Origin of the sequence: uncultured Thiohalocapsa sp. (assembly GCF_913063425.1) — a bacterium.
Lineage (GTDB): Bacteria > Pseudomonadota > Gammaproteobacteria > Chromatiales > Chromatiaceae > Thiohalocapsa.
The window spans coordinates 113,399-170,740 of record NZ_CAJXYK010000003.1 but is presented as its reverse complement, the minus strand read 5'-3'; the positions used below and the strand labels follow the sequence as shown (position 1 = coordinate 170,740).

51 protein-coding genes and 1 pseudogene (2 of these 52 only partly in view) are annotated in these 57,342 nt (G+C 69.4%); 27 read left to right on the top strand and 25 right to left on the bottom strand.

The features are described from left to right. From QZ607_RS02590 to ileS, 3 genes are all read right to left on the bottom strand, one after another. Positions 1-184: the 5' end (the start) of a hypothetical protein gene (locus QZ607_RS02590; protein WP_295879309.1), read on the bottom strand. Its footprint begins 347 nt before the window's first position; only the first 184 of its 531 coding nucleotides appear in the window; its start codon is at positions 182-184; the stop codon falls past the left edge of the window. A gap of 165 nt (positions 185-349) precedes the next feature. Continuing rightward, positions 350-1,363, bottom strand: coding sequence for a metallophosphoesterase (locus QZ607_RS02585; protein WP_295879306.1), 1,014 nt, complete (start codon positions 1,361-1,363; stop codon positions 350-352). 1,203 nt (positions 1,364-2,566) lie between these two features. Further along, positions 2,567-5,428 carry an isoleucine--tRNA ligase gene (gene ileS, locus QZ607_RS02580; protein WP_295879305.1) on the bottom strand — a complete coding sequence of 954 codons (2,862 nt, stop codon included), beginning with the start codon at positions 5,426-5,428 and terminating at the stop codon, positions 2,567-2,569. A 293-nt stretch (positions 5,429-5,721) separates the two neighbouring features. Between ileS and QZ607_RS02575 the strand changes: the two genes are divergently transcribed. Further along, positions 5,722-6,069, top strand: a complete 348-nt coding sequence (locus QZ607_RS02575; protein WP_295879303.1) for a nucleotidyltransferase domain-containing protein — start codon at positions 5,722-5,724, stop codon at positions 6,067-6,069. Positions 6,070-6,461: 392 nt separating this feature from the next. Here QZ607_RS02575 and feoB read toward each other — a convergent pair whose 3' ends face one another. The 3 genes from feoB to QZ607_RS02560 all read right to left on the bottom strand — a co-directional run bounded on the left by feoB (position 6,462) and on the right by QZ607_RS02560 (position 10,000). Beyond that, entirely contained in the window at positions 6,462-8,882 is a 2,421-nt protein-coding gene (feoB, locus tag QZ607_RS02570; protein ID WP_295879300.1) for a Fe(2+) transporter permease subunit FeoB, read from the bottom strand. Positions 8,883-9,111: 229 nt separating this feature from the next. After that, on the bottom strand, positions 9,112-9,420 hold the full coding sequence (locus tag QZ607_RS02565; protein WP_295879299.1) for a FeoA family protein: 309 nt from the start codon (positions 9,418-9,420) through the stop codon (positions 9,112-9,114). Between the two features lie 163 nt (positions 9,421-9,583). Beyond that, positions 9,584-10,000: a globin domain-containing protein gene (locus tag QZ607_RS02560; protein ID WP_295879297.1), complete on the bottom strand. Its 417-nt coding sequence runs from the start codon at positions 9,998-10,000 to the stop codon at positions 9,584-9,586. 326 nt (positions 10,001-10,326) lie between these two features. Between QZ607_RS02560 and QZ607_RS02555 the strand changes: the two genes are divergently transcribed. After that, positions 10,327-12,285 (top strand): SLC13 family permease, encoded by a 1,959-nt coding sequence (locus QZ607_RS02555; protein WP_295879295.1) that lies wholly within the window; start codon positions 10,327-10,329, stop codon positions 12,283-12,285. Here the strand turns inward: QZ607_RS02555 and QZ607_RS02550 are convergent. From QZ607_RS02550 to QZ607_RS02510, 9 genes are all read right to left on the bottom strand, one after another. Further along, entirely contained in the window at positions 12,263-12,556 is a 294-nt protein-coding gene (locus QZ607_RS02550) for a hypothetical protein (RefSeq protein ID WP_295879294.1), read from the bottom strand. The two genes, QZ607_RS02555 and QZ607_RS02550, sit on opposite strands and share 23 nt — an antisense overlap. Continuing rightward, complete coding sequence (locus QZ607_RS02545; RefSeq protein WP_295879291.1) at positions 12,553-12,846, bottom strand: nucleotidyltransferase family protein; 294 nt, start codon at positions 12,844-12,846, stop codon at positions 12,553-12,555. The genes QZ607_RS02550 and QZ607_RS02545 overlap by 4 nt, the downstream gene beginning before the upstream one ends. A gap of 327 nt (positions 12,847-13,173) precedes the next feature. Continuing rightward, positions 13,174-15,783 carry a type IA DNA topoisomerase gene (locus tag QZ607_RS02540; protein ID WP_295879289.1) on the bottom strand — a complete coding sequence of 870 codons (2,610 nt, stop codon included), beginning with the start codon at positions 15,781-15,783 and terminating at the stop codon, positions 13,174-13,176. Between the two features lie 316 nt (positions 15,784-16,099). After that, on the bottom strand, positions 16,100-18,121 hold the full coding sequence (locus QZ607_RS02535) for a sodium-translocating pyrophosphatase (protein ID WP_295879287.1): 2,022 nt from the start codon (positions 18,119-18,121) through the stop codon (positions 16,100-16,102). Between the two features lie 191 nt (positions 18,122-18,312). Next, entirely contained in the window at positions 18,313-19,098 is a 786-nt protein-coding gene (locus tag QZ607_RS02530) for a hypothetical protein (RefSeq protein ID WP_295879285.1), read from the bottom strand. Positions 19,099-19,362: 264 nt separating this feature from the next. Continuing rightward, positions 19,363-21,081: a 2-succinyl-5-enolpyruvyl-6-hydroxy-3-cyclohexene-1-carboxylic-acid synthase gene (gene menD, locus QZ607_RS02525; RefSeq protein WP_295879284.1), complete on the bottom strand. Its 1,719-nt coding sequence runs from the start codon at positions 21,079-21,081 to the stop codon at positions 19,363-19,365. Positions 21,082-21,140: 59 nt separating this feature from the next. Then, positions 21,141-22,568: an isochorismate synthase MenF gene (locus tag QZ607_RS02520; RefSeq protein ID WP_295879283.1), complete on the bottom strand. Its 1,428-nt coding sequence runs from the start codon at positions 22,566-22,568 to the stop codon at positions 21,141-21,143. A gap of 241 nt (positions 22,569-22,809) precedes the next feature. Beyond that, on the bottom strand, positions 22,810-23,700 hold the full coding sequence (locus QZ607_RS02515) for an alpha/beta hydrolase (protein WP_295879282.1): 891 nt from the start codon (positions 23,698-23,700) through the stop codon (positions 22,810-22,812). Positions 23,701-23,875: 175 nt separating this feature from the next. Next, positions 23,876-24,466, bottom strand: coding sequence for a heme-binding protein (locus tag QZ607_RS02510; RefSeq protein ID WP_295879280.1), 591 nt, complete (start codon positions 24,464-24,466; stop codon positions 23,876-23,878). A gap of 336 nt (positions 24,467-24,802) precedes the next feature. Between QZ607_RS02510 and QZ607_RS02505 the strand changes: the two genes are divergently transcribed. From QZ607_RS02505 to QZ607_RS02470, 8 genes are all read left to right on the top strand, one after another. Beyond that, the gene (locus tag QZ607_RS02505) at positions 24,803-25,513 is read left to right on the top strand and encodes a c-type cytochrome (protein ID WP_295879278.1); all 711 of its coding nucleotides are present in this window, start codon (positions 24,803-24,805) and stop codon (positions 25,511-25,513) included. A 42-nt stretch (positions 25,514-25,555) separates the two neighbouring features. Further along, positions 25,556-25,735: a hypothetical protein gene (locus QZ607_RS02500; protein ID WP_295879277.1), complete on the top strand. Its 180-nt coding sequence runs from the start codon at positions 25,556-25,558 to the stop codon at positions 25,733-25,735. A gap of 113 nt (positions 25,736-25,848) precedes the next feature. After that, the gene (gene rapA, locus QZ607_RS02495) at positions 25,849-28,647 is read left to right on the top strand and encodes an RNA polymerase-associated protein RapA (RefSeq protein WP_295879276.1); all 2,799 of its coding nucleotides are present in this window, start codon (positions 25,849-25,851) and stop codon (positions 28,645-28,647) included. A 151-nt stretch (positions 28,648-28,798) separates the two neighbouring features. Next, complete coding sequence (locus QZ607_RS02490; protein ID WP_295879275.1) at positions 28,799-29,737, top strand: aldo/keto reductase; 939 nt, start codon at positions 28,799-28,801, stop codon at positions 29,735-29,737. A gap of 63 nt (positions 29,738-29,800) precedes the next feature. Continuing rightward, positions 29,801-30,469 carry a DUF6064 family protein gene (locus QZ607_RS02485; RefSeq protein ID WP_295879274.1) on the top strand — a complete coding sequence of 223 codons (669 nt, stop codon included), beginning with the start codon at positions 29,801-29,803 and terminating at the stop codon, positions 30,467-30,469. Positions 30,470-30,677: 208 nt separating this feature from the next. Next, positions 30,678-32,612 carry a propionyl-CoA synthetase gene (locus tag QZ607_RS02480; protein ID WP_295879272.1) on the top strand — a complete coding sequence of 645 codons (1,935 nt, stop codon included), beginning with the start codon at positions 30,678-30,680 and terminating at the stop codon, positions 32,610-32,612. A 415-nt stretch (positions 32,613-33,027) separates the two neighbouring features. Then, a complete protein-coding gene (locus tag QZ607_RS02475) occupies positions 33,028-33,309 on the top strand; it encodes a hypothetical protein (RefSeq protein ID WP_295879271.1) in 282 nt (93 codons plus the stop codon). After that, entirely contained in the window at positions 33,302-33,622 is a 321-nt protein-coding gene (locus QZ607_RS02470; protein WP_295879269.1) for a hypothetical protein, read from the top strand. The genes QZ607_RS02475 and QZ607_RS02470 overlap by 8 nt, the downstream gene beginning before the upstream one ends. Here the strand turns inward: QZ607_RS02470 and QZ607_RS02465 are convergent. Next, complete coding sequence (locus QZ607_RS02465) at positions 33,533-34,330, bottom strand: hypothetical protein (RefSeq protein ID WP_295879350.1); 798 nt, start codon at positions 34,328-34,330, stop codon at positions 33,533-33,535. The two genes, QZ607_RS02470 and QZ607_RS02465, sit on opposite strands and share 90 nt — an antisense overlap. Between QZ607_RS02465 and QZ607_RS02460 the strand changes: the two genes are divergently transcribed. Then, a complete protein-coding gene (locus QZ607_RS02460) occupies positions 34,223-34,525 on the top strand; it encodes a type II toxin-antitoxin system PemK/MazF family toxin (protein WP_295879266.1) in 303 nt (100 codons plus the stop codon). The two genes, QZ607_RS02465 and QZ607_RS02460, sit on opposite strands and share 108 nt — an antisense overlap. Positions 34,526-34,789: 264 nt before the next feature. Here the strand turns inward: QZ607_RS02460 and QZ607_RS02455 are convergent, their stop codons facing one another. The 4 genes from QZ607_RS02455 to QZ607_RS02440 form a co-directional block, all read right to left on the bottom strand. Beyond that, a complete protein-coding gene (locus tag QZ607_RS02455; RefSeq protein ID WP_295879262.1) occupies positions 34,790-35,176 on the bottom strand; it encodes a hypothetical protein in 387 nt (128 codons plus the stop codon). A gap of 210 nt (positions 35,177-35,386) precedes the next feature. After that, positions 35,387-35,992, bottom strand: coding sequence for a DsrE family protein (locus tag QZ607_RS02450; RefSeq protein ID WP_295879260.1), 606 nt, complete (start codon positions 35,990-35,992; stop codon positions 35,387-35,389). A 79-nt stretch (positions 35,993-36,071) separates the two neighbouring features. Further along, positions 36,072-37,067 (bottom strand): cytochrome d ubiquinol oxidase subunit II, encoded by a 996-nt coding sequence (cydB, locus tag QZ607_RS02445; RefSeq protein ID WP_295879259.1) that lies wholly within the window; start codon positions 37,065-37,067, stop codon positions 36,072-36,074. 23 nt (positions 37,068-37,090) lie between these two features. After that, entirely contained in the window at positions 37,091-38,560 is a 1,470-nt protein-coding gene (locus tag QZ607_RS02440; RefSeq protein WP_295879256.1) for a cytochrome ubiquinol oxidase subunit I, read from the bottom strand. A 372-nt stretch (positions 38,561-38,932) separates the two neighbouring features. Between QZ607_RS02440 and rpsT the strand changes: the two genes are divergently transcribed. The 4 genes from rpsT (at position 38,933) to QZ607_RS02420 (ending at position 41,690) form a co-directional block, all read left to right on the top strand. Next, positions 38,933-39,196 (top strand): 30S ribosomal protein S20, encoded by a 264-nt coding sequence (gene rpsT, locus QZ607_RS02435; protein ID WP_295879255.1) that lies wholly within the window; start codon positions 38,933-38,935, stop codon positions 39,194-39,196. A 189-nt stretch (positions 39,197-39,385) separates the two neighbouring features. Further along, complete coding sequence (locus QZ607_RS02430) at positions 39,386-39,763, top strand: cupin domain-containing protein (RefSeq protein ID WP_295879252.1); 378 nt, start codon at positions 39,386-39,388, stop codon at positions 39,761-39,763. 19 nt (positions 39,764-39,782) lie between these two features. Continuing rightward, complete coding sequence (locus QZ607_RS02425; RefSeq protein WP_295879251.1) at positions 39,783-40,892, top strand: hypothetical protein; 1,110 nt, start codon at positions 39,783-39,785, stop codon at positions 40,890-40,892. A gap of 114 nt (positions 40,893-41,006) precedes the next feature. Next, entirely contained in the window at positions 41,007-41,690 is a 684-nt protein-coding gene (locus QZ607_RS02420; protein WP_295879249.1) for a GNAT family N-acetyltransferase, read from the top strand. Between the two features lie 30 nt (positions 41,691-41,720). Here QZ607_RS02420 and QZ607_RS02415 read toward each other — a convergent pair whose 3' ends face one another. The 4 genes from QZ607_RS02415 to QZ607_RS02400 all read right to left on the bottom strand — a co-directional run bounded on the left by QZ607_RS02415 (position 41,721) and on the right by QZ607_RS02400 (position 44,656). Continuing rightward, positions 41,721-41,996, bottom strand: coding sequence for a DUF5615 family PIN-like protein (locus QZ607_RS02415; protein ID WP_295879244.1), 276 nt, complete (start codon positions 41,994-41,996; stop codon positions 41,721-41,723). Then, entirely contained in the window at positions 41,993-42,220 is a 228-nt protein-coding gene (locus QZ607_RS02410; protein WP_295879348.1) for a DUF433 domain-containing protein, read from the bottom strand. Before QZ607_RS02410 ends, QZ607_RS02415 begins: the two co-directional genes overlap by 4 nt. A gap of 133 nt (positions 42,221-42,353) precedes the next feature. Beyond that, complete coding sequence (locus QZ607_RS02405) at positions 42,354-43,862, bottom strand: carotenoid oxygenase family protein (protein ID WP_295879242.1); 1,509 nt, start codon at positions 43,860-43,862, stop codon at positions 42,354-42,356. Positions 43,863-44,224: 362 nt separating this feature from the next. Then, the gene (locus QZ607_RS02400) at positions 44,225-44,656 is read right to left on the bottom strand and encodes a YajD family HNH nuclease (protein WP_295879241.1); all 432 of its coding nucleotides are present in this window, start codon (positions 44,654-44,656) and stop codon (positions 44,225-44,227) included. Positions 44,657-44,930: 274 nt separating this feature from the next. On the opposite strand from QZ607_RS02400, the gene QZ607_RS02395 reads away from it, so the two are divergent. From QZ607_RS02395 to QZ607_RS02370, 6 genes are all read left to right on the top strand, one after another. Then, complete coding sequence (locus QZ607_RS02395) at positions 44,931-46,370, top strand: carotenoid oxygenase family protein (RefSeq protein WP_295879239.1); 1,440 nt, start codon at positions 44,931-44,933, stop codon at positions 46,368-46,370. Between the two features lie 180 nt (positions 46,371-46,550). Beyond that, positions 46,551-48,152: a penicillin-binding protein 2 gene (locus QZ607_RS02390; protein ID WP_295879236.1), complete on the top strand. Its 1,602-nt coding sequence runs from the start codon at positions 46,551-46,553 to the stop codon at positions 48,150-48,152. Positions 48,153-48,434: 282 nt separating this feature from the next. Next, positions 48,435-49,799, top strand: coding sequence for an FtsW/RodA/SpoVE family cell cycle protein (locus tag QZ607_RS02385; RefSeq protein ID WP_295879234.1), 1,365 nt, complete (start codon positions 48,435-48,437; stop codon positions 49,797-49,799). A gap of 384 nt (positions 49,800-50,183) precedes the next feature. After that, positions 50,184-50,468 (top strand): DUF6516 family protein, encoded by a 285-nt coding sequence (locus QZ607_RS02380; RefSeq protein ID WP_367268141.1) that lies wholly within the window; start codon positions 50,184-50,186, stop codon positions 50,466-50,468. Further along, a complete protein-coding gene (locus tag QZ607_RS02375) occupies positions 50,449-50,796 on the top strand; it encodes a transcriptional regulator (protein WP_295879229.1) in 348 nt (115 codons plus the stop codon). Before QZ607_RS02380 ends, QZ607_RS02375 begins: the two co-directional genes overlap by 20 nt. A gap of 365 nt (positions 50,797-51,161) precedes the next feature. Beyond that, entirely contained in the window at positions 51,162-51,377 is a 216-nt protein-coding gene (locus QZ607_RS02370; RefSeq protein ID WP_295879226.1) for a hypothetical protein, read from the top strand. Between the two features lie 229 nt (positions 51,378-51,606). On the opposite strand, the pseudogene QZ607_RS02365 reads toward QZ607_RS02370, so the two are convergent. Next, positions 51,607-51,867 (bottom strand): annotated as a pseudogene (locus QZ607_RS02365) (type II toxin-antitoxin system Phd/YefM family antitoxin); the annotation flags it as partial. Positions 51,868-52,063: 196 nt separating this feature from the next. Between QZ607_RS02365 and QZ607_RS02360 the strand changes: the two are divergent. From QZ607_RS02360 to QZ607_RS02335, 6 genes are all read left to right on the top strand, one after another. Further along, positions 52,064-52,318, top strand: a complete 255-nt coding sequence (locus QZ607_RS02360; protein ID WP_295879223.1) for a hypothetical protein — start codon at positions 52,064-52,066, stop codon at positions 52,316-52,318. Positions 52,319-52,335: 17 nt separating this feature from the next. Beyond that, positions 52,336-52,596, top strand: coding sequence for a YgiT-type zinc finger protein (locus QZ607_RS02355; RefSeq protein ID WP_295879221.1), 261 nt, complete (start codon positions 52,336-52,338; stop codon positions 52,594-52,596). 168 nt (positions 52,597-52,764) lie between these two features. Beyond that, positions 52,765-55,227 carry an EcoAI/FtnUII family type I restriction enzme subunit R gene (gene hsdR, locus QZ607_RS02350; protein ID WP_295879220.1) on the top strand — a complete coding sequence of 821 codons (2,463 nt, stop codon included), beginning with the start codon at positions 52,765-52,767 and terminating at the stop codon, positions 55,225-55,227. An 86-nt stretch (positions 55,228-55,313) separates the two neighbouring features. Further along, positions 55,314-55,586 carry a type II toxin-antitoxin system Phd/YefM family antitoxin gene (locus QZ607_RS02345; RefSeq protein WP_295879218.1) on the top strand — a complete coding sequence of 91 codons (273 nt, stop codon included), beginning with the start codon at positions 55,314-55,316 and terminating at the stop codon, positions 55,584-55,586. A 65-nt stretch (positions 55,587-55,651) separates the two neighbouring features. Next, positions 55,652-56,095 (top strand): PIN domain-containing protein, encoded by a 444-nt coding sequence (locus QZ607_RS02340; protein WP_295879215.1) that lies wholly within the window; start codon positions 55,652-55,654, stop codon positions 56,093-56,095. After that, positions 56,092-57,342 carry the 5' portion of an N-6 DNA methylase gene (locus QZ607_RS02335; protein ID WP_295879213.1) on the top strand. The gene runs 510 nt beyond the window's last position, so only the first 1,251 of its 1,761 coding nucleotides appear in the window; it begins with the start codon at positions 56,092-56,094; its stop codon lies off the right edge, out of view. Before QZ607_RS02340 ends, QZ607_RS02335 begins: the two co-directional genes overlap by 4 nt.

The window sequence follows — 57,342 nt, the reverse complement described above, 5'->3', positions numbered from 1 at the left end:
TGCTGGGCTCGCTGCCGTGCCAGAGGTCGTAGCCCACCTGGATGGCCTCGTAGAGGCTGTCCATCTGCTGCTTGAGCTCCTCGTCTGTGAAAGGCGGGCGAGCAAAAACGGTGCCGGCAACGACGGTGGCGAGGGCGATGCCGCCGACGCCGAGGGCGCGACGGATGGCGGTGCGGGTTTTCATTGAGGGTGACTCCTCCAGGTTCGATCAAGCTGGCCGCCGCCAGGGCGTGGTGGACCCATGGAGCGGCTTCGTGTCGTGGCGCGCGTCCGATGGCTCTCGTGCATGGGGCGTCGCCGGAAGCTTCGCCGACCGCCGCAGCGACCGGCAGCGGGTGACGACGCGGGGTCAGACCTTGAAGCCGTCCTGCATGAACGGCGTCAAGGAGTCCTCGAACGGCTTGTACTGCACGAGGCCTTCGAATTCGCCGCTCAGGTCGATGATCTGCACGCCCTGGCCGTCGGTGGCGATGGACGGGTCGGCGCGGTTCATGCGGGTCTCGGGGTAGGCCAGCTCCACCGGCGGGTAGGGCCAGGGCCAGGACGTGCTCATGGCCGCCACCGACGACATGTTGCCGATCTTGTTGTAGAGCGTCTGGTGGACGTGCCCGTGGTAGGACATGACGTTGTCGAACTTTGAGAGAATCTCGCGGATTTCCGGGGCATCGGAGGTCTGGAAGTTCCAGCGCGGGTAGTAGTCCCACAGCGGCGAGTGGGTGAAGATGACGATGGGCGTGCTCGGGGCCAGGTCCTTGACGTCCTTGGCGAGCCACTCGAGCTGCTGCTCATGCACGCCCCAGGGGCCGGGGATCGGGCTCTCAAGCATCTCCATGACGGTCATCCGCTCCTTCGGCGTGAGGCCGGGACCGGTCCAGAAGTCCTCTACGAGGATCGAGTTCAGGCCGATGAAGTGCACGCCCTTGTGGTCGAAGGACCAGGTCTCGTCACCGAACAGGCCGCGCCAGGCCTCGCCCATGTCGAGGTACCAGTCGTGCTCGCCCGGGATGATCTTCATGGGCATCTTGAGCTTGGAGAGGATCTCCTTGCCCTTCACCAGCTGGTCTTCGGTACCGTTCTGGGCCACGTCGCCACCGAACAGCACGAAGTCGGGCATGGGCTCCATGTTGTTGACCTTGGTCACCGCGTCGATGAGCTGCTGGTCGAACTTGTGGTCATCCATGCTGTACAGGTGCGCGTCGCTGATGATGGCGAAGCGGAAGGGGTCCACCTTGCCGCCGGCCTCGGCCCTGACGACATCCACGATACCGAGATTGATGCCGGCGGCCTGTGCGACCAGCGTGGCCATGCCGGCCTTGCCGCTGAACGCGAGGAAGTCGCGCTTGCTCTGATTCACTTCGGACATTGGCTTCACTCCACCTTTGGTTTGGCTTCTGGGCAGACGTTACTCGCTGCCCTTTTGCTGATGAGCCGCGGCCGGGGCGCGGCCGGGCTCACCGCGGCCGGCGTGCACCGGCCTCGCTGCGCTGCGATCCATTCTGCTGTCGTGGTCCGGGCGCTGGGCGCTGGGCTGCGCGACGCATCACCGCTTCAGGCCTGGGCAGCGACAGTGCCTCCCGACACTATCCAGCCGGCATTACCCAGCCTGAGGGCGCCGAACTAAGCCTTCGGCGACGGCTGCTCCTTGGACGACTTGAACAGGGGCCGACCTGAACAGGTTTTGTCGATATGGCGTCGATTAAGCGTGCAGGGTGCTTGGGCCTTCAGCGTTAAGGCTGCGAGCAGACCAGCCATGCATTGACGCCGGTGATTGTCGGTATTTGTCCAAGTGCGTAGGGCGTGAGGATATAGACAGCACCGCGGGAGTCAAGCGATGCCCCTGCATTTTTTCCTATCGTGACAATCCATTCCGCCTATTCGGCGTTCCCATTAAATGGGCATCTACTAATGCACTGTTGGATGCTGAATGCTTCGGCTTGGGCGAACAGCGACCGGTCTAGGTCAGCACAAGAATGGGCTAACGGAAAAAAGCCATATGTATGCGCAAAAACCATAACATGCCCAATGGCTCCACTGTTTGCGAATATACCGTTTGTCTTCATTAGTACATTTTATCCATCCGACGAGCGGTGTAATCACCGCCTCCCTGAATCTATGGGGCGAGGGGCGAGGGGCGAGGGGCGAGGAGGATTATCGATCGCCGATGGCGTTCACGCCGCTCAAGGCGAGCAGCGGGCGCACACGGGGCTGCGCTCGCAGGCATCCAGCCCACGGCGCGGGCGGGTGAGGTGATGTCGCCGGCTGCGGCGTTGCGCGCACTGGGCCGGTGCTGCTGCTGTCCTTGGCCGCCCGCGCCGCGGGACCACGGGCGATCCGACGCGGCCGGGCCCGTCGCCGGACTTGCGCTCAGAGGTTGTGAAAAATCTGCCGGCCGTCGCGAGGGCGTCTCCGGGCGTGCCAGGCAAGGCGCAGGGAGCCGAAAACCGGGGAGCGTAGTCGTTCTACGTGACCCGGTTTTCGGCTCCCTGCAACGCCGCATGGCGCGTCCGGAGGCGTCCGCAGCGGGTCGGTGGGTTTCTTCACAACCTCTCAGCCCGGTCCGGCCGGCTCAGGCATAGCGGCGGTCTTCGCCGGCACCGACAACATTGTCCACACAGCGACCGCAAAGGGCCGGATGGTCCGCATTCGCGCCCACATCGGCGCGGTGGTGCCAGCAGCGGGTGCACTTAGGGTGCGGGCTGGCGCTCACGCCGATGGCGAGGCCGTCCACCTCGGTGTCCGCGGCGGTGGGTGGGCGCGCCGCGAACGGCTGCACCCGCGCCGCCGAGGTGATGAGCACGAAGCGCAGCTCCTCCCCGAGCCGGGCCAGGGTCTCCGCCAGCTCTGGGGAGCAGTAGAGGTCCACCTCCGCATCCAGCGAGGCGCCGATGAGACCGTCCTTGCGGGCGGTCTCCAGATGCTTGCCGACAGCGGTGCGCACCGCGAGCACCCGCGCCCAGTAATCCCGGTCGCAGGGGTCGTCCGCATCCAGCGCGAACAGCCCGCCGTACCAGGTTGCGGTGAAGACGTGCGCGTCACGCTCGCCCGGGATGTGCTGCCAGACCTCGTCCGCGGTGAAGCTCAGCACCGGTGCCAGCCAGCGGCTCATGGCCTCGACGATGTGGTACATGGCCGTCTGGCAGGAGCGCCGCGGCAGGCTGTCGGGCTGGGTGGTGTACTGGCGGTCCTTGATGACGTCGAGGTAGAAACCGCCCATGTCCACCACGCAGAAGTTGTGCAGACGGTGGTAGGTCTGGTGGAACTGGTAGTCCTGGTAGGCGGCGGTGATCTGCCCCTGGAGCTTCAGGGCGCGGTCCACCGCCCAACGGTCCAGCGCCAGCATGTCCGCGGGCGCCACCAGGTCCGTCGCCGGGTCGAAGCCATGCAGGTTGGCGAGCAGGAAGCGCGCGGTGTTGCGGATGCGCCGGTAGGCGTCGGCGGTGCGCTTCAGGATCTCGTCGGAGACGGCGATCTCGCCGCGGTAGTCCGTGGCGGCGACCCAGAGCCGGATGATGTCGGCGCCCAGGGTCTTCATGACGTCCTGGGGCTTGACCACGTTGCCTAAGGACTTGGACATCTTGCGTCCCTGCTGGTCCACGGTGAAGCCGTGGGTCAGCACCTGCCGGTAGGGTGCGTGCTCGCGCATCGCCACCGAGGTGAGCAGACTCGACTGAAACCAGCCGCGGTGCTGGTCGGAGCCCTCCAGGTACAGGTCCGCGGGCGCCGAGAGGCCCGGCCAGCCGCCCTCGGGGTCGTTGCGCTCCAGCACACAGGCATGGGTGACGCCGGAATCGAACCAGACATCCAGGGTGTCCTGGACCTTGTCGTACAGGGCGCCCTCCGCCTGGCCCAGCAGGTCCGCCGGATGCAGCTCGAACCAGGCGTCGACGCCCTTCTGCTCGATGCGCTCGGCGACGGCCGCCATCAGCTCCGCACTGCGCGGGTGCAGCGCGCCCGTCTGCTTGTGCACCAGGAGCGGGATGGGCACGCCCCAGGTGCGCTGGCGCGAGATGCACCAGTCCGGACGGTTGCGGACCATGGCGTCGATGCGCGACTCGCCCCAGTCCGGCATCCAGCGCACGCGGGCGATCTCCGCGAGGGCCGCCTCCCGCAGTCCCTGCTGATCCATGCTGATGAACCACTGCGGCGTGGCGCGGAAGATGATGGGGGTCTTGTGCCGCCAGCAGTGCGGATAGCTGTGCTGAAAGCGGGCGCCGAGCAGCAGGGCGCCGCGCGCCTTGAGCGTCTCCACCACCTGCTCGTTGGCATCCCAGACGGACTCGCCGGCGAACAGCGGCGTGCCCGGCAGGAAGCGCCCGTCCCCGCCCACCGGGTTGTCCACTGCGAGCTTGTAGCGGCTGCCGACGATGTAGTCGTCCAGGCCATGACCGGGGGCGGTGTGCACGGCACCGGTGCCGGCCTCCAGGGTCACGTGCTCGCCAAGGATGACGGGCACCTCGCGGTCGTAGAAGGGATGCTGGAGCTTCAACCCCTCGAAGGCATCGCCGCGGCCATAGGCGATGACCCGGTAGTGCTCGATGCCCCAGCGATCCATGGTGTCCCGGAGCAGGCCCTCGGCGACCAGCAGGCGCTCGGGGCCGTGCTCCGTCGCGCCCTGGCCGTCCGTCTGCACCAGCGCATATTCCAGCTCCGGGTTCAGGGCCACGGCCTGGTTGGCGGGCAGGGTCCATGGCGTCGTGGTCCAGATGACCACGGACATGGGGCCGTCACCATGGCCGTCCGGCACCGAGTGGCAGCGGGCGAACAGCGCCTCCTCGTCCAGCACCTGGAAGCGCACGTCGATGGCCATGGAGGTCTTGTCGGCGTATTCCACCTCGGCTTCGGCCAGCGCGGAGCCGCAGTCGATACACCAGTGCACCGGCTTGCTGCCCTGGTGGATGTGGCCGCGCGCGAAGATGCGCGCCAGGGACCGCACGATGTCCGCCTCGAAGCGGAAGTCCATGGTGAGATAGGGCTTGCCCCAGTCGCCGAGCACGCCCAGGCGCTTGAAGTCCGCCCGCTGGCCGTCCACCTGGCGCGCGGCGTAGTCCCGGCAGGCCTGGCGGAACTGGGTCGCGCTGATCTTCTGCCCGGGCTTGCCCTTCTTCTTCTCCACCTGGAGCTCGATGGGCAGGCCGTGGCAGTCCCAGCCCGGCACATAGGGGGCGTCGAGCCCATCCAGGGTGCGGGCCTTGACGATGATGTCCTTCAGCACCTTGTTCACGGCGTGGCCGATGTGGATCTCGCCGTTGGCATAGGGCGGGCCGTCGTGCAGCACGAAGCGCCCGGCGCCGGCGCGGGCGGCGCGCACTTGCCCGTAGACGTCGTCCGCCTCCCAGCGCTTGAGCATCTCCGGCTCCCGCTGGGCCAGATTGGCCTTCATCGGGAAGCCGGTCTTCGGCAGGTTCAGGGTGTGCTTGTAGTCGGTCACGGCGATACTTCCTCGGGCCACAGGCCGCTGCCGCCGGCTCAGGCCCGGCAGAAAACGCTCAAGAATATCAGAGATGTCGGCGGGGCTTCGGGGAGGCGATACCGCTCACGGTCGCGGGTCGGCTCGCGGGACAGCCATCGCGCAGCGAGCGCGGCGCGGCTACGAGCGCAACAGGGCACGGCGACCTGTCCCGCCTGTTCGCCCGCGCCAGCGCGATTGCCGATGCTCCCCCTGGTGCCTAGACTCTGGCGAGGCAGCAGGCATGGCTCGCTTCAGTCGCTCGGAGCCCCAGCATGGCAGATTTTGACCCACCCGACAGCATCACCGCCTCCGCGATCTCGGCGTTCCGCGCCAGACTTCAGGACCGCTACGGCAGCCGCCTGGTGGGATTGATCCTGTTCGGGTCCAGGGCCCGTGGCGACTACCGTCCCGACAGCGATGCCGATGTGGCGGTGTTCCTGGACGACGTCGACCATCCAGTCGCCGAGCAGATGGACCTTGCGGACGACGCCTACGCGGTCTTCCTCGACACCGGGGTGCTGGTGCAGCCGTGGGTGTTCGCCGGGCCTCCGCTTGATACAGCAACCGACGGGGATTCGCCGCTGCTCGCCGCGATTCGCCAGGACGGCATCGTTCAGTGAGTATTGAACGTCAAGTCCGGAAAGCTGCCGCCGGAGCTTGGTAGCACGCTCGCCCGACTTCAGCATCTGCGCTTGGTGGCGGATTACACCCTGACACCTGTCGGGGCGAGCGACGCCGGCCGCGCCTTTGCTGAGGCTGAGCGCTTCATCGCGCGCGCCCGCGGCTTCGTCGGAAGCGGACCTGAGCCCCAGTAGTCGGGCCAATCCTGGCAAGCCCTGAGTTGTGCAGCCTGCATAGCCGCGTGAAACGAGCGAGCCGCTCGGCTTCGATGATCGGGACGAGCGCGACCATGATCGCCCTGGTACGCGGCAAAATGCCCGGCCTCGCTGAAAGCGTGGTTGCCCATTGCTGCGTTGCGTGAAACTGAATCCCGCGGCCGAGACAGCCGGCCTCACCCCGCCGCCTCCGCCGCCGCAGCCCCACGCCCGGCCTCCCCACCGCGCCGCGCCCAGATGCGAAGCCCGATGAACACCGCCACCAGCACCGCGAGCATGCCGACGAGCCACAGCGATGCCGTGGTCGGGTCACGGGAGAAGGTCGCGGCCTGGTAGAACACCGTGGCGGTGATGAAGGCGATGCCGGTGGTCCAGACGGAAACGAAGGTGGCCCAGGCGGCACCGGCCTCGCGCACGATGGCGGCCACCGTGGCCACGCAGGGGAAGTACAGCAGCACGAAGAGCAGATAGGCGAAGGCGCCGGCGCGGCCGTCGAAGCGGGCCTCCATGGCGCCGAAGGTACCGGCCTGCACGCCCTGCTCAGCGCCCACGCCGGCGCGGTCGCTGAGGTCGCCGACGCCGAGCCCGAGCGGGTCCGCCAGGCTGCGGCCCAGCTGCGCGAGATTCGCCGGGATGGTGGCCGCGGCGGCGGTGAGGGCGGCGGGGAGATCGAACGGCGCCGGTGCCGCCGCCTCGCTGCGCGCGCTGCGGGCGGCGGCGTCGTCTGCGGCAATGCGCCCGTACATGGCATCCAGGGTGCCGACAATGACCTCCTTGGCCAGTACGCCGGAGAAGATGCCGAGCACCGCGGGCCAGTTGTCCGCTGCAATGCCCATGGGCGCAAACACCGGCGTGGCCGCGCGGCTGACGGCGGCCAGCACGGACTCGTCGCTGTCGGTCTCACCGATGCTGCCGTCGGTGCCGATGGAACCGAGCAGGCTCAGCGCCAGCACCATGACGACGATGACCTTGCCCGCGTCGCGCAGAAACAGCTTCACCCGGTCCCAGGTGCGCAGCAGCACGCCGCGCAGCGTGGGCCTGTGGTAAGGCGGCAGCTCCATCATGAAGCCGGTGCTGGTGCCCGACAGCAGGGTGCGCTTCATCACCAGCCCCGTCAGCAGGGCAACGGCGATGCCGGTGAGATAGAGCGCGAAGACCACGTTCTGGCCCTGCTGCGGAAAGAAGGCCGCCGCGAACAGCACGTACACCGGCAGCCGGGCGCCGCAGGACATGAAGGGGTTCATCAGGATGGTGAGCTTGCGCTCGCGCTCGCTCTCCAGGGTACGGGTGGCCATGACCGCCGGCACATTGCAGCCGAAGCCGACGATGAGCGGCACGAAGGCCTTGCCGGGCAGGCCGATGGAGCGCATGGCCCGGTCCATGACGAAGGCAGCGCGCGCCATGTAGCCGGAGTCCTCCAGCGCGGACAGGAAGATGTACAGGCTCGCGATGATGGGGATGAAGGTCGCCACCACGGTGAGACCGCCGCCGATGCCCTCGGCGAGGGCGATGCGCAGCAGCTCCGGCGCGCCCAGGCCCGTCAGCAGGGCACCGAAGCCGTCCACGAACAACGCCTGGGCGGCGCCGTCGAAGAAGTCGATGAAGGCGCCGCCGATGTTGATGGTGAAGACGAACATCAGGTACATCACCGCCAGGAACAGCGGGATGCCCCAGCGGCGGCTCAGCACCACGCGGTCGATGGCGTCCGTCATGTTGCGGCCCACGCGACCGCGCTGGCGCACCGCACCCTGGGACAGCGCATGGGCGTGCCCGAAGCGGGCATCGGCGATGTAGAGGTCCGCGTCCTCGCCGGTGCGCTCGGCGATGGCGGCGCGCCAGTGCGCGGCCTGGGCCAACAGCTGGCCGTCCGCGAGCGCGCGCGCGGCGGCGTCGTCCTCCAGCAGCTTGAGCGCCAGCCAGCGCGCATTGGGGTCAGCGCCGGCGGCACTGTGCCCGGCAGCGGGCTTGGCGCCCTGGCGCGCATAGCCTGCCGCCAGCTCGGTCACGGCCTGGTCGACGACTTCCTCGTGCGCCAACGGGAAGCCGCCGCGCTCATGCCCGTCCACCACCGCCAGCGCCCGGGCGCTCAGCTCCGTAATGCCCTGCTTGGTCACCGCCACCACGGGCACCACCGGGCAGCCCAGGCGCTCGGCGAGCTGCGCCGTGTCGATTTCGATGCCGCGCTTGGCGGCCACGTCCATCATGTTGAGCGCCACCACCACGGGCACGCCCATTTCCAGCAGCTGCACCGACAGGTACAGGTTGCGCTCCAGGTTGGCGGCGTCCAGCACGTTGACGATGAGGTCCGCCTCGCGGGAGAGCAGATAGTCGCGGGTGACCCGCTCGTCCAGCGAGCTTGCATCCAGGGAGTAGATGCCCGGCAGGTCCACCACCCGCACCGGACGCCCGTCCAGCTCCGAGCGCCCCTCGCGGCGCTCCACCGTGACGCCGGGCCAGTTGCCGGTGGTCTGGCGGATGCCCGTCAGCGCATTGAATAGCGCCGATTTGCCGCAGTTGGGGTTGCCGGCGATGGCGAAGGTGAGCGGGCGCGCCGGGGTGCGGCGGCTCGGGCGGTGGGGGACGGGGTCTGCGGGCATGACTGCAGGCTCGACGCTGGGGCGCCCCGAGGCTCGGGTGGAGCCGGCCGGGCGCCGGGTTGACTCGAAATGACGGAGAACGGCCGCCGGCCGCTGCCCGGGTCAGCCGGGCGGGTGAGTCGTTCGGATTGGCTGAGGTCGGGCGCTGGGGTCGGGCGCTGGGCTCGGGCACTGGGCTCGGGCACTGGGGTCCGACGCTGGGGTCCGGCGCTGGGGTCCGGCGCCCGAATCAGGCGATGGGCTGGCTGCCGTCACCGGCGGCGGGTGGCAGCGGCACCACCAGCAGCTTGTCGACGATGCCGCCGCCGAGGGCCACACGGCTGGCACCCGCGGCCACCACCAGACCCCGCCCGCGGCGGTGCTCGACCCGCAGCTCACTGCCCACGCGCAGGCCCAGGGCACCCAGCTTACGCCGGAGGTGGCGGCCGCCCTGGATGGCCGCCAGTCTCGCCGTGACGCCGGGCGCGAGACGATCAAGACCCATGGCGTCCGCCTGCTGCGGGGCCGGCTGCTGGTCAGGAGAAAGATGCTGCTGCATCGCGTACTGACGCTCCAGAGGATGAATGCGAACGATTCTTTTTGATGCTAGTACGCCGCCGGCCCACAGGAAACGACAAATGCCGGCTTGCTGCGCTGCGTCAATATCGGGCGCCGGCGCGGCCGGATGCTAGGGAGCGCGGCGGCCGTGGCCGGGGAAGCGGTCAGTGCACCGCCTCTTCAGCGCCCTGGCGCATGGTGGCGGAGAGCTCGGCGTAGGCATCCTTCCAGGCGCTGCGGACCTCGGGCGTGAAACGCGGCCCCAGAGCGTCGGCGAAGCTGTCCAGCAGCACGGCGGCGAACTTCTCGTAATCCGCGTCTTCCACGCCATAGTCGGCATGGCGGGCGCCGACGGTCTTGATGAGCGGCACCACCGGCTCGGGGTTGTCCAGCGCGCTCACCACGGTGTTCAGCATGGTGACGAACAGCGAGGTCTGGCGCTCGAGATCGCCCTTGAACAAGGGGCGCAGCTCCGGGTGACGGACGAACAGCCGGTGATAGAAGCTCGCGCAGACCTCCTTGCGCATCGGGACGATCTCGGCCCAGGAGTCGCGCACCAGCGCGGCGGTTTGCGGATTCATCGCGTGCGTACCGGTGGATGGTTATGACCGCGCCAGGCGGGCGCCGCCGGCGGCTGCAACCGCTGCGGCGCGCCAGGCGCTGCCCCTGACCCGATACTAGGCGAGGGTTTGCAGGGGTTCAACGCCGGGAATACCGCTGCCGAGCCCCCAGCGGCCCCCTATCCTGGGCCATCCCTGCCCTGGGCGGCGGCTTTTCGAGCCAGGCCCCGCGAATGCTCAGCCGGTGCTTGAGTTAAGATGGCGGGCTGCGGTGGCCGGGGCGCGACACGCGCGTACCTCGGGCCCGAGCAATCAGAAGTCCGCAGCACGACGAACGAGGCCAGCCCATGTCCGCACTCCTCCGCCACCTGACCGTGCAGGAGGTCGCCGCCGCCGCCTTCGCGCTGTTCGCCATCTGGATGGCGGGCCAGGTGCCCTCGGTGGAGATCGCCTGGGTGGTGGCCATCCTGACGCTGACCATTTACCTGTTCGCCTTCGAGGTGGTGGGGGTGGACGTGGCCGCCGTCACTGTCATGGTGCTGCTGGGGCTGACCACCCTGCTCGCACCCCTAATGGGGCTCGACGCCGGGCTGGTGCCGGTGAGCAACCTGTTCGACGGCTTCGCGTCGAACGCCGTCATCTCCATCATCGCCGTGATGATCATCGGCGCCGGGCTCGACAAGACCGGCATCATGTCGCAGGTGGCGGCCTTCATCATGCGCATCGGCGGCAGCACGGAGACGCGCATCATCCCGCTCATCTCCGGCACCGTGGGCGTGATCTCGTCCTTCATGCAGAATGTCGGCGCCGCGGCGCTGTTTCTGCCGGTGGTGAGCCGCATCTCCGCACGCACCCGCCTGCCCATGAGCCGCCTGCTGATGCCCATGGGCTTCTGCGCCATCCTGGGCGGCACCATCACCATGGTGGGCTCCAGCCCGCTGATTTTGCTGAACGACCTGATCCTCACGTCGAACAAGACGCTGCCGGAGGGCGTGGCGCCCATGCCCACCTTCCAGCTCTTCGATGTCACACCCATCGGCCTCGCGCTGCTCGCCGCCGGCATCGCCTACTTCGTCATCTTCGGGCGCCTGGTGCTGCCCTCCCGCGGTACGGACCTGATCCAGGCCACGGACCCGAGCCAGTACTACGGCGAGACCTACGGCTTCAGCGACTTCACCGTGCGCGAGGTCCGCGTGCCCACCGACAGCCCGCTGGTGGGCACCAGCGTGGACGACATGGAGCGGCACTGGCACGTGCGCGTGGCGGCGGTGGAAAAAGGCGACGGCGTGCGTCTGGGCTCCGCCGGCGTGGACCGCAGCTTGGGGATAGAGGCGGGTACCTTCCTCGGCCTGCTGGGCGGCCAGGAGCAGTTCGATGCGTTCGTCGCGGAGACGCGGGTGGAGGCGAAGCCCGAGGCCGAGGTCTTCGCCGAGGCCCTGTCACCCGCCAAGGCCGGCATCGCGGAGATCGTCATCCCCCCCGGCTCCAGCCTCATCGGCAAGTCCGCCCGGGACGTCTGGATGCGCAAGGTCTATGGTCTGTCCGTGCTCGCCATCCGCCGCGGCGACGACACCCTGACCTTCGACAAGGGCGGCGTGCGGGACATGCCTTTCAAGCCCGGCTACACCTTGGTGGTGCACACCACCTGGATGGACCTCGCGCGGCTGGAGAAAGACCGCGACTTCGTCGTCGTCACCACCGAGTATCCGCACGAGGAGCTGCGCCCGCACAAGGTGCCCATGGCGCTGCTCTTCTTCGCCATCACGCTGAGCCTGGTGCTGTTCACGGACCTGATGCTGTCCGTGGCCCTGCTCACGGGCGCCGTGGGCATGATCTTGACCGGCGTGCTCTCCATCGACGAGGCCTACGAGGCCGTGAGCTGGAAGACCGTCTTCCTGCTCGCCTCCCTGATTCCGCTCGGGCTCGCCGTGGAGAGCACCGGCACCGCGGCCTGGATCGCGGATCAGACCCTGACCGCCCTCGGCGACGTGCCCATCTGGGTGATCCAGGCGGCCCTGGCGGTGCTGGCGACCTTCTTCACACTGGTGATGTCCAACGTCGGCGCCACCGTGCTGCTGGTGCCGCTCGCCGTCAACATGGCCCTCGGCGCCGGTGCCAACCCGGCCGTCTTCGCCCTCACCGTGGCCATCGCCACCTCCAACTCCTTCCTGATCCCCACCCACCAGGTCAACGCACTCATCATGGGTCCCGGCGGTTATCGCGTGCCGGATTACATGAAGGCAGGCGGCATCATGACCGTGCTCTTCCTCATCGTCTCCCTGCTCATGCTGAATCTGGTGTTCTGACCGCGTGCAGCGCCAGAAACCCGGCATCCGCCTTGGGCTCCAATTGCGCCCGTCCGAGCGCACGCAGCGCCGGGAACAGCAGGTCCTGGCAGCGCGCATAGCGGATCGCGTAAGCATCCAGGCGCTCCTGGTCCGACTGCGGCATTGCCGCCAGCGCCGCGGGCATGAGTGGAAAATGCTGAGCGACCCCCTGATGCGTGGCCGCAAGCCGCGCCGCTGCCTGCTGCAGGGCCGCGAGCGTCTCGGCGAGTACCGTGACGCGATCCGTCACAGCCGCTGGCCCTCCGCACGGGCCTGCCGCATGAAGGCCGTGGGCAGGTCGCGGCGCACCACCAGGTCCACGGGCCGCATCAGCCGCTGCTGAAGCTCGGCGCGCAGTGCCTGCTGCGCCAGGAAGAGGTTTGCCGGCAGCGCCTGGGCGGGCTCGACGTAGAGGTCCACGTCACCGCCGCGCGCCGCATCATCCAGCTGCGAGCCGAACAGCCAGACTGCGCTGCCCGCGCCGAAGTGGGCTGCGACGGCGCTGCGGATGATGGCGATGTCGGCGTCGGTGAGGCGCATATCCAGCAGTTGGAACGGGCGTCTTGAGCGGTGTCAAAGGCTTAGCAGAGGCATCAGGCGGCGCGGCACCTACCCAAGCTCAGGCACCGTGAATCGGGCCGTCAGTGGGCCACAAATGGAGACACCGCCGCGGCTCAGCCCTTCCACCAGCCTGCCGGCGCGTCCGGCAATGATTCGTCAAGCGCGGCGTCAGCGTCTTCCACGTGCCGGCGGCGAGCCGCGTGCTGCGCCGGACAACATAGACGCCTGCAGCTGCACCGGCAAGTGGCGGGCTGCGGCGCCGCTGACCTGAGCGGGCGCAGGGAGCGCGCCTGCCTCTACCGGGAGTCAATCGACCGTCGAACGGCCATCCCCGGCCGGCGCGTCGCGCAGGCGATCTCCTGCAATCCGCGCACGCAGCTGCGCATCGGAGAGTCGCCGGCCGTCGGTTGCCTTCGGCACCCGATAATCGCAGCCCTCGCGCCAGCGGTTGCAGCCGAACGCATGGCGGCCCTCGATGATGCGGCCCCGGCCGCACCGGGGGCAGGTGAGTGGTTGCCTTTGCAATGACTCGGCGCTGGCGGGCTTGTCTGCGCTTCCGCCTGGCGGCTCCGTGGTATCAGGGTCGCGCGGCGCTGCATCAGCCGATGATGGCGTGTCGAAGTCGAGGCCCACCTTGCCCCGATCATCGAGCCGCAGCCGCGCCGAAAAGACCTTACCGGTCTTGGATTTCAAGTCATCGATCTGCGCGGTTACGCCTTGCTCGATAAGCTGCGCGATCTCATGCTCGGTGAGCCGGTGGCCGGCGATGGTCTTCCAGATGGTGAAGCCGCAGCCATTCCGCCAGCGTGCGCAGCCGAAGGCCTTGCTGTTCTCGACGATCTCGCCCGCTTTGCAGACGGGGCAGGTGCCGAGGCCGGTGGCCTTCGCCTGGGCATCATCGGCGGCGCCCTGGCCCGGATTGGCGCCGGACCGGTCGCGACCTGCCCGGCGACCACCGGCGGCGCGGGCGCCGCCGTGCCTGGCGCCTCGCCCTTTGCCGCCGCCGCGCTGCGGCGCCGCGGCCCTTGCCGCGGCCACCTGCTCCGCCGTCATCGCGGGGCCTGCGGCGACCTGCGGAATCAGCGCCCGCACCTGCGCGCAGATGTCCTGGTAGAAGGCGTCCGCGTCGGCGCTGCCCTGCTCGATGTCCTTGAGCCGCTGCTCCCAGGCGGCCGTCAGCTCGACGCTGCGCAGCGGCTCCGCCACCAGCGCGATGAGCGCCTTGCCCTTGTCGGTGGCCCGCAACTGCTTGCGCTGGCGCTCGATATAGCCGGTGCGCAGCAGCTTCTCGATGATCTCGGCGCGGGTGGCGGGGGTGCCGAGGCCGGAGGATTTCATGGCCGCCGCCAGGGCATCGTCGTCGATCTCCCGTCCGGCGTGCTTCATCGCGTTCAGCAGCGTGGCATCGTCGTACGGACGCGGCGGCTTGGTCTCGCGCTCCACCACGTCCAACGCATCCACGTGCACGGTCTGGCCCTGCTGCAGCGGCGGCAGGGGGCGGTGCTCGGAGGCGGCAGACTCGGCCTGCGCCTGCTCGCCGTCGCTGCCCGAGCCCTGTTCGCCGCCGATCCCGGCGGCTTGCCCGGCGACCGCGCGCCGGCGCGGCTCCACCCGCTTCCAGCCCGGAGCGAGCTCGACGCTGCCCTTGGCGACGAAGGTCTCGCCGCCGATGTCGAGGGTCACCCGCGTCTCCTCCACGCGCTGATCCGGCAGGAACACGGCGACGAAGCGGGCCGTCACCAGATCGTAGATCTTCCGCAGCGCCTCCGGCAGGTTGGCCGGCGCGCGTCGCGCCGTGGGCAGGATGGCGTGGTGGTCCGTGAGCTTGGTCCTGTCCACGTAGGCCTTGCCCAGCCTGTGCCCGGCATCCAGCCGCGCGCGGGCCTCGGCGGCCAGCGGATGGTCCAGGTGGTCCAGAATCCCCGGCAGCTCCGGCAGCATGTCCTCGCCGATGTGGCGGCTCTCGGTGCGCGGATAGCTGATGAGCTTGTGGGTCTCATACAGCGTCTGCGCCAGCTCCAGCACCTTGGCCGCGGTGAAGCCGAAGCGGCGGTTGGCGTCGCGCTGGAGCGTGGTGAGGTCGTAGAGCGGCGGTGGGCGGTTGTGGCGGACCTGCTTGTCGACGCTGGTCACCGTGCCGGTGCGGTGCGGCTCGATGGCGGCATCGATCCGGGTCTTGAGCCGCTCGGCGTGGGACTTCTGGTCGATGCGCGTCTCGCCGTCCCGGCTGTACTTGGCCTCGAAGCCCTCCGCGAGCCGCGCGACGAGCTCGTAGAAATAGGCCTTGGTGAAGTTGGCGATGGCCGCATCCCGGGCGACGATCATCGCAAGCGTCGGCGTCTGCACCCGGCCGATGGTGCAGAGCACCCGGTTGTGCACCGTGTAGGCGCGGGTCAGGTTCATGCCCACCAGCCAGTCCGACTGGGCGCGGGCGCGGGCGGCGGCGGCGAGCGGCGCATAGTCGTCGCCGGGTCGCAGGGCCTGGAAGCCGGCGCGGATGGCCTCCGGCGTCAGGCTGGAGATCCAGAGCCGCTCCATGGGCTTGCGGCAACGGGCGTGCTCGACGATGAGGCGGAAGATCAGCTCGCCCTCCCGGCCCGCATCCGTGGCACAGACCACGCGCTCGGTGTCCGCAGCCGTAAGCAGGGCCTTGACGATCTTGAACTGCGCGCTGGTCTTCTTGTCGGTGCGCAGCCGCCAGCGCGCCGGGATCATCGGCAGCTGGCCCAGGGACCAGCGCCCGGCCCAGTCCGCGCCGTAGTCGTCCGGCTCGGCGAAGTGCACCAGGTGCCCGAGCGCCCAGGTGATGCACCAGCCGTTGCCGCGCAGGCAGCCCTCGCCGCGGGTGGAGGCACCCAGCACCGCGGCGATGTCGCGGGCGACGCTCGGCTTCTCGGCGACGACGACGGTGGTCATGCCGGGAGCTTAGCCGAGATGGGCTGCGCTGCGCCTGGAGCGCCGAGTTTCACTCGGCCCCGGGGCCGCCGAGCTTCACTCGGCCCTGGGGGCGCCGAGTTTCACTCGGCCCTGGGGGCGCCGAGTTTCACTCGGCGCACTGCCGACGCCGAGTTTCACTCGGCGCACTGCCGACGCGTCCCAACGCCGGGCAACACCTCCCCCCGGCGAGCGGGTCGAACCTGTCGCGAACCCGGCGCTTCCTGATCGCCCCGGGGAGCGCCGACTGGAAGTCGGCGGCCCCAGGCGGGCCGAGTGCAACTCGGCGCTCCATGGCTCAGCCCAACAGACTGTTGCCGAGCAGCGGCGCGATCACCAGGCTGACGATGGCCATGACATTGATGAGGATGTTCATGGATGGGCCGGAGGTGTCCTTGAAGGGGTCGCCGACGGTGTCGCCCACCACCGTGGCCTTGTGGGTGTCCGAGCCCTTGCCGCCGTGGTTGCCCTTCTCGACGTACTTCTTGGCGTTGTCCCAGGCGCCGCCGGCGTTGGCCATGGTGAGCGCGAGCAGCACGCAGCCCAGCAGCGCGCCGCCGAGCATGCCGCCGAGCGCGGCGGGGCCGAGGACGAAGCCCACCACCCAGGGTGCGGCGATGGCGATGACGCCCGGCAGAATCATCTTCTTCAGCGCCGCGGTGGTGGCGATGTCCACGCAGCGGGCCGTGTCCGGCTCCGCCTCGCCGTCGAGCAGGCCCTTGATCTCCCGGAACTGGCGGCGGATCTCGTTGATCATCTCGAAGGCGGCGTCGCCCACCGCCTCCATGGTGATGGCGGCGATGGCGAAGGGCAGGATGCCGCCGACGAACATGCCGATGATCACCAGCGGGTCGCTCAGCAGCAGCTCGAAGCCCGGCACATGCAGCGACACGCTCTCGATGTATGCGGTAATGATGGCCAGCGCCGCCAGCGCCGCCGCGCCGATGGCGAAGCCCTTGCCGATGGCCGCGGTGGTATTGCCGAGCTCGTCCAGGGAGTCCGTGATGCGCCGCGTCTCCACGCCGAGCCCCGCCATCTCCGCGATGCCGCCGGCGTTGTCCGCCACCGGCCCGTAGGCATCGATGGCCATGGTGATGCCGACGGTGGCGAGCATGCCCACGGCGGCGATGCCGACGCCGTAGAGCCCCGCCAGCTGGTTGGAGACGAAGATGATCAGGCTGATGGTGAGCAGCGGCACGATCACCGAGCGCATGCCCACGGCGAAGCCCGTGATGATGACCGTGGCGGGGCCGGTCTCGCCGGCGTTGGCAATGTGCCGCACCGGCTTGGCCGAGGTGTAGTACTCGGTCACCAGCCCGATGACGATGCCGCCGAGGGCGCCGATGAGCACCGCACCCCAGACGGCGCTCGCCACACCGGTGCCGACGATGACGCCATAGGCCACCAGCATGAACAGCACGCTCGCGCCGATGGTGCCGATGCGCAGCGCGCGCTCCGGTGCCTGACTGGAGAACTGGCGTACCAACAGGATGCCGACGATGGAGCAGAGCAGGCCCGCGGAGGCGAGGCCCAGCGGCAGGAACATCAGCGCGGCTCGCTCGCCCAGCGGGTCCATCACATCCGCCGCCAGCGTCGAGGCGATGGCGATGGTGGCGATGATGGAGCCGCAGTAGGACTCGAAGATGTCCGAGCCCATGCCGGCCACGTCGCCGACGTTGTCGCCCACGTTGTCGGCGATGACGCCCGGGTTGCGCGGGTCGTCCTCGGGGATGCCGGCCTCGACCTTGCCCACCAGGTCTGCGCCCACGTCGGCGCTCTTGGTGTAGATGCCGCCGCCGACACGCGAGAACAGCGCCACGCTGGAGGCGCCCATGCCGAAGCCGTGGATGGCGTGCGCCGTCTCCGGGTCACCGCCGAACAACAGATACAGGGTGCCCAGGCCGAGCAGGCCCAGGGAGGCCACCGCGAGCCCCATGATGGAGCCGCCGAAGAAGGCCACCGTCAGCGCCTCCGCCGGGCCCTTGGTGTGGGCCGCCACCGTGGTGCGCACATTGGCCCGGGTGGCGGTGCTCATGCCGATGAAGCCGGCGAGCGCCGAGGCCACGGCACCCACCAGGAACGCCAGCGCCGTCTTCCAGCCGAGAAAGACGTACAGCACCACCAGCAGCACGGCCGCGAAGAGGCCGAGCATGCTGTATTCCCGACGCATGAAGACCATGGCGCCGAGGTGGATGGCATCACCGATGGCGGCCACCTTCGCCTCGCCCTTGGGATAGGCCATGACGGTGCGATAGACGACATAGGCCGTCGCCAGGCCGAGGACCCCCAAAAGCAGGGGGATGAGAGCATTCAGGCTCATGGGTCAATGACTCCCCGTGGTGCTCACTGTTGTTGTGTTGGTTTCCCGCGGCGGTGTCCGTCCGCTCGTTGTCGGGCCCCTTGGCGGGCCTTGCGGTCGGTGCAGGCACCGTGGCGGCCGGCGTGCGGCACGCAACGCGTCACCGCGCCGCCCGCGGGCGACGTGATGGCGGCCGGCACCATGCCCGGCCGTCACATGGCACGCCAGAAGTGGTAATTGCTCGCTTCGATCTCCGCCATGGTGGGCATGGGGAAGAAGCGGGTGGTGTCCTGCGAGGCGAACATGAACCCGTGGCGGATGAGCTTGTACGGGATGCTGTCGAAGCCGCTGTCGAGGCGCAGCCCCTTGGTGTCCTTCTCCGGATGCTCGCGCAGCTCCATGATCGCCGCCCGCAGGTTCGACGGGTGCAGACCCGGGATCGGCGGGTGCATGGTGGGGCGATTCTCGAACTCCTGCAGGAAGTGCTCGATGTCCAGCTCGATCTGGGTGTAGAACTGCTTGGGTGCGCCCTTCGGGAAGTCCGGATCGGTGACGTACTTGCCGAAGGCCGGGAAGTCCAGCCGCGACATGATCAGCATCCGCAGCGGCGCGATCTCCGCATAGATGCGCAGGAAGCCCGACTCATGGGTCTTGTCGTAGGGGGCCGCCTCGAGCTCCAGCACATAGCCCTCGGGCGTGCCCAGGATCACGCGCTGGATGGCGTTCAGGTCGATGTGCTCCAGCACCCGGTAGGTAGAAATGAACTTGGTCGCCTTGGGGCGGCCGTCCTCATGCGGCTTGAGCTCGGCGAGCGCCTCGTCGATCTTGAAGTACGGGTGCCGGTAGGCGATGTCGATTTCCGCAAACACCACCTTGCCGGCGTAATAGCGCAGGGAGCCGGAGGTGTAATGCTTGGCGAAGGCCTCCGCGTCCAGCTGCGAGGCCACCAGCGCCGGGTTCGGGGCCAGAATCTGGTAGAGGTGACTGTCGTATTGCATGCGCAACTCCAGTGGTTGGCTTCGCGGCGCCGCCCCGGTCAGCCCCGTTCAGCGACGGCGCAGCCCGGGACACGGTGGTGAGCGACCGAGCCTTGGGCACGGCAGGACGCCCAGGGCAAGGCCACCATCCGCAGCGCCATGACGGCGGCAGGGCATTATGCCGCGTCGGGCCTTGGGGGGAACCCCAGAACCCTGACCGAGATCATGGCGCCCGGTTGCCGCGGGCGGCCGCCGGACCCGGCAGGGGGTCCGCGACGATGCGGCTCACAGCTGCGCCGCGGCCACGGCGTCCCAGAACGCCCGGTGCAGGCTGCGGGAGGCATCGGCATCGATCCCCAGCTCGATCAGCGCACGCCGCGCGCTCGCCGGCGCTCCGTTGCGGGTCGCCGCATCCAGCGCCCGCTTGAGCGCATCCGCGCCCGTCACACGCTGATGCACCAGGCCGAAGGCCGCCGCAAGGCCGGCGAACCCCGGGGCCACCGGCGTGCGCCACAGCGGCTCGAAGCCCGGCAACCCGTGCTGGGGCAGGTAGTCGAAGATGCGCCCGCCGCCGTTGTCGATGACGATCAGCGGCCGGCGCAGGTGCTCCGCCAGCAGCCAGCCGCTCAGGTCGTGCACCGCGGAGAGATCCCCCAGCAGCCCCCAGCAGGGCGGCCCGCCGTGGCAGAGCCCGGCGAGGCTGGAGAGCTGGCCGTCGATGCCGCTGGCGCCGCGGTTGCCGTGCACGGTAAGTGCCTCGGCGCGACTGCCGGACCAGGTGTCGAGCTGGCGGATGGGCAGGGAATTGGCGCAGAGGAGCGCCTCACCGGGCGGGATGTGCGCGAGCAGGGTGCGGATCATCTGTGCCTCGCACCAGGGCGCGTCGGCGAGCCGCGCCGCGGCGAGCGCCTGGACCCGGTGCTCGGCCGCCTCCCATCGCGCCGCCCAGGCGGGGTCCAGGTCACCCGCCGGCGTCAGGGCCGCACAGACTGCCGCCGGGTCCGCCACCAGGCGCCTGAGCACGCCATGCTCCGGGTCCCGCCAGCCGCCGGCGGGGTCCACCAGCAGCGCCGGTACACCGGTGAGCCAGCGCCCGAGCACCTTGGACACGGGGGCGCCGCCGAAGCGCAGCACCCAGTCCGGGCGCAGCGCCCGGGCCGCAGCGGCGTTGCGCAGCAGGGCATCGTAGTGCGTGAGCACGCCGTCCGCCGCGGCGCCGAAGCGCAGGCCCGAGAGCGGGTCCGCCAGCACCGGCAGCGCGAGCCTGCGCGCGGCCTCGCGCAGCGCCGGCGCGAAGTCCGGGCGGAACAGGCCGGGGCCGACCACCACGAGCCCGCGTCCGGGCGGCAGCGCTGCGGCGCACGGGCCGGCGTCAGGCGCCGACTGTTCCGGCCAGCCGCGCGCCGCGGTCGATGTCGTGACTGCCTCGGGCAACGCCGTATCGCAGTCTGGCGCAGGCACCAGCGGCTCCGGGAACGGCAGATTGATCTGCACCGGCCCCGGCCTGGGGCCCAGGGCGACGGCCGCACAGCGCCGGCCGAGCGCGGCGACGGCCGCGAGCGCGGCGGCATCCGGCTGCGGGAGCCCCGGATCGTGCGCCTCGCGCGCGAAGGCGCCGAAGAGCCGCGTCTGGTCGATGGTCTGGTTGGCGCCGAAGCCGCGCAGGGTGGGCGGGCGGTCCGCGGCGAGCAGCACCAGCGGGACGCCGGTCTCGCTGGCCTCGATGACGGCCGGATACCAGTGCGCCGGGGCCGAGCCGGAAGTGGCGAGCAGGGCCACCGGTCGGCCCGAGGCGCGCGCGGCGCCGAGGGCGAAAAAGCCGGCGCTGCGCTCGTCGAGGATTGGGATCAGCTCCAGCTCCGGCGTACGCTGGGCGGCGAGCACCACGGGCGTGGAGCGCGAGCCCGGTGAGAGCACCAGCGTGCGCAGGCCGCCGGCGGCGAGCCCCGTCAGCAGCGCCCGCGCCCAGCGCAGGCTGATGCAGGCCGGGTCCGGCTCAGGCATGGCAGCCACGCTGACCGCCGGCACCGGCCCCGGGCGCGCGCGGCGCGCGCCGTCGGACGTCACGCATAGCGCAGCGCCGAGAGCATGGCGGCGAGCTTGGCCTCGGTCTCGGACCACTCGGCGGCGGGGTCCGAGCCCGCCACGATGCCGGCGCCGGCGAAGAGCTCGGCCTGGGCACCGTCGAGCTGCGCACAGCGCAGCAGCACCCAGAGCTCGCCGTCGCCGTCCGGATGCAGGATGCCGGCGGCGCCCGTGTACCAGCCCCGCGGGAAGGGCTCCGCCTGCCGCAGCCAGGCCTGGGCATGGCTGCGCGGCTGGCCGTTGGTGGCGGGCGTCGGATGCAGTCGGGCGGCGAGCTCGAACAGGCTCACGCAGGACCGCGGCCGGGCGCTGATGGGGCTCCACAGGTGCTGGGCGTTGCTGAGCTGCAGCACCTTCGGCTGCTCCGGCACGTGGAAGCCGGCACAACAGTCCGCGAGTGCCGCCCGCACCGCGTCGATGACGAAGCGATGCTCGCGCAGGTTCTTCTCGCAGCCGAGCAGCCCCGAGCGCAGCGCCGCATCCGCCGCCAGGGACTCGCCACGGCCGGCGGTGCCGGCGATGGCGTCCACCTCCAGGCGACCATCGCGCAGGCACAGGAGCCGCTCCGGCGTGGCGGCGACGAAGCTGCGCCCGTTGCGGCGCAGATTGATGATCTGACAGGCCGGGAACAGGCAGCCCAGGGCGTCCAGGAGCCGGGCGACATCGAACGCACGGGGACCCTCAACCAACAGCCGGCGCGAGAGCACCACCTTGGCGATGGGGCCGGCGTCGATGCGTGCGAGGGCCTGCTCCACCAGCCGTGCCCATGCGGCGGCGTCGGGCTGCTCCCGGGTACGCTTGAGGTGGGCCGTGGGCCTAGGACCAGGGGGCGGCTCGTACAGCGCCGGCACCAGCTGCCGCAGCCAGGCCCGCCAGCGCGCCAGCACCGCATCCGGCGCCGCCGGCAGCGCCGTGGAGAACACCAGGGCCGCCTCGTGGTCGCGACAGACCAGGCCCACCTCCGGCACCCAGAGCAGGGCGTTGGGCAGGTGGTCGCTGCCGGCGGCGGGCGCGGCGGCCGCGTCCGTCAGCGGCGCATCCGCGGCGGCGAAGCCGAGCATGGCGAAGGCATCGAAGCCCGTGGCGTCCGGATCCATGCGCCGCCACAGCGGGCTCGCGAGCATGGTGGACAGCGCCGCCAGACGCTCCGGCCCGGTCGCAGGCCAGGCCGCCGCCTCGCCGTAGCCCGCCCGCAGCTCGCCCCGCCGGGGGTGGCGGAACTGGAACTGCCGCCCGGCCGGCTGCGGTGCCGCCGCCGGCGCCCGCGGCAACGCCAGCAGTACGGATTGCAGCCCGCGCTCGGCGCCCAGCGGCAGCCGCGAGACGGCCTCGACCAGGCGTGCCTCCAGCTGCTCCAGGATGGCAACGGGGGCGAGCATGTCCACGGCAGGCAACGGAACGGACATCTTGGGCGGCAACGGCGCAGGTGGCGGCGACGATTCGGTCGGTTTGATCGGCGGCAATTCGTCGGGGATGGGGTGGAGGGCAGCTGGGGCGAGTGCTGCGACGGGCGGCGGCACCCGCACCGGGCGCTGCTGCTGCGGCCGGCGGCGCCGGCTGCGGGCGTATTGCCGCAGCCGCGCCGCGGCACCGGCGGCGCAGCCCGGCGCTGTGCCGGGCCGGGCGCCGCCGGCCCTGCCGCCGGGGTCAGCCCGCGTCCGCGCCCGCCCGGGCCTCAACGGTGCGCCAGAACTCGTCCAGCGCGGCGATGGTGCGCGTCGGCCGCTCCCACTGCGGGATGCCGAGCGTCGGCTCCACCTTGGTGGCGTGCCAGTTGGCGTGCGACTCCAGCACGCCGGGCAGCAGGTCGAAGGTGACGTTGGCGTCCTTGTCGTAGATCACCAGCACCGGGAGCGTCAATTTGGCATACAGGCTTTCGACGGCGTTGCGGGTGAACAGCTGCCCGGACAGGAACCGATAGGGTGCATGCATCGCCCCTGGCTGGTGCGAGGTGGCATAGGCATAGTCGATGAGCTCGTCCGGCGGCTCGCCGACATAGCTCTGGCGCAGGAAGAACCGGATGCCGCCGCGCTTGGTGAGCAGGCTGTACAGCCCGGAGCCGAGCCCCGGCAGCGTGAACACCCGGTGCAGGGCATTGCCGACGCTGCCCGACGGCAGCCTGCGATCGCTGAAGCCGGTGGGCGACAGAAGCGCCAGGGACGTGAACCGCTGCGGCGCCGCCAGGCAGGCGCGGGCGGCAAACTCCGAGCTGAGCGAGAAGGCCACGACGTCCGCGGGCTCCTTGACCACGTCTGCGAGGAAGGCGTTGATGGCCTCCGCATAAAGCGCCGGCGAGTAGGGCCGGTCGCTGCGGTCCGAGAAGCCGAAGCCCGGCAGATCCGGCGCGTAGACCCGCCGCTCGGCGCGATAGTGCTCGAACAGGGGCTTCATCTCGAACACGCTTGGGGCGGCGTTGATGCTGTGCAGCAGCACCAGGGGGCGGGTGCCCTCCGGTCCGTCTGCGTACCAGCTGATCTCTTTGAGCGTGGGGGTGGCATAGACCTCCCGCGGGGCGTCCACCGCGGGTGGCAGTGGCACCTGCTCACTGTGCTGTCGGCCGGCTGCGGCCGGGTGGTCGGCCGGCTGGACGGCGGGGCCTGCGATTGCAGCGCTCTGGACTCCGGGTGCTTGCATGGATCGGGCGCTCCTGTGGGCGGCGAGGGCGTCGCCTGGATTCGGGTCCCGGGTCGCGGCGGGCGCGCCGCGCTGTGGCTCAGCGGCGCACGGGCAGCAGCACCTCGTTGCGGCGCAGGAACCCGGGGACGAAGACGGCATTGTAGCGCGCGAAGATGGTCGCACCGATGGGCGTGAGTCCCGCCGCGGCCACGGCGTCCCGGAGCCGCTCTGCCTCTTCCTGCCAGCGCGCCTCGCTCCAGCCGCCGCCGGAGCGCCGCGCCGCCACCAGGCGCGCGGGTATCTCGCGCACGGTGACGGCCGGGTCGGCGGCGCCCGGCAGCATCCCGAGCGGGTACTCCCTGGCCAGCGCGAACTGCATCAGCCAGGTGTCGTCGCCCGCCCGCTGCTGCGTCGCCGGGGCCATCATGGGCACCTTGCGCCCGCTGCTGTTGTGCCCGCGGACGTAGTCGAGCAGGCGCGGATAGGCGGCGTCATCGGCGTCAGCGAAGTCGCCCGTCACCTCGGTCTCGGCAACCCGCAGCGGCGCGTACTCCCGCAGCTCGAAGCCGTCGGCGCGCTCCAGCACCCTGTAGTCGGGCCCGGCCGGGCGCACCAGTGCCAGCACAATCAGCACCAGCGGCAGCAGCATGCCGGCGAGAATCCAATACTTGAGCTTGAAGAACGGCATGTCGCGGTCTCCGGCGGTGGCTTGGGCTGAGCACAGCGCGCCATTGAAGCAGCATCCATGGCCGGCGGCGATGTCGGAGGTCAAGGCGCAGCCGCCGGCGGGCGCTGGTCCCGGGCACGGACCAGACCGGCGCAGGCGGACGCGCCGGGCAGAAGCAGGCCTGGGCAGCTATCATGGTGGTTGCGACGGTGCGCGCCGCCGGCCGTGCCGTCTTCGACCCCCTATTGCGACCCCCTATTGCGACCCCCTATTGCGACCCCCTATTGCGACCCCCTATTGCGACCCCCTATTGCGACCCCTGGTTTCGACCCCCGTTTCGCAGCTCGGACGAGCCCCATGGACCGATATTCAAGCGCGCCATCGCACTCCGCAAGACGCAGCCGCCTGCGGCCCGCCACCCGCCGCCGGCTTTGGCGGCTGCCGTTCCCCGCCGCACTGTCCCTGTTGATCTCCAGCGCCATCCCCCTGGCTGCGGGCGCAGACGAGAGCGCCGAGGTCACCGGGGCACAGGTCTACGCCTACTGCGTGGACTGCCACGGCAAGCGCGGCGAGGGCGGCGCGAACGGCACCTATCCGCGCATCGCGGGGCTGCCGCAGCCCTACGTCGACCGCCAGCTGCACGCCTTCAAGTCGCAGACGCGCGTCAACAAGCCCATGGTGCCCATCTTCAAGCATCACCGCTTCGATGCCGAGGTCATCGACCTGGTGGCCGGCCATGTTGCGGACTTCACGCCGCCGCGCTTGAGTCTCTGGCCCTATGAGCCGACGCCTGAGGCACTCGCCGCCTTCGACGACAAGGCCGCCTTCGCGGCCGCCGGCGCCGACCTCTACGCGGAGGCCTGCGCGAGCTGCCACGGCGCCGACGCCGGCGGTGACGAGACCGGCAAGGTGCCGCCGCTGATCATCCAGTATCCGGCGTATCTCAAGAAGCAGATCGGCGATTTCGCCCGCGACGAGCGCAAGCTGCCCGCCGACGGGCGCTGCGGTGAGCTGGACCCGGCGCAGGCGGAGGCGGTGATCTCGCACATCGTGGAGGTCGGCAAGTGAGGTCGGCCCGCCGCAGACGGGCTGCGCGCGCTGCGCACCCAGGTGCAGGACGAGCGCCTGCTGGGGCCCGATGCGCTGAGCTTCGGCGAGCCGCACTGGCTTTATCTCGCCATGAATCAACTGCACCTCGCGCCCCAGCTCAATGATGGTGTGGAAGCCGCGCAGCCGCCGTTTCTGATCCTGCGCCTGCGCAGCGCTGCCGCCGGCCTGCCCGGGCGCTGACGCAGACGCCGCCGTGCCGCGCCGGCGACGGAGCGCGGCCCTGGCACCAGCAGCCAACGCACAGCCGGTCCGGCGCCGTCCGGGCCCGTCGCCAACAGCAACCGCGAGCCCCCATGCCCGAAGCCCCACCCGAGTTCAGACCCGGCCAGCGCTGGCTGTCCGAGACCCAGGCCGAGCTCGGTCTCGGCATCGTCGAGGCCAGCGACGCGCGCACCGTCACCATCCAGTTCCCCGCCACCGGCGAGCAACGGCTCTACGCCCGGCGCAGCGCGCCCCTGTGGCGCGCCGTGTTCGGCGTCGGCGATGTCATCCGCGACACCGATGGGCTGGAGGTCACCGTCGTCGCCGTGGACGAGCAGGCCCAGCTGATGGTCTACACCGGCGAGGATGCCGACGGCGCCACCCACACGCTGCCGGAGCAGCTGCTGGCGGCGGACCTGCACCTGAACCGCCCACAGCAGAAGCTGCTCGCCGGCAGGCTCGACCGCGACACCTGGTTCCGGCTGCGCCAGCGCACCTGGCGCCACCGCGGTGACTGGCCCGGCGAGCCCGTACGCGGGCTGGTGGGTGCGCGCATCGCGCCCATTGCGCACCAGCTCTACATCGCCGCGGAGGTGGCGGACCGCTTCGCACCGCGGGTGCTGCTGGCGGACGAGGTGGGCCTCGGCAAGACCATCGAGGCCGGGCTCATCCTGCACCGCATGCTCCTGGACGGGCGCGCCCGGCGGGTGCTGGTGCTGGTGCCGGAGGCGCTGCTGCACCAGTGGCTGGTGGAGCTGCTGCGCCGGTTCAACCTGCGCTTTGCGCTGTTCGATCGCGAGCGCATCGCCGCCGGTGGCGTCGGCAACGCCTTCGAGACGGAGCAGCGCGTGCTCTGCTCCCTGGACCTGCTCACCGAGACCCCCGCCCATGCCGCCGCGGTGCTCGGCGCGGACTGGGACCTGCTCATCGTCGACGAGGCCCACCACCTGGCCTGGACGCCCGAGGACAGCGGCCTGGACTACGACCTGGTGGAGGCGCTGGCCGACCAGACCCCGGCGGTGCTGCTGCTGACGGCGACACCGGAGCAGCTCGGGCGCATGGGCCATTTCGGCCGCCTGCGCCTGCTGGACCCGGAGCGCTTCGCAGACTATGAAGCCTTCGTCGCCGAAGAGGATGCCTACGCCGATGTCGCCGACATCGCCGCCCGGCTGCTGGAGGGCGAAGCGCCGAGCGACGCCCAGCAGGCGCGGCTCGCCGAGCTGCTGGGGGACACGAGCGACCTGGATACGCACAGCATCGTCGAGCGCCTGCTGGACCGTCACGGCACCTCGCGACTCCTGTTCCGCAACACCCGCGCCGCGGTGGCGGGCTTCCCGGAGCGCCATGCCCATGCCTATGCGCTGACCCGGCCGGCCGGCTACGGCAGCGGGGGCGCGGAGTCCATTCACCCCGAGGTTGGCGCCGGCGACGACTGGCCCGCCGAGGACCCGCGGCTACCCTGGCTCGTGGACCTGCTGCGGGAGCTGCAGCCGGCCAAGGTGCTGCTCATCGCCGCCCGCGCCGAGACGGTGCTGGCACTGCGCAGCCACCTGCATGAGCGCCATGGCCTGCACGCGGCGGTGTTCCACGAGGGCATGGAGATCGTCGAGCGCGACCGGGCGGCCGCCTACTTCGCGGACCCGGAGGAGGGCACGCGGCTGCTGCTCTGCTCCGAGATCGGCAGTGAGGGGCGCAACTTCCAGTTCGCCCATCACCTGGTGCTGTTCGACCTGCCGCTGGACCCGGAGCTGCTGGAGCAGCGCATCGGCCGCCTCGACCGCATCGGCCAAAGCAGCGACATCGAGATCCATGTGCCCTACCTGGCCGGCACCGCCATGGAAACGCTGTATCGCTGGTATGCCGAGGGCCTGGATGCCCTGGCGCAGCACTGCCCCGCCGCGGCGGCCGTGTACGAGCAGCTGGGCGAGCGCCTGCGCACGGCCCTGACCCAGGGCGCGGACCCCGCCGGCGCCGACGTGAGCGCGCTGGTGCAGGCCGCCGCAGCGCTGCGCGAGACCCTGAACGCAGCGCTCGCCGCCGGGCGCGACCGGCTGCTGGAGCTGGGCTCGCACCGGCCCGAGGTTTCCGCCGAGCTGGTGCAGGGCCTGGAGGACATGGATCGGGACCCGGCGCTGTTCGAGTACCTGAGCGCCTTCTGGGACGCCTTCGGCGTGGACCAGGAGCCGGGCCCGGGCGGCTCCGTGGTGCTGCACCCCGGGCGCCACATGCTCCAGGACCAGTTCCCGGGCCTGCCCGAGGATGGCCTCACGGTCACCTTCGACCGCAACCACGCACTGGCGCACGAGGACCGGGCCTTCCTCACCTGGGAGCACCCGCTCACGCTTGCGGCCATGGACCAGCTGACGGGCTCGGATCTGGGCAGCGCGGCGGTGATCCTCACCCGCAACCCGGGCTTCAGCGCCGGCGCCCTGCTGCTGGAGATGCTCTACGTCGCCGAGTGCCCGGCGCCGCCCGCGCTCCAGGTGCAGCGCTTCCTGCCGCGGCTCGGGCTGCGGCTGCTGCTGGACGAGCGCGGCCGCGACCACGCCGAGACCATCCCCACCGAGACTCTGAGCGGCAAGTGCCTCACCGGCAACCGCAAGCTTGCGAGCGCGCTCATCACCGCCAAGGGGCCGGCGCTGGAGCGCATGTTCAGCGCCGGCGAGACCCGCGCCGAGACCGCCGTGGCCGACATGCGCGCGGCGGCGGTGGCGCGCATGGAGCAGATGCTGGACGCCGAGATCGAGCGCCTGACGGCCCTGGCGCGGGTCAATCCCGCCATCCGGGACGAAGAGATCGCCCAGCTCCAGCTGCGCCGGGAGCGTCTGGCGCAGGTGCTGTCTCGGGCACATCTGCGGTTGGATGCGCTGCGGCTGGTGGCGCATGGGTAAAGTCCGAGGGGCGAGGGGCGAAGTACGCAATGCGGGAGTGCAGGAGTAGGCGTGCGGGACCTGACCGGTCTTGGGGCGCGTGTGGGAACAGGCATGGGGACCAGTCGGTCAAACCGGGCACGTTGAGCCTAATCTCTGCCGGGAGCCGCGTATGCCGGGCTTCGACCATGACCGCCGGCGGCTGCTGCATGCTGCCACCGGACTCATCGCCGCCGGCGCCTTGCCCCGGCTTGCGCCGGCTGTCGCCGGATCAACCGCGCCCGCGGCCCTGACCAAGCCCATCCCGGGCAGCGGCGAGCGGCTGCCCGCCATCGGCATGGGCACCTGGATCACCTTCAACGTCGGCGATGACGCGCAGGCGCTTGCCGTGCGCCGGGAGATCCTGGAAGCCTTCTTCGCAGCCGGCGGCGGCATGATCGACGCCTCCCCCATGTACGGCTCCGCCGAGGCGGTGCTCGGCAAGACCCTGCCGACGGACGCAACGCAACGGGGGCTCATCGCCGCCACCAAGGTCTGGACCAGCGACGGCAACGCCGGCGCCCGGGAGATCGCCCACTCCCGCGCATTGTGGGGCCTGCCGCGCTTCGACCTGCTCCAGGTGCACAACCTGCTGGCCTGGGAGGCGCACATCGAGACGCTGAAGGCCATGCGTGCGGCGGGCGAGGTGCGCTGGATCGGCATGACGACCTCGCATGGCCGCCGCCACCGGGAGCTGGAGCGGATCATGGCGCGCGAGCCCATCGACTTCGTGCAGCTCACCTACAACATCGTCGACCGTGCCGCCGAGGAGCGCCTGCTGCCGCTGGCGCGGGAGCGCGGTATTGCCGTCATCGCCAACCGCCCGTACCGCCGCGGCGCGCTGCCGGACCGTGCGGCGGGCAAGCCGCTGCCGGGCTGGGGCCGGGAGATCGGCTGCGACACCTGGCCGCAGGCCCTGCTCACCTTCATCGTCGCGCACCCCGCCGTCACCTGTGCCATTCCGGCCACCAGCCGCGTGGACCACATGCGCGAGAACATGGCCGCCGCCCGCGGGCCGCTGCCGGATGCAGCACTGCGCCGGCGCATGGCCGCGGACTTTGCCAAGCTCTAGTGCCGGGCGCCCAATTGAGCGCCCATTCGAGCACCAAACCGGGCTGCCGGACGCCCCCGACCCATGGACTGGCTCAGCTACAGCCCGGCGGACCTGGTGCCCCTCTCGCGGGAGACCTGGCTGCGGCTCCTGGCCGACTACAACCAGGCGCACCTCCCCATCGTCGCGCTTGGCATGGCGCTGGGCCTGCTGCTGCTCGGCATCACGGCCCACGCCACCGCCGCCCGGCTGCGTCTCGCATTGGGCTTGCTCGGCGCCTGCTGGCTCTGGATCGCCTGGGCCTTCTTCCATCAGGCCCTGACCCCACTGCTCTGGGCCGCGGACTGGCTCGCCTGGGGTTTCGCCTTGCAGGGCGTGCTGCTGCTCGGCGCGGCGCTCCTGCCGATGGCGCAGGTGGTCGAGCAGCGCTGGCCCCTGTCCCTGGCCTGGTGGCTGCTGGCCATCGCCGTGCTCGGGCTGCCGCTGGCGGGCTTCGCAGCCGGGCGGCCCTGGCAGGCCCTCGGCTGGCTCGGCACCGCACCGGACCCCACCGCCGTCGCGAGCCTCGCCCTCGCCGCCATGGCCCCAGGCCACCGCGCCTGGCTGCTGCTGGCGGCGCCGGCCCTGTGGTGCCTGCTGTCCGCGACGCTGCTGGCCGTCTTCGCCGACCCGCTCTGGTGGCTGCCGCCGGCCGCACTCGCACTGACTGCGGTCAGCCTCGCCCGCCGGCGAGCACAACACCACACCAAATAACGGGGACAATAACGGGGACGGTATATTGAACTTGTCCTTTTTTCAATAACGGGGACGGCATACTGAACTTGTCCTTTTTTCGGATGGGCCGCCACGCCCGGGCGATTGCCGCGGCGTTTGCGCTGCGCTACCGTCCGCCTGGATAACAAGGCAGCGCCGCCCGACGAGCGCGCCGGAATACCAACCACCAATGAGATCGGAGGTGAGCATGCAGGGCCAATCTGCAACTGGGGCAGGTCCGCGCACGGGCGCCTGGCAGGCGGCGCACGACCGCTCGCTCAAGGACCCGGCGGGCTTTTGGGGCGAGGCGGCGGCCGCCATCGACTGGAGCCGACCCTGGAACAAGGTGCTGGAAGACAGCACGGCGCCTTCTTACCGTTGGTTCAGCGGCGCCGAGCTGAACACCTGCCACAACGCCGTGGACCGGCACGTCGCCCAGGGCCGCGGCGATCAGGCCGCCATCATCCACGACAGCCCGGTGACGGGCCGCGTCACCAGCATCAGCTATGCCGAGCTGCAGGACCGCGTCGCCCGCTTCGCCGGTGCGCTTCAGGACCTGGGTGTGGCCAAGGGCGACCGCGTCATTGTCTACATGCCCATGGTGCCGGAGGCGGCCATCGCCATGCTCGCCTGTGCGCGCATCGGCGCCGTGCACTCGGTGGTCTTCGGCGGCTTCTCGGCGCGGGAGCTCGCCACCCGCATCGACGACGCCAAGCCCAAGGTGGTCGTCGCCGGCTCCTGCGGCATCGAGCCGAGCCGCATCGTGCCCTACAAGCCGCTGCTGGACGACGCCATCGCCCAGGCCCGGCACCAGCCGGAGCACTGCGTGATCTTCCAGCGCGAGCAGCAGCCCGCGGAGCTGCTGCCCGGCCGCGATCTGGATTGGCAGGAGATCACGGCCGCCGCGTCGCCCGCCGACTGCGTGCCCGTGGCGGCCACCGATCCCCTCTACATCCTCTACACCTCCGGCACCACCGGGCAGCCCAAGGGCGTGGTGCGTGACAACGGCGGCCACGCCGTGGCCATGACCTGGTCCATGCGCCACGTCTACGGCGTCGAGCCCGGCGAGGTGTTCTGGTCGGCCTCCGACGTCGGCTGGGTCGTCGGCCATTCCTATATCGTCTACGCCCCGCTGCTGCACGGCTGCACCACCGTGCTCTACGAGGGCAAGCCCGTGGGCACGCCGGACGCCGGCGCCTTCTGGCGGGTCATCGAGCAGCACCGCGTGGCCGTCTTGTTCACGGCCCCGACGGCGTTTCGGGCCATCAAGCGCGACGACCCCGATGCCGAGCACCTGGGACGCTACGACACTTCCAGCCTGCGCGCGCTGTTCCTCGCCGGCGAGCGCTGCGACCCGAGTACCCTGGACTGGGCCGGCGAGATCCTGGGCGTGCCGGTGGTGGACCACTGGTGGCAGACCGAGACCGGCTGGGCCATCGCCGCCAACTGTCTGGGCCTGGAGCCGCTCCCCATCAAGTCCGGCTCGCCGACCAAGCCTGTGCCCGGCTACGACGTGCAGGTGCTGGGCGACGACAGCGTGCCCGTGGCGCCGGGCAACATCGGGCGGATCATGATCAGGCTGCCGCTGCCGCCCGGCTGCCTGCCGACGCTCTGGGGCAACGACGAGCGCTTCCGCGCGTCCTACCTCGCCGCCGAGCCCGGCTTTTACCTAAGCGGCGACGCCGGCTACATGGACGAGGACGGCTACCTGTTCGTCATGAGCCGCATCGACGACATCATCAACGTCGCCGGCCACAGGCTCTCCACCGGCGGCATGGAGGCGGTGCTGGCCGCGCATCCGGACGTCGCCGAGTGCGCCGTCGTCGGCGTCGCGGACCAGCTCAAGGGTGAGCTGCCGCTGGGGCTGGTGGTGCTGAAGACCGGCGTCGATCGGCCTAAGGCCGACATCGCCCGTGAGCTGGTGGCGAAGGTGCGGGACGAGATCGGCCCCGTCGCCGCCTTCAAGACCGTGCTGGTGGTCCCAAGGCTGCCCAAGACCCGCTCCGGCAAGATCCTGCGCGGCACCATGAAGCACATCGCCGAGGGCACCGAGTACCGCATGCCGGCCACCATCGACGACCCGGCGATTCTGGAGGAGATCCAGGAAGCACTGGTTGCGGCGGGGTATGCGCGCGCCGGCTGAGGCTTGACGGCACCCAAGCCCCCGCTCACGGTGTTCGGCACTCGGCCGGGGGGGCGGCGATCGCGCCCCTGCGGCGGCCGCAGTGCCGCCCTTCACGGCGACACGGAAAGAGCGCCGGGCTGGCCGAACAGGGCAGGCCCTGTCGTCGCGCCGAGCCGGACCATGCCGGCCGGTCACTCCGCCGGGCGGAGTTGCCGCGAGCCCTACGCGAAGTCCCGTCGGTGGTTGGAGGCGTTCTGCGCGCGCAGCATCGCGCGGAGCAGGGCCTAAGGTGCGATGCCGAACCATGTGACTTGGCGCTGTTGCCGAGCATGGGAGAAGGAACTGCATACTCATGCATCGGCGATCACGTCTGTGTGCCCGCTCCAGTATCGTGCTATCGTGCATTCATCCCGCACGAAAATCGAGGCACCCCATGAACGCGACGTCCGCATCGACTGCGGTGAAGGTCATCGGCAGCAATGGGCAGATCTCGCTGGGAAAGCAGTATGCCGGCCGGCAGGTGCTCGTCGAGGAACAAGAGCCCGGCGTTTGGCTGGTGCGCACCGCGACCGTGGTGCCGGACAACGAGCGCTGGCTGTTACAACCCGAGGCCGCTGCGGAACTTCAGCGCGCCCTCGACTGGGCGCAGGCCAACGCGGCCGATGATGGCAATGTCGATGCGGTTCTGACCCGACTCGCCGACGAGGATGACTGAGGACGCCGGCAAGGTTCGGCTCGACCTCAACAACCCGGTGTTCCAAGACGGCCTGTTCGGTTTACAGAAGCCCGAACGCCTTGCGGCCCTGGAGACCTTGAAGAAGCTCAGGCGCCTCACCTGGAATCAGGTCTACCGCGACGCCGGGCTGAAGTGGGAGAAGATCGCGAGCGTCAGGCCCCCGCCGGGCGTCGGCGCGCTGTATTCCTTGCGCATCAAGAGATCAGGACGCGCAACCGCCTTTCGCGACGGCGACTACCTGCGATTGCTCAGCATCGCCCCCGATCACGACAGCACCTACGGGAAGAAGTAGCCGCGTCTGCCCACAGCAAGCAGGCAGACGCCGCATGGCCGGAACGGCCACAGGAAGTGCTGGCAGCGCGGGGCGTCCGCGGCGTTTGTTGCCGGAACGTCGCCGTATCCGACGTTTGCCGACATCCAGGAGCGCCCCGAGATCACCGACAAAGCCGACAACAACTTGGTCTGCCGTAATGTCATGGCCGTCCGCGTTCACAATGGCAGCTTCGGTGTTGGAGCCGTAGACGTATAGGTCGTCCGTCAGCGTGAGGTCGTCTGCGAGATTCAGCGTGCTGCCTGCACCGGCGACATCGACATCGGCACTGAGGTTGGACGTTGCGACCAGGTTCACTGTGCTGCCGCCCGCTACGGTCAAGCTCTGAGCCGAAAACGCGGCATCGAATGTGACGATTGAGCCATCGTCGGCATACACGCGATCCGCGACGCTGTAGGTGCCTGGGTCGAGCGTTAATGTCGCGTCGCTGATGAACAGGTCGTCGGTCGCCGTAATCTGACCTGAGTTGAGAATCTGTCCCTGCCAGCCGTTCCGCTCCCCGGCGGAGGCCGACACGCTGGAATGGCTTGACGAGGCCGCCGATCGCGATGGCTGGAGCTGATGCGCCGCCGCGCCGCGGCGCGGCGATGCGTGACCGTGGTGCTGCCCCGGAATTACGGCAAGCCGTTGCCGGCGCTGGTCATCCAGTCGGACCTGTTCGACGAGCACCCCTCGGTGACCGTGCTACCCCTCACCACTGACTTGCGGCCCACCCCGCCGTTTCGCATCGACATTGCGCCGAGCGGGGAGAACGGGCTCCGGGCCCCCTCCCAGGTCATGGTTGACAAGCCGCAGGCGGCGCCGCGCGCCAAGAACCGGCAAGCACATCGGCGGCTTGTCGGACTCCGAAATGCTGGCGGTTAATCGCGCGCTGGCGTTGTTCCTGGGCTTTGCCTGACGCAGTCAATCCGTCGCGTCAGGACTCGCGCTAGCGCCGGGTCGCCAGCCACCGCCGTGGCTGATGCTCCACAGAGCATGATCTTGTGGTCATGCGCGCAAGCGTCGCCGATGTCGCGCAAGTGCACGGTGGAGCAGACCGCGGCTCCGTTGAAGGGTCGATGCTCGAATACAGCGGCCAGTCGGGCGGTGCCTGTTCTTGATCCATTTCCACAACTCCGCGATACCGCGTCAGTGCTTCAGCGGCATGAACTGCACCGGTTGCTGCTGGATGTAGTCGTGCTCGAAGTCGAGCTCGATGGCGAAGCCGTCGTCGCCTTCGCGGCGGATCTTGACCTGCTTCAGCTCCGGCAGGCGCACGGCGAGGTAGGTCGTGAAGGCCGCCGCCTGGCTCTCGTTGTCGGCGACGATGGCGTTGGCGAGGTTGGCGGCGATGAACTGGGCCTTCTGCGCCTGGGAGGGCGCCTGCACGCGCGCGCCGTCCAGGTCGATGCCCTCCGTGTCCATGCGCTGGTCCATCTTGTCCAGGTAGGCGCCCTGGTAGTCCGGCAGCTGCTTGCTGCGGTCGAATTCGATCTGGGCGATGTTGTCCAGCAGGACGGCCATAAGTCTCGCCATGTTGCGCGCTCTCCTGTCGTTTCTCCGAGGCCGCCGGCACAACGCCCTGCGGGAGCGGGCGTGCTGGGACGGTGCAAGAAAGCCGTGTCGATGTGGGTTTCTGGGAGCAAACGCAACAGGCAGAGCGACCGAAACGCAGCCGAGCAGGCTGGGGCTCGCTTCGCTCTACCCATGCGACGACGCTGATTACTGGCCACTGGCCACTGGCCACTAGAAGATAGGCACCAGCTTGTGCCCCTGCGTCTGCCAGCCGATGAGCGAGATGAAGCCGTCGGCCACGACGTCCATCTCGGGCAGGATGCTGGCGTTGTCGATGTCGAAGACATCCGTCGCGACGGCGCACACCTCCATGCGCACGCCGCTCTCGTCCAGCTTCTTGACGGACTCGGCGATGGAGGCGAGCTCGTCGCCGTACTCCATGGCGAGCTCGTCCGTGGGCTCGGTGCTCAGGTACTGCACCGTCGGGCCGATGAACACCAGCACCATGTTGGGTGTAACGCCCTGGCGCACCAGGCCGGCGTGGGTGCCGCGGATGATGTCCAGGTAGAAGGCGGTCTTCTTGGGGTTGGTGAAGTCGATGAGGAAGACGCTCTCGGTGGCCTTGACGCCGGCGAGGGCCGCCGAGTCGTCGATGGCGGGCGCGCTCCCCGCAGCGTCTGTTGCATCCCCCGCCTCCTCGGCGAGCGCCGGGAACGCTGCGACGCCGAGCAGCAGGGCCAGGGCAGCGGTCAGAACGGTGGTGGGAAACACCGCCGGGCCGCGGGTGGATCGGGTGCGCTCCGGTTGGTTGGTGGCCTGCGTCGGCTGTGTGGTCATCGCATGTCTCCTGCTGTGGTGAAGCCCCGGCATGTTACGCAAGCCGGCCCTGTGCAACCATCGGCACAGCCCGCCTGAGTCAATGATATTGCCGGCCGGGGTCCACCTTGCCCCGGAACACCCAGTAGACGACGACGGTGTAGACCAGGATCACCGGCAGCACCACGACGCCGGCGCCCCAGAACAGAAACTGAAGCGACGCCTCGGGCGCCGCCGCGTCGCCCAGGGTCAGGTGATAGGGCACCAGCCAGGGCCAGAAGCTGCCGGCGAGCATCAGGTAGGCCGTCAGGAACAGCAGCGCTGCCAGGGCATAGGGCTGCCAGTCCGACCGACGCTCCGCGGCGACGCGGTACAGCTGCCAGGCGGCGAGGCTCGCGATGAGCGGCAGCAGGACCAGCCAGGGCTGCGCCAGCCAGCGGTCGACGACCCGGAAGTCCCCCAGCAGCGTGCCCAGGAACGCCAGTGCGACGACGACGATGACACCCGTCATGAGCCGCGGCAGCCAGGCGAAGGCCCAGTCGCGCAGCTCGCCCTCGGTCTTCAGCACCAGCCAAGCCGCGCCGAGCAGCGCATAACCCAGCACCAACCCGATGCCGCAGAGCAGCGGGAAGGGCGAGATCCAGTCGAAGGGGCCGCCGGCAAAGTCGCGGCCGTCCACCCTGATCCCGGAGACCATGGCGCCGATGGCTGCCCCCTGCACGAAGCTCGCCAGCGTGGAGCCGGCGACGAAGCCGACATCCCAGATCCAGCGCCCGCGGGTGGTCTTGTAGCGGAACTCGAACGCGACGCCGCGCAGGATCAGCGCCACCAGGAGCAGCGCCACCGGCAGGTAGAAGGCGGAGAGAAAAATCGAGTAGACCACCGGAAAGGCGCCGAAGAGCACGGTGCCGACGACGATGAGCCAGGTCTCGTTGCCGTCCCAGACCGGGGCGATGGAGCCCATCATATCCCGGCGCTGGGCTTCGTCCCGGTTCAGGCCGAAGAGGATGCCGACGCCGAGGTCGAAGCCGTCCAGCAGCACGTAGATCAGGATGGAGAGCGCCAGCACGGCGCCCCAGAAGTGTTGCAGATCCATGGGCATGGCTGATGCCTGTTGAGTCAGAGCGGATCGCGGCGCGGGGCGGACGGCGCCGCACCGGGCTGGAAGCCGCTGCCGGCGGCCCCGAGCGGCCGGCTGGGAGTGGCACCTGAGTCTGCTGCCGGCGGCGCTGGGGCTGCGGGTGCACCGGGCTCCGGGTCGGTCTCGTCCAGCCCCGCGCGCAGCAGCCGGTAGATGTAGAACGTGCCGGCGGAGAAGATCAGCGCATACACCGTCACATAAGCCAGCAGTGACACCAGCACCGCCGCGCCGGAGAGGCTCGGCGTGACGGCATCCGCGGTGCGCAGCAGCCCCTGCACCACCCAGGGCTGGCGGCCCACCTCAGCGGTGAGCCAGCCCGCCAGCACCGCGATGAAGCCGCTCGGGAAGTGCAGGAAGACCGCCCACAGGAACCAGCGCGGCAGGCGCTCCGGGTCGCGGAAGCGGCGCTTGGCCATGAGCCGGACGCCGCCCCAGGACAGCGCCAGCATCAGCACCCCGAGCCCGACCATGACCCGGAAGCCGTAGAAGGGGATCAGGAACGGCGGGCGCTCGTCGGCGGGCACGGTGACGATGCCGGGCTCCGCCGCGCTGAAGTTGCCTTTGGTGACGAAGCTGCCGAGATACGGGATGCCGATTTCCCAAAGGTTGCGCTCGGCCTCGGCGTCCGGCCAGGCGAGCAGCAGCAGCCGCGCCGGCTGCTCCGTCTGCCAACGACCCTCCATGGCCGTGAACTTGGCGGGCTGATGCTCGGCGGTGTACTCGCCGTTGAAGTGGCCGACGACCATCTGCGCCGGCGTCAGCACCGCCGCGAGCCCGAGCCCCATGGCCAGCATGGTCCGCGCCGCCTGCAGGTGGCGGTGGCGCAGCAGGTACCAGGCACCGGTGGCGGCCACCGAGAAGGCCGTGGTCAGATAGGCCCCCAGCAGCATGTGCGGGAAGCGCACCCAGAGCACGTCGTTGAACAGAATCTCCCGCCAGTCCGTGGGCACGGTGTCGCCGCTGCCGTTGAGCTCGAAGGCCACGGGCACCTGCATCCAGGTGTTGTTGGCCATGATCCAGAAGGCGGAGAAGGTCGTCCCCAGCGCCACCATCAGCGTGGACGCGAAATAGGCCCAGCGCGGCACCCGGTCGCGCCCGAACAGGAGCACGCCGAAGAAGGTCGCCTCCAGCAGAAAGGCGGTGAAGGACTCGTAGGCCAAGAGCGGCCCCTGGATGGGCCCGGTGCGGGTGGCGAGCTCGCTCCAGTTGGTGCCGAACTGGAAGGCCATGACGATGCCCGACACCACGCCCATGCCGAAGGCCACCGCGAACACCTTGAGCCAGAACGCGAAGAGCCGCCGGTACAGCACATTGCCCGTGGCTAGGTGCAGCCCCTCCAGGGTCGCGAGCCACGCGGCGAGGCCGATGGTGAAGGCCGGAAAGATGATGTGGAAGGACACCGTGAACGCGAACTGCACGCGCGACAGGGTCACCGGGTCGAGGTCCATGGCTGCTCCATGAGGCGTGGTAGGGCGTCGTCGCCGCTTGACCTCGACACTGAGGGAGCATCCCCCCGCCTCAACACCATACCTGGGGCGGGATTGGCCAGCCGGACGCGGGGCTGACGCTGCTGCGGCCCACCCGCCGGCATCGGCTCATGGGCAGGCCCCACAGCCACCGGCCGCCGCACAGCATCCACCGACACCGGAAAGACGTTGACAGCCCGGCGGATCTGCGACATCCTGCGCGGTTTAGTCGCGTGCGGTGACCGACCTGCGTCGTGACCCCGTTTATGCCGGCGCCGGCGCCGGCGCCGGCGCCGTCGCCGATTCGACAGCCTGCACCCCCCAACAGACCACCCGGAGCTCAAGGAAGCATCCATGGCCAACTCTGCACAAGCCCGCAAGCGTGCCCGCCAGGCGGAGAAGCACCGCCAGCGCAACGCCGCCCAGCGCAGCACCCTGCGCACCGCCGTCAAGAAGGTCCTGAAGGCCATCCGCGCCGGCGACAAGACCGCCGCCGCCGAGGCCTACAAGGCCGCCGTGCCGGTCATCGACCGTGCCGCCGGCAAGGGCCTCATCCACGCCAACAAGGCTGCACGCCACAAGAGCCGGCTGAACAAGCACGTCAAGGCGCTCGCCTGAACGGGGTCAGGCTCATAGGGTGGATAGGCGAAGCGCATCCACCAGAGACCCGGGCCATCGCCGTACGCTCGATTTGGGCAGGGCCGCCGCGAAGGGCCGGCACCCAGGCTGCTTGTTGACCGTCACCCATCGACGGCAGGGGTGCGTTGCTGCCCCGCCGCAGCCGCGAAGGACCACCGGAGACCACGCGTGCCGCAGGCATCCCGCACCACCGTCTCCAACCTACTCGCGGCCCTGCCGCAGCCCGAGACCGGCGAGGACTTCCAGACCCTGCTCGATCGCGGCGGCGTGCACATCGAGCGCATCGTCAGCAGCCCGCGGCCCGAGCCGACCCGCTACGACCAGGCCCACGACGAATGGGTGTTGCTCCTGCAAGGGCAGGCCACCCTCGACGTCGCCGGTGAGTCCGTTCGCCTCGGCCCCGGGGATCACCTGCTGATTCCCGCCCACTGCCCTCACCGGGTGCTGAGCACGTCGGACACGCCACGCTGTGTCTGGCTTGCGGTGCACATCCACGCCGCCCAGCCAACACCGGCCACCCCGCCAGCCCCCCCGCTAATCCCCTAGCCGAAGCCGAAGCCGCGCCATGTCCAGCGCTCGCCCGGCGCATCTGTTCATCGCCGCCACCGCCCACGGCTACGGCCATGTGGCGCAGGTGAGCGCTGTCGCACATGGGCTGATCCGGCGCGATCCGGGGCTGCGCATCACCCTCGGCGCCAGCGTCGATCCAGGCTTCGTGCGCGGGCGCATGCCGGCGGGTACCACCCGGCTGGACCTCGCCTTCGACGTGCCCTTGCCCATGGACGGGCCGCTTAAGGTGCTGTGGGAGCAGGGCCTCGCGGCCTACGCAGACTTCGACGCCGACCATGACCGGCACCTGGCCCGACAGCGCGCCCTGCTGGCCGAGCTGCGCCCGGACCTGGTGCTGGCGGACATCCCCTGGCTGCCGCTGACGGCGGCCCGCGGGCTCGGGATTCCCGCCGTCGGGCTCTGCTCGCTCAACTGGCTGGATATCCTCGCCGAGAGCCCCGTCGGCGACCGGCTGCCGGCGGCCCTGGCGGCGCACATGCGCGACGGTTACGCCGGCGCCGAGCTGTTCCTGCGCCCGGCGCCCTCCATGCCCATGGCCTGGCTGCCGAACGCCCACGACATCGGCCCCATCGCAGCGGTGCGCCCGCGGGACCCGGCCGGCCTGCGCCGGCGCCTGGGGGTCGCTGCTGACACACGGCTGGTGCTGATGCAGTTCGGCGGCGCCGGCTCCCTTCAGCCCCCCGCGGACCTGCCACTGCCGCCGAAGACGCTGCTGCTGACCCCGGTGCCGCAGCTCGCCGAGCGCCTGCGGGCACGCCTCATCGGCCCCGCCGCGGGCCCGGACGGGCCAGCGGTGGCGGACGTGCTCGCGTCCTGCGACGCCGTCATCACCAAGCCCGGCTACGGCACCTTCGCCGAGGCCGCCTGCCACGGCGTGCCGGTGCTCTCCGTGCCCCGCGGCGACTGGCCGGAGGAGCCGCACCTGGACCAGTGGATCGCGCGGCAGGTGCCCTTTCGCAGTGTGCCGCTGGCGGACCTCAGCGCCGGCCGCCTCACTGAGCCGCTCGCCGAGCTGCTCGCGGCGGGACCGGTGGCGCCGGTGCCGGCCACCGGCGTGGACGAGACGGTCGAGCTGCTCTGGCCCTGGCTGTCGCGCGGCACCTGAGCGGCGACTGCGCTGTCGCGGCCCCAGTCAGGGCTGGGTCCCGCGCAATGGCGCGACGATGCCACCATCGCAGGACAGCCCTTGCCCTGACGCAGATCCCACGAGCCCAAGCCCATGACAGACGACCTCCAGATCAGCCGCGTCTGCGGTGCCGCGCTCGACGACGCGATCCCGGACCTCGCGGCACTGCGCATCCGCGTCTTCCGCGACTATCCCTACCTCTACGACGGCGACGCCGACTACGAGGCCAAATACCTCGCCACCTATGCGCAGGCCCGCGGCAGCGTCGTGGTGCTGGTGCGCGATGGCGAGCGCATCGTGGGCGCCTCCACCGCCCTGCCGCTGGTGGAGGAAACCGACGAGGTGCAGGCACCCTTCACCGCCGCCGGCTACGACCCGGCCCGGGTGTTCTACCTGGGGGAATCCGTGCTCTTGCCCGAGTACCGCGGCCGCGGCATCGGCGTGCGCTTCTTCGACGAGCGCGAAGACCATGCCCGGGCGCTCGCCGCAGACCCCGCGAGCGGCTTCGGGCCGTTCGACTGGCTCACGTTCTGCGCCGTGGAGCGCACCGCCGACCACCCCCGCCGCCCGCCCGGCTATGTGCCGCTGGACCGCTTCTGGCAGCACCGCGGCTACAGCCGGCACCCACAGCTGCGCACCACATTCAGCTGGCAGGAGATCGGCGAGACGGCAGAGACGCCGAAGCCGATGGTGTTTTGGCTGAAGCCGGCTCTGCCGGCAATCGGGTCGGATCAATCGATTGGCAACATGCGCAGGCGTGCTGATGCGACGTCATAAGTGAGGATGGCGCCCGCCATGAGCGGCGCCTCATGGCTCGACAGCAACGCGCTGAGCTTGGCGAGATAGGTCTTGCGCCCAAATCTGCACGACGCTCGGACCCGACGCCCGGGTTGCTGCCAGGATGGCGCTGAAGTCCAGGTCGTTGGTGATCACGACACGTTGATTGGCGCGCGCCCAAAGCATGATCGCCGCGTCGCTGGCATCGACCGGGCCGACTGAGGACCAGTGCAACGCGTCCCATCCCGCCGCGGTCAAGGCCTGCGCCAACGCCGGTGACAAGTTCATGTCCAGCAACAGCTTCATCCACCGATGGCGACGTCCGTTTCCTCTGCGCGCCAAGCCGCGTAGCTGAGCGCCTGGTCGATGTCCTCGGGCTCCAAATACGGATAAAGTGCAAGGATCTCCGCGCGCTCGTGGCCGCTCGCCACCATGCCGACGATCATGCCGACGGTCACCCGCATGCCGCGGATGCAGGGCTTGCCGCCCATCACGGCCGGATCGAATGTGATCCGGTCCAATCGTTGCAGTTCCATGGTGAGCTCCGGTGCTGTATGGCTGTCCCCACTAACCCAGCAGACAGCGTGCGCCGACCGCGTACGGTTGCGGCGAGCTGTGCACTGCCGCGCGTGCGGGCAGTCTGTGCCGCCGTAGGCTGCTGGGTCAATCGCCCCGGGGCATACCCAACGCCGACCGCGGCACCCAGCACCCATGGAAGCCGATGGGCACCGCATGCGGCAGCGGTGCCATGGCCTGGATCTCCAGGTCTTGAGCCCGCAGCACCACCAGGTCGGTTCGGCCCTGATCGGCGCGGAACACCAGCGACAGCAGCCAGCCTTCGTCCTCACCGTGGCCCGGCACCAGTATGGGCTCGCCGGTGAGATCGAGGCCGAAGTCCCGAGTGGTGAGCTGGCCCGTCTCCGTGTCCAGGCGATGGATGGACGTGAGGTAGGGCGCGCGGCGCTCGGGCGGTGCGCCGACGCCGTAGAGGATGCGCCGCGGCGTGCCCAGCGGCGCCGGGGCGCTGATGGGCAGCTCGAAGGCGTGGGGCGCTCCATCGGCGCCCAGGCTCAGGCGCTCGCAGCTGTGCCTGGCCGGGTCCAGCACCAGGCGCTCCAGGCGCGGCATGGCGCCGTCCGGCGGAGCGCGGAACAGGTCCGTGAAGTCGTCGAAGTCCGGGTAGAGCCCGTAGCGGATCACGTCCAGCACCAGCCTGCCGTCATCCTCGTCGAAGGCCTGGGCGACGTGGAAGACGAAGCCGGGCGGCCCCGTCAGCACCGCCGGTCGGCCGGCGCCCGGCTCCCGCGGCAGCAGCAGGGCCTGCATGGGGCGCTCGGTGGCGATTTTGAGCGAGCCGACGGCGGTCTTCAGGCCGAACACCGCTTTCGGCACGTCGAAATCTGCATGCGGCAGCAGGAAGCAGAGCCACTTGCGGCTGACGGCGAAGTCGTGGACGAAGCTGAAGCGCTCGAGCCCCTGCTCGCGCGGCTCGTCCATGCGGCCGTCGGCGTCCACCCGGTACAGCATGAGCCGGTTCGGGGAGCCGGACACGAGGCCGAAGTTGTAGAGGTCGCCCGTGTCGTCGTCACAGTGCGGATGGGCGGAGAAGGGCAGCAGCGGCGCCAGCCGACGGGACAGGCCGCCGAAGGGGTTGTCGAGCCGGCCACCGAAGTCCTCCAGCCCCAGGGTGGCGAGGGTGTCCGGGTCCAGCCGGTGCGGCGGTCCACCCTCCCAGAGCGCGAGCAAGCGGCCCGCGTGCCAGCGCACGCTGGTGTTGGCGGCGTTCTTGAAGCGCATCTGGAAGAAGTTACCGAAGAGCCCGCCCGGCAGGTTGGTGCCGAATGCGCGGTGCAGCATGCGCCCGGCGCGCTCTTCTTCCAGGTACTCGCGGGTGCGCACGAAGCGGTTGGTGTAGCGCACCGCACCGCCCTGGATGTCCAGCCTGGTGATGTGGCCGTCACCGTCGAAGGGGTGGCGGTAGCGCTGCCCGCCGCGCTCGAAGCGGCCCGGACCGTTGCGCAAGTGCAGCCCGTCGATGGCCGCGGGCAGGGTGCCGGTGACCGGGAGCGGCACGTCGGTGTGCTCCTCGGCGACCGTGGTGGTGGCCTGCGCCAGCACGCGCAGCATGTCGGCGCTGGCGAGATCCATGGGAGCGGCGAGATCCTGGGGCATGACGGCTGCCTTCACTGCGTTTGAGATCTGCGGAGGTTTTTGGGGGTAGCATGCCCAAAACCCAGGGGTTGGCGATCGCCCAGGATGGGCTTGCGCAACGTAGTGACCGATACGCCCAGTATCACCGCGTCCCGCCCCAACCAAGGCCGCGCCTCGCCCTTCGCGTCTTCACATCTTCACCTGACGCTGCCCCTTCGCGTCTTCGCGTGAACCTCTAACTTCGCGTCGCCCTAAGCGTCTTCGCGTGAACCTCTACACTTCGCGTCGCCCTAAGCGTCTTCGCGTGAACCAGTCCTCTTGGCCTCTCCCATCGCGCAACCGCATGCGCCCCGCCGCAACAACCGGCAGCAGCAGGCACCCCATCAGTCCTTCTTCAGCAGGTCCGCGAGCCCATCGAAGGGCCGGTGCGTGGTACTGCTGGCCTTCGACTGCGAGCCGCCGGTATCGTTCGCATCCGGATCCCGACCGGCGGCGATGGCGGCGATGCGCTCTTCGAACTTCTGGTGCTCGTTGTCGTGACAGTACAGGCACAAGAGCTCCCAGTTGCTGCCGTCCGGTGGGTTGTTGTCGTGGTCCATGTCCTTGTGGTGGACGGTGAGCTCGCGCAGGTTGCTGCGCTCGAAGCTGCGCCCGCAGCGCCCGCACACCCAGGGGTAGAGCTTCAGTGCCTGCTCGCGGTAGCCCGCGGCGCGCGCGTCGCTGGCGCGGCGGGCGGAGGCGACAATACGGTCGAGCTTGGCGGTGTCGATGGCGCGGCCGCTGCGGCCGTGGCGGGGTGGGTCTTTCTGGCTCATTTGGACGGCCCTCAAGGTGATCGAGGCTCTTGACTGTGCTGCGCGGCCCTGGGGAAGTGTGAAGTTTGAAGTGTGAAGGACGCAACCGCAGCAGTCGTCCCGCGCGCTGACAGTGACAGGTCCGTCCCTTGGTCAGCCTGTGCTCCCGCAACACGCGTGACGCCGGGCGCAACCCGCTCAGCCCCCCTTTATCAAGCTTCGCACTTCAAACTTCAAACTTTCTTCCCGGTATCCTGATGGGCGCTCGTTCCAGCCCAGAACCGCACAACCCAGCATGACGACTCATCAACGCCGCCTCTGGTCCGGCTCCGTCGCCCGCCCGGCGCGGGAGTTTGCGACGACGCCGCTCGACCCCTCCCACGGCGCGGTCCCCGCCGGGCTGCGCGGCACCCTGTACCGCAACGGGCCGGCACGGCTGGAGCGGGGCGGCATGCGCGTGGGGCACTGGTTCGATGGTGACGGCGCGGTGCTGCGGGTGCGCTTCGACGACGGCGCCGCGGAGGCGACGTATCGCTACGTCCAGTCCGACGGCTTCCGCCACGAGGCCGCACAGGACAAGCTCCTCTACGGCAACTACGGCATGACCGCGCCCGGTCCGCTCTGGAGCCATTGGCGCCGCCCGCTCAAGAACGCCGCCAATACCTCGGTCATCGCGCTTACGGACCGGCTCCTGACCCTTTGGGAGGGCGGCGGGCCGCATGCGCTGGACCTGGAGACGCTCGCCACCCTGGGGCTCACGGACCTCGCGGGTCCCGCCGGCCGGCTGGAATCCGGCGAACCCTTCTCGGCGCACCCCAAACAGGACCCGGCGACGGGCGAGCTCTACAACTTCGGCGTCGCGATCCCCGGCCCCAAGGCCCGGCTGATGCTCTACCGCTGTGACCGCCGCGGCCGGCTGCTCACCAAGGGACGTTACGACCTGGACGGCGTGCCGCTGATCCACGACTGGATCATGGCCGGCCCGTATCTGGTGTTTCTGGTGCCGCCGGTGCGCATCTCGGTGCTGCCGGTGCTGCTCGGGCTCAAGCCCTATGCCGAGGCCATGCGCTGGCGCCCGGAGCTCGGCACCCAGATCCTGGTCTTCGATCGCCGCACACTGGAGCTGGTGGCCCGGGACGAGACCGAGCCCTTTTACCAATGGCACTTCGGCAACGGCGCCTGCGAGGACAACGGATGGGTGGTGCTGGACCACGCGCGCTACCCCGACTTCAGCACCAACCAGCACCTGCGGGAAGTGGCCAGCGGCCGCACCACCACGCCCGCCGAGGCGACGCTCTGGCGCATGACCCTGGACCCGCAGACAGCACGCGTCGAAGCGCATGCGCAGATGAGTCCGCGCTCGGTGGAGTTCACCATGGTGCCGCCCGCGCAGGTCGGCCGTGCCTGGCAGCGCACCTACATGGCCGCGCACCGCAGCCGCACCGACACCACCGCCGAGCGCTACGACACCCTCGCCTGCTACGACCACGCCGCCGACCGGCTCACCGAGGCGGACCTGGGCGACGGGCGCTACCCATCGGAGCCCGTGGTGGTGCCGGACGCCGAGGACCCGGACCGGCTCTGGCTGCTCAGCGTCATCTACGACGGCAACGCGGATGCCGGCGAGGTCTGGATCTTCGATGCCGCCGCGCTCGCCGACGGGCCGGCCTGCGTGCTGACGCTGCCGGACGTGGTGCCGCTCAGCTTCCATGGCTGCTGGCGACCGGCGCCATGAGACCCGATGCACAACGCGGACGGCGGTCCGCAGCCGTAGGGTAGATCAGCGAATCACATCCACCGCGGGCCGACACGGCGGATGCGCTTATCCGCCCTACCGACCCAGCCGCGCTGCCGACTCCCGCTCATCAGCCCCCAGCCCCCAGCCCCCAGCCCCCAGCCCTCAGCCCTCCCCCGCATGGACCTGCTGAACACCCTCTTCCAGTCAGCCCCCTGGGGACCGCTGCGCTTCGGTCTGCATGTCGTGTTCCTGCTCGCGGCGGCCTTCGTGCTGAGGCAGATGCAGGACCTGCGCGCGGTGGTGGGGCTCAAGCATCTGGCCAAGCCCCGGGCGGGCTTCGCCGCGGCGGGCCTGGTGGCGGTGCTCGGCTTCGCCGCGGTGCTCGCCTACCAGGCCACCTGGCAGCTCTCCGGCACGGCGCGGCCCGACCTCATCGCCTTCATGCAGCTGCACGACCGCCGCCAGTTCAACCCGGCGCACTGGATCGAGCGCGGACGCATTCTGGACGTCGCCGGCACGGTGCTCGCCGAGAGCCGCGTGGTGCAGACGGACGCCGGGCCGACGGCGCAGCGCCACTACCCCTTCGGCCCGGACTTCGCGCACGTGGTGGGCTATGCGGACCCGCGCTTCGGCACCTCCGGCGTCGAGGCCGCCGCCAACATCCAGCTGAACGGCGGCAAGCCGGATTCGCTGAAGGACTGGGGCGAGCTCGGCCGGCAGATCCTGACCCAGGGCAAGCGCCCCAAGGGCAACAACGTCACCCTGACGCTGGATGCGGCGCTGCAGCGGCTCGCGGTGGAGCGCCTCGGCGAGCGCGCCGGCGCCGTGGTGATGCTGCGCCCGCAGGACGGCGCACTGCGGGTGCTGGCGAGCACGCCGTCGTTCGATCCGAACCGCATCGACGCCGACCTCTTCCTGCACGCAGACCCGCGGGCGCGGCTGCTGAACCGCGCCACCGCTGGACTCTATCCGCCCGGGTCCACCTTCAAGGTGGTGCTGGCCGCCGACGCGCTGGACCGCGGCTTCAGCGCCCGCATCCACTGCCCGGCGGACGGCTGGACCACCTCCGGGCACTATCGCAAGATCCGTGACCACGAGTACTACGAGGCCCGCCGCGCCGGGCGCAGCTGGCGCGGGCATGGGCGCATCGGGCTCACCACCGCGCTGGTGGAATCGTCCAACGTCTTCTTCGCCCAGCTCGGGGTCTACCTGGGCCACGAAGCCTTCCGCGCCACCACCGAGCGGTTCCTGTTCAACAGCCGCATCAGCATCGGCGCCGGTGACAGCCGCCGGCAGTTCCTGCGCACCGGGCGCATCCCGACCATCCCCAGCTCCGACCGCTACGGGCTCGCCCAGGCGTCCATCGGCCAGGGCAAGGTCCTGGCCACACCGGCACAGATGGCCCTCATCGCCGCCGCCATCGCCAACGACGGCGTCGCCGTGCGCCCGCGGCTGGTCGGCGGCGAGCAGCCGGTCGCGGCCGGCCGCTTCATGCAGTCGGGCACGGCGGCAAAGCTCAGGTCCATGCTGCGCCAGGCGGTGGCCGAGGGCACCGGCCGCGGCATCGAGACCCCGGGGCTCGCCATCGCCGGCAAGACCGGCACCGCCGAGAACCCCTTCGGTGCGCCGCACAGCTGGTTCATCGGCTTCGCCCCGGCGGAGCGCCCCCGGCTCGCCTTCGCCGTGCTGGTGGAGCACGGCGGCTACGGCTCCACCGCCGCCGCGCCCATCGCCCGGGACCTGCTGCTGCTGGCGAAGCAGCGTGGGCACCTGCCATGAGCCTTGGCAGGTATCCACCGCTGTGGCCGCGCAGCCTGGATGGAGCGGCAGCGGAATCCAGGAAGGGGCTCAGCGATACCGACACCGCAAGCGGTGATGCAAGCCCCGGATCCCGCTTCGCTGCATCCGGGCTGCGGCTGACCCGGTCGCGCTCGTGACACCGCTCCCGCGGCGTCACGCATCCCCGGGGCGCTCCCGCGCCCCATACACCCCGGGACCAAGCACGACCGCATCCAATCGACCCACGACACATCGCCAGTTCGCAACACCCCTGAGCTGCACATGGCCAAACCCGCCCGCCCCGAGACCCTCGCCGAGCGCTGGGATGCCCGCGCACCGGAGCGCCGGCTGCTGCTGTGGGTGCTCTTCGCCATCGGCGCCGGCTTCCTGATGGTGCTGGGTGCTCTGCCCAAGGACGGCATCGCCGTGCGCTGGACCGATCTGGTGCCACCGCTGGGGTTCGCACTTGCCTTCTGCGCGGCGCATCTCCTCTTCGTCGCCGCCGGCTTCCGCGGCGATCAACTGCTGCTGGCGCTGGTGGCCTTCCTCGCCGGCATCGGGCTCCTGGCCCAGTTCCGCATGGGCGTCTATGCCGGCGCGGGGCTCACGCTCGCGCACCTGCTGCTGCCGGCGGGGGTCATGCTGCTGGCGCTGCTGGCGGTGGCGCTGATGGACGGGCGCTACCGACCGCTGGCAGCCGGCATGTGGTTTTGGGCCGTACTGTCGCTCGCCATCCTGATCTTCGTGCTCACGACGGGGCAGCGCTTCCGCGGTGCGGTCTATGGCGCCGGCTTCATCACGCCGACGGAAGGGCTCAAGCTGACAGTGGTGCTGTTCGCGGCGGCCTGGATCGACCGCCACGCCAAGGCGCTGGCCAAGTGGCACACACCCATTCCCTTCCCACCCCTGCGTGCCCACTGGCCACTGGCGCTGTTCGCGACACTGCTGCTCGGGCTGCTGCTGGTGCAGCGGGACCTGGGGCTGGTGCTGATCCTGGGCCTCGCGCTGCTGCTCCAGCTCACCGCCGGCACCAAGCGCGTCGGCTACCTCGTCTATGGCGCGCTCGCCGCCGGTGCCGCCGGCTACGCCGTGCTCCAGCTCTTCAGCCACGGCCAGCGCCGCGTCGCCAGCTGGCTCGACCCCTTCGCCGACCCCACCGGCGCCGGCTGGCAGGTGCTCCAGGGACTCTCCGGCATGTACGCCGGCGGGCTCTGGGGCGAGGGCTTCAGCCAGGCGCGCCCGCGCTACGCGCCCATCGCCGAGTCCGACTTCATCTACGCCGTGGTGGCCGAGGAGCTGGGCTTCATCGGCAGCGCCCTGCTGCTCGTCTTCTTCGCGCTGCTCTGCTGGCGGCTCATCCTCATCGCCGCCCGCGCCAAGTCCCCCTTCGGCATGCTCACGGCGACGGGCATCGCCAGCGTCTTCACAGTCCAGACCCTGCTCAACGTCGGCGGCGTCACCAAGGCCATCCCCATCACCGGCGTCACCCTGCCCTTCATCAGCCAGGGCGGCAGCAGCCTGCTGGTCACCTGCCTGGCGCTGGGGCTGGTGCTGGCCATCTCCGACGGGGAGCCGAAGCCTTTGAAAAAGAAAACGGCGCCAGCGCGCACCGCCTCGACTCGGCGCAGGCGTGCGTCGGCTGCCTAGTGCAGCACTGCGAATGTCTTGCCACCGCGCGCCGTACTGGATGCCTGTGCGCTGATTGCCGTCATCCGGTCGGGGACACCCGCGGCCCACAACAGCAAATGCGTATCCAGTAACAGCTTTTTCCGGAGAACTGCCGCTGGCGCAACTGTACCGCCGACAAGGACTGCCAGCCGCGGACCCCAGCCACCGGCATCATCGCCCACGTCAACAACACCGTCTGCCCGTGGCTCAAGGACCTGCCGCTGAAAGGCCACCCCGCCGCCAAGTGGTCCGCGCGGGCTTCGCCCACGCGAACAACTTAATGAAATCGGGCACCGTCCAACGCGCTCGATTGACAACCCTCTGAGCGGCTGCCAACCTCCCAACATCACAGCCAAACGCCTGTTGTTGTACCGCCAGCGGCTGACGAACAGTCTGTTCAAAGAAGTCGTCGTCTGGCGGCTACCGCAACCCTTGCCCGGAAGCCCGCACCCCTTCAAATGCCGTTTGGCGTTGGTTCATCAAGGCCGATGCGTGCTGCGTTACGACAACGAGCACGGAAAGGGTGATCACAAGCACATCGGTGACCAGGAGCAACCATTTGCCTTTGTCACACTTCCACAACTGCTCGTCGATTTCGACCGCGATATCCACCGCTGGAGGACCGCTCATGCAGACACTGATCATTGAAGTCGCCAGCGAAGAGGAAGCCCTCGCACAAGCCATTGCGACCGTCGAATCGAACCAGCCTCAGCCACCCCGTTACCTCTTCGATAGTGACGAGGCCTTGCTGAACACGCTCACAGGTAACCGCTTTGCCATCCTCAAGGCCCTCTGCGGCTCTGGCGCCATTAGCATTGGCGAGCTTGCGCGACGCGTCAAGCGAGATCCAACCGAGGTACAGGCCGACGCGGAGCGACTTAGCGCAATCGGCCTGATCGACAAGACTGAAACCGGGGATCTGCATTTCCCTTACGCCGGGCTGCATTTGGAACTGGATTGGCGCTCCGCTGCTTGAACCCAAGGACTGCGACATAGCCTTGGTCATCAGGTCATCAGTCCCTCCATCGGCGTGGGAGCACCGTCCTCGGCGCGATTGGCGGCCAGTCGCGACAAGAACAAGGCTGCTCCCACTGCAGGAGCCGCCTGATCAATGTTATGGTCAATGCCAAGACATCCTTGCTTGCCACTAAGCATTGGTCACCAGGAGTAAGCCAAGCTCGGGCGCGCGGCACGCCTTCTTGACAGACGCCACGACCTCGCCCTGTGCGACCTTTAGCTCCTTTCCCTTACCCCCTGGTTTCACACCCGGCAAAATCATGAAGCTGAAGCTATGCACGACGCCCTGACCGGTTAAGCCTGAACCCGCGCCAACGCAAGGCCTTGCAGCAACTTCGCCGCGCCGACTGCCTCACCAAGGCCGACTACATGGTCCTCGCTGAGGTCAGCTGCGCCACTGCCAAACGCGACGTCGACGACCTCGCCTACCGCGGCCTCGTCGAGCCCCGCGGCAGCGGGCGCGGCGCCAACTACGTGGCCGGCGGGGAACGGCTCAACAATGGCTCAAACGGGTCAGGCGACGGTGGCGCCGAGCGCTGAGGAACGGCTCGGAAATGGCTCAATCGGCTCACGAGTCGTTCCGCGCATCTGGCAGCTGGACAGACTGAGACTATGATGTGGCATCTGCGACTCTATCGCTCCATGAGCAACCCATCTGTTCCATGGCTTGGGGGTTTGCCAAAACATTGGAGTTGCCGGCCACACCACAACAGCAGATGCGTATCCAGCAACAGCTTCTCTCGCAGGCATCGCTGTTGAACAACGTCGCAATCCCCTGTTCACCCATGCGATCGAAGTCGTCTGGAACCCTGATCTCACCGCGCAGGAAGCCAAGCCGCCGGACCCGCCCAGGCTCCGGTGCCTCCAAATGGACGACCTTCACCAATGGCTTGCCTGCCTTCGCGATGACAAAGGGCTCACCGCGAGCCGCCTGCTCGATCAGTCGCGAGAGGTGCGTCTTGGCCTCGTGGATATTGACACGCTGCGTCGTGCTACCTTCTTCAACTAAGTTATGTGAGTCTCGTTTTATCCGGCGATCCTGGCAATGTTGCCCGCCCGGTGGCCGTGAGGCGGGTGCTGGACAGCAGTGGGTGCTCGTCGCCGTTGGCGTCGACTTCTTGATGGTGCCGGGAGCCCCTGCCCCAGGAGGGTCTTACCCTGCACTGGAGCGATTTGACGCCGCCCCTGGCGTGCATGCTCTCCTTCTTCGGGCGCGGTGTCGTAGCATGGCGGCATCGACAAGCCACCGGACCGACCCGCACATGGCCTCCGTATTGATCAGGAACCTCCCGGACGCGCTTCACCGGCAACTCAAGCGCCGCGCCCGGCGGCATCATCGGCGTCTCGACCAGGAACTGATTGCCCTCATCGAGGTCGCGCTCGACACCCGCGCCAGCGCAGCGCTGCCCGCGCCCGCCAAGCTGCGCAAGCCTCTGAAGCAGCACATGCTGGATCAGGCGAGGCAGCAGGGACGGGCGTGATCACTCGGCGAAGCCTCGTGCCTCCTCAAGCGCGCAACTGCCTGCACTGCGCCACGAAGCGTCTCGATGCCGTGCTGGTGCGCTACCTGCATCGGCTCGGCGCCCATGCCCTGATCGTCGAGGACGTGCCCTGTCTGCGCTGCCCCGAGTGCGGGGAGGAGTATCTCGACATCGCGACGCTGAACACGATCGAGTCCGCGCACAACGCGATCCTCGATCACGAGCGCGGCGACGGGCACTCCCGCCGCCTGCGGTTTGAAGAGCTCGGCTCGCGCTGAGGACACGCGACGTCGTGGCACGCCCGCCTGACGCTGCCTACATGGACTGAGCTTCGCAGCCCCGAGCGCGGCTTTGTGGCAGCGAGGCCACGAAAACCGGATAAGGGTTTCCCTGATTAACCATGGTATGGTCGCGTCTCGGCATCGTGTGCGGCCGTGCACCGGGTCATGGACAAGAAAGGTCTCAGCGAACGCGATATCTGCACCAAGTTCGTCACGCCAGCGCTGATCCGCGCGGGCTGGAAGCTCGCCTGGTTCCGCGAGGAGGTCTGGCTTACGGACGGCCGAGTCCTCGTGCGCGGCAAGCTGGCCTACCGGATCCAGAACCCCGGTGCCAAGGGCGGCCCGAAGCGCGCGGACTACGTGCTGTACGCCGAGAACGGCGTGCCCATCGCCATCATCGAGGTCAAGCGCAACGTCTTACCCCTGGGGCACGGCATGCCGCAGGCGCTCGACTATGCTGAGCGGCTCGACGTGCCCTTCGCCATCAGCTCCAACGGCGACGGCTTCCTGCTGCATGACCGAAGCGGCATAACGCAGCCGGTCGAGCGGGCGCTCGGCCTCGACGACTTTCCGAGCCTCGACGAGCTCTGGGCCATCTACCTGCGCTGGAAGGGGATCGAGTCAGAAGATCAGCGTGCACTGGTCGCCCAGCCGTATCACACCGACGGCAGCGGCAAAGAGCCCCGCTACTACCAGCGCGTCGCCATCGACCGCACCATCGCGGCCATCGCCCGCGGCCGGCTGCGCTTGCTGCTGGTGATGGCCACGGGCACCGGCAAGACCTACACCGCCTTTCAGATCATCTGGCGCTTGTGGAAGGCCAAGCGGGTCAAGCGGGTGCTGTTCCTGGCCGACCGCAACATCCTGATCGACCAGACCATCCAGCAGGACTTCGCGCCGTTCGGCGAGGTGATGCACAAGATCACCAACCGCGAGGCCAAGAAGAACTACGAGATCTACCTCTGCCTGTACCAGGCGGTGACGGGCGCAGAGGAGTGGAAGCAGATCTACCGCCAGTTCCCGGCGGCCTTCTTCGATCTTGTCGTCATCGACGAGTGCCACCGCGGCAGCGCGAGCGAGGACTCCGCCTGGCGCGAAGTGCTGGATTACTTCAGCGGGGCGATTCACCTGGGCCTCACCGCGACACCGAAAGAGAAGCGACCCGCCCGAGGCGCAACGACCATCCCGGACCCCGAGTACAACCTCAAGTACTTCGGCAACCCAATCTACACCTACTCGCTCAAACAGGGCATCGAGGACGGCTTTCTGGCACCGTACAAGGTCATCCGCGTGGTCAGCGATGTCGATGCGCTGGGCTACACCCCCGAGCGCGATAAAGTCGACAAAGACGGCCAGCTCGTCGAGCAGCGTCAGTACAACGCCAAGGACTTCGATCGTACGCTGATCCTCACCAAGCGCACCGAGCTGGTCGCCAGGCGGGTCTGGGAATACCTCCAGGCCATCGACCCCATGGCCAAGACCATCGTCTTCTGCGACGACCAGCCGCACGCGGAACGCATGCGCCAAGCCTTGGTCAACCTGATCCCGGAGGCCGCTGCAAACCGCCGCTACGTCGTGCGCATCACCGGCGACGACAAGGACGGCAAGGCCCTGCTGGCCTACTTCATTGACAATGACGAGCCCTATCCGGTTATCGCCACCACGTCCCGCCTGCTCTCCACCGGCGTCGACGCCAAGACCTGCAAGCTCATCGTGCTGGACCAGACCATCAACTCCATGACCCAGTTCAAGCAGATCCTGGGCCGCGGCACCCGCATCCGGGAGGACTACAACAAGCTCTACTTCACCATCATGGACTTCAAGGGGGCCACGCGGTTGTTCCAGGACCCGGAGTTCGACGGCGAGCCGGTCACGGTACACGAGCCGGCGCCGAACGAGTCCATCATTCCGACCGACGAGCGCGAGGGCGCCGACCCGCAGCCCGCGAATATCGCCGACACGGACGCAGCGCCGGCCGATGACGATGACTACCCGCAGCGAACGGACCCGCCAGGCGGCACCCGGGACCCGGAAGCGGGCCGGCCCCGCTACACCATCGACGATGTCGAGGTCCGCACCGCCATCGAGCGCTCGCAGTATCTCGATGCGCAGGGCAGGCTGGTCACCGAGGACTACCGCGTTCTGCTCAAGGACCAGATCCGCCAGACCCTGCGCGGCCAGTTCAGCTCCCTCGGCGATTTCCTGCGCCGTTGGACCGGGGCCGAGCGCAAGCAGGCCATCCTCGAAGCGCTGCGCGACCAGGGCCTCCCGCTGGAGGTCCTTGTGCAGGCCGTGCCCGACGGCGACGAGCTGGACGCCTTCGACCTCATCGCCCATGTCGCCTTCGACCAGCCGCCGCTGAGCCGCAGGGAGCGCGCGGAGCAGGTGCGCAAGCGCAACTACTTCGGCAAGTACGGCGACCAGGCCAGGGCCGTGCTGGAGGCATTGCTGGAGAAGTATGCAGACCACGGTATCGGCGGCATTGAAGACCCGAAGGTGCTGGAGCTCCCACCTTTCGACCAGCTGGGCGGCAAGACCCGGATCCGCCGCGCCGTCTTCGGGGGCTCGGAGAAGTTCTCCAAGGCCCTCACCGAGCTGGAACAGCAGCTCTACCAGGACAGCGCATGATGCTCGACGCCGCGCCCGACGCTTTACACCGAGACACCGAATCCCTGATTATCTGATTTTTCGCACCTTGGATAGCGAGTATCCCAATGGAGCAAGTCAACGTCACGCAGGCTGCCCGGCAACTCTCGGATCTGCTCAATCGGGTCGCCTACCAGGGCGCCAGCTTCGAGCTGACGCGGGGCGGCCGGCGCATCGCCCGTCTCGTGCCCGCCGGGCCACCGGAGCGCGTCAAGGTCTCCGAGCTGAACGCCATCTTCGCCCGTCTCCCGAAGCTGGGCGAGGACGCGGAGGCATTCGAGCGCGACATCACCGACGCGCAGGCCGCGATCATCCCGGATCGGGACCCCTGGGACGACTGACCCGCGGTGGTCGATCCCAAGCGCCTGGTTGCCCGCCAAACACCATCACCAACCGGAAATCGATCGTGGGCCTGCTCATCGACACCGGCGTGCTGATCCGCGTCGAGCGCTGCGCCGACATCCAGCTGGATTTTTCGCCGTGGACAAGCTACGGCGATGCGGCCATCAGCGTCGTCAGTGCCTCGGAGCTGCTCGTCGGCGTGCATCGCGCAAGCCCTGACAGCCGCCGAATCCGCCGCTTGGCGTCCGTGGGAGCCGTGCTCGCCGCCTTGCCCATTCTGGACATCACCCTGGAGGTCGCACGCGTCCACGCGGAACTGGTCGCGACGCTGCGCGAGCAAGGCCAGACCCTGGGCGCCAACGACGCCTACATCGCCGCCACCGCCCTCGCCAGCGGTTACGCGTTGCTCACCACCGACGCCGACGACTTCGGCCGCGTCCCCGGCCTGGAAGTCCTGCCCTTCGTGCAGCCCGACTCCGGAACCGACAGCGCGAGCCCAAAACCATGAACCTCAGCACCACCGTCAAATCCATCCAGGACATCATGCGCAAGGACGACGGCGTCGACGGCGACGCCCAGCGCATCGGCCAGCTCTCCTGGATGCTGTTCCTCAAGATCTTCGACCAGGCCGAGGACGGCTGGGCGGACGACGCCCGCGACCAAGGCCGCAGCTACCGCTCCGCGCTGCCGGAGGACTGCCGCTGGCGCAACTGGGCCGCGTACAAGGACGGCGCGCCACAAACCCCGGCGACTGACATCATCGCCCACGTCAACAACACCGTCTTTCCGCAGCTCAAGGAACTGCCGCTGAACGGCAACCCGGCGGCGAAGGTGGTGCGCGAGGTCTTCGTCGATGCCAACAACTTCATGAAGTCCGGCACCCTGATGCTGGGCGTCATCGAGAAGCTGGAAGAGGCCATCGACTTCCATGATCTGAAGGCCCGCGGCCAGCTCGGCGACGTCTACGAACAGATCCTGAACGACCTGCGCAGCGCCGGCAACGCCGGCGAGTTCTACACCCCGCGCGCCGTTACCGAGTTCATGGTGGCCCAGGTCAACCCGAGGCTGGGCTCCAAAGGACAGGGGTGCGAGACCGTGCTCGACCCCGCCTGCGGCACCGGCGGCTTCCTCACCGCCGCGATCGCCCACTTCAACGCCCAGCTCGACGAGCGCTCCGGCCCCGACGACAAGCGCGCCATCGCCCAATCGATCCGCGGCATAGAAAAGAAGCAGCTCCCGCACCTGCTCTGCATCACCAACCTGATGTTGCATGGCATCGAAGTGCCGAGCATGGTCGAGCACCGCAACACCCTGGGCCAACCCTGGAACGGCTGGACCAAGCGCGACCGGGCCGACTGTGTCATTACGAACCCGCCCTTCGGGGGCATGGAGGACGACACCGTCGGCGGAGACTACCTGCTCCAGACCCGCGAGACCGCGGACATGTTCATGACCCTTATCGTGAACAAGTTGCTCAAGGAAGATGGCGGTCGGGCTGCCGTCGTGCTGCCCGACGGGTTCCTGTTCGGCGAGGGCATCAAGGCCAAGATCAAGGAAGACCTGCTGGAGAAATGCCACCTGCATACCGTCGTCCGCCTGCCCAACGGCGTTTTCAACCCCTACACCGGCATCAAGACCAACCTGCTCTTCTTCACCCGCGGCCGCCCGACCGACAGCATCTGGTTCTACGAGCACCGCTACCCCGAGGGCGTCAAGAGCTACTCGAAGACCAAGCCCCTGCGCATCGAGGAGCTG

Bases quoted from the DNA above. Each gene is read 5' to 3' on its own strand.
- QZ607_RS02345 (WP_295879218.1), top strand. From the start codon at position 55,314: ATGGAGCAAGTCAACGTCACGCAGGCTGCCCGGCAACTCTCGGATCTG.
- QZ607_RS02530 (WP_295879285.1), bottom strand. From the start codon at position 19,098: ATGCAATACGACAGTCACCTCTACCAGATTCTGGCCCCGAACCCGGCG.
- QZ607_RS02535 (WP_295879287.1), bottom strand. From the start codon at position 18,121: ATGAGCCTGAATGCTCTCATCCCCCTGCTTTTGGGGGTCCTCGGCCTG.
- QZ607_RS02545 (WP_295879291.1), bottom strand. From the start codon at position 12,846: ATGCGCCTCACCGACGCCGACATCGCCATCATCCGCAGCGCCGTCGCA.
- QZ607_RS02460 (WP_295879266.1), top strand. From the start codon at position 34,223: ATGCGCCGCCGCGCCGCGGCGCGGCGATGCGTGACCGTGGTGCTGCCC.
- QZ607_RS02395 (WP_295879239.1), top strand. From the start codon at position 44,931: ATGACGACTCATCAACGCCGCCTCTGGTCCGGCTCCGTCGCCCGCCCG.
- QZ607_RS02520 (WP_295879283.1), bottom strand. From the start codon at position 22,568: ATGTCCGTTCCGTTGCCTGCCGTGGACATGCTCGCCCCCGTTGCCATC.
- QZ607_RS02455 (WP_295879262.1), bottom strand. From the start codon at position 35,176: ATGGCGAGACTTATGGCCGTCCTGCTGGACAACATCGCCCAGATCGAA.
- QZ607_RS02360 (WP_295879223.1), top strand. From the start codon at position 52,064: ATGGCGGCATCGACAAGCCACCGGACCGACCCGCACATGGCCTCCGTA.
- QZ607_RS02375 (WP_295879229.1), top strand. From the start codon at position 50,449: ATGCAGACACTGATCATTGAAGTCGCCAGCGAAGAGGAAGCCCTCGCA.
- QZ607_RS02415 (WP_295879244.1), bottom strand. From the start codon at position 41,996: ATGAAGCTGTTGCTGGACATGAACTTGTCACCGGCGTTGGCGCAGGCC.
- QZ607_RS02490 (WP_295879275.1), top strand. From the start codon at position 28,799: ATGCCGGGCTTCGACCATGACCGCCGGCGGCTGCTGCATGCTGCCACC.
- QZ607_RS02420 (WP_295879249.1), top strand. From the start codon at position 41,007: ATGACAGACGACCTCCAGATCAGCCGCGTCTGCGGTGCCGCGCTCGAC.
- QZ607_RS02405 (WP_295879242.1), bottom strand. From the start codon at position 43,862: ATGCCCCAGGATCTCGCCGCTCCCATGGATCTCGCCAGCGCCGACATG.
- QZ607_RS02450 (WP_295879260.1), bottom strand. From the start codon at position 35,992: ATGACCACACAGCCGACGCAGGCCACCAACCAACCGGAGCGCACCCGA.
- QZ607_RS02560 (WP_295879297.1), bottom strand. From the start codon at position 10,000: ATGAATCCGCAAACCGCCGCGCTGGTGCGCGACTCCTGGGCCGAGATC.
- menD (WP_295879284.1), bottom strand. From the start codon at position 21,081: ATGCCTGAGCCGGACCCGGCCTGCATCAGCCTGCGCTGGGCGCGGGCG.
- QZ607_RS02470 (WP_295879269.1), top strand. From the start codon at position 33,302: ATGACTGAGGACGCCGGCAAGGTTCGGCTCGACCTCAACAACCCGGTG.
- hsdR (WP_295879220.1), top strand. From the start codon at position 52,765: ATGGACAAGAAAGGTCTCAGCGAACGCGATATCTGCACCAAGTTCGTC.
- QZ607_RS02510 (WP_295879280.1), bottom strand. From the start codon at position 24,466: ATGCCGTTCTTCAAGCTCAAGTATTGGATTCTCGCCGGCATGCTGCTG.
- QZ607_RS02585 (WP_295879306.1), bottom strand. From the start codon at position 1,363: ATGTCCGAAGTGAATCAGAGCAAGCGCGACTTCCTCGCGTTCAGCGGC.
- QZ607_RS02565 (WP_295879299.1), bottom strand. From the start codon at position 9,420: ATGCAGCAGCATCTTTCTCCTGACCAGCAGCCGGCCCCGCAGCAGGCG.
- QZ607_RS02480 (WP_295879272.1), top strand. From the start codon at position 30,678: ATGCAGGGCCAATCTGCAACTGGGGCAGGTCCGCGCACGGGCGCCTGG.
- QZ607_RS02555 (WP_295879295.1), top strand. From the start codon at position 10,327: ATGTCCGCACTCCTCCGCCACCTGACCGTGCAGGAGGTCGCCGCCGCC.
- QZ607_RS02385 (WP_295879234.1), top strand. From the start codon at position 48,435: ATGGCCAAACCCGCCCGCCCCGAGACCCTCGCCGAGCGCTGGGATGCC.
- QZ607_RS02400 (WP_295879241.1), bottom strand. From the start codon at position 44,656: ATGAGCCAGAAAGACCCACCCCGCCACGGCCGCAGCGGCCGCGCCATC.
- rpsT (WP_295879255.1), top strand. From the start codon at position 38,933: ATGGCCAACTCTGCACAAGCCCGCAAGCGTGCCCGCCAGGCGGAGAAG.
- QZ607_RS02390 (WP_295879236.1), top strand. From the start codon at position 46,551: ATGGACCTGCTGAACACCCTCTTCCAGTCAGCCCCCTGGGGACCGCTG.
- QZ607_RS02540 (WP_295879289.1), bottom strand. From the start codon at position 15,783: ATGACCACCGTCGTCGTCGCCGAGAAGCCGAGCGTCGCCCGCGACATC.
- rapA (WP_295879276.1), top strand. From the start codon at position 25,849: ATGCCCGAAGCCCCACCCGAGTTCAGACCCGGCCAGCGCTGGCTGTCC.
- QZ607_RS02475 (WP_295879271.1), top strand. From the start codon at position 33,028: ATGAACGCGACGTCCGCATCGACTGCGGTGAAGGTCATCGGCAGCAAT.
- QZ607_RS02505 (WP_295879278.1), top strand. From the start codon at position 24,803: ATGGACCGATATTCAAGCGCGCCATCGCACTCCGCAAGACGCAGCCGC.
- QZ607_RS02485 (WP_295879274.1), top strand. From the start codon at position 29,801: ATGGACTGGCTCAGCTACAGCCCGGCGGACCTGGTGCCCCTCTCGCGG.
- cydB (WP_295879259.1), bottom strand. From the start codon at position 37,067: ATGGATCTGCAACACTTCTGGGGCGCCGTGCTGGCGCTCTCCATCCTG.
- QZ607_RS02425 (WP_295879251.1), top strand. From the start codon at position 39,783: ATGTCCAGCGCTCGCCCGGCGCATCTGTTCATCGCCGCCACCGCCCAC.
- feoB (WP_295879300.1), bottom strand. From the start codon at position 8,882: ATGCCCGCAGACCCCGTCCCCCACCGCCCGAGCCGCCGCACCCCGGCG.
- QZ607_RS02575 (WP_295879303.1), top strand. From the start codon at position 5,722: ATGGCAGATTTTGACCCACCCGACAGCATCACCGCCTCCGCGATCTCG.
- QZ607_RS02440 (WP_295879256.1), bottom strand. From the start codon at position 38,560: ATGGACCTCGACCCGGTGACCCTGTCGCGCGTGCAGTTCGCGTTCACG.